The 57,671-nt window shown below is 51.2% G+C and carries 57 protein-coding genes, 1 pseudogene and 1 other annotated feature (2 of these 59 cut by a window edge); of the genes and pseudogenes, 51 read left to right on the plus strand and 7 right to left on the minus strand.

Annotation, left to right across the window (positions count from 1 at the left end; genetic code table 11):
* Window positions 1-512: the 5' portion of a phosphotransferase gene (locus KQX66_RS04515; RefSeq protein WP_216790264.1), read on the minus strand. Its footprint begins 433 nt before the window's first position; only the first 512 of its 945 coding nucleotides appear in the window; it begins with the start codon at window positions 510-512; its stop codon lies beyond the left edge, outside the window.
* Window positions 513-705: 193 nt separating this feature from the next.
* Between KQX66_RS04515 and KQX66_RS04520 the strand changes: the two genes are divergently transcribed.
* The 12 genes from KQX66_RS04520 to KQX66_RS04575 all read left to right on the plus strand — a co-directional run bounded on the left by KQX66_RS04520 (window position 706) and on the right by KQX66_RS04575 (window position 13,753).
* Window positions 706-1,797, plus strand: coding sequence for a LacI family DNA-binding transcriptional regulator (locus tag KQX66_RS04520; protein ID WP_216790266.1), 1,092 nt, complete (start codon window positions 706-708; stop codon window positions 1,795-1,797).
* Between the two features lie 151 nt (window positions 1,798-1,948).
* Complete coding sequence (locus tag KQX66_RS04525; RefSeq protein ID WP_216790268.1) at window positions 1,949-3,562, plus strand: extracellular solute-binding protein; 1,614 nt, start codon at window positions 1,949-1,951, stop codon at window positions 3,560-3,562.
* Window positions 3,563-3,575: 13 nt separating this feature from the next.
* Window positions 3,576-4,472 carry an ABC transporter permease gene (locus tag KQX66_RS04530; RefSeq protein ID WP_216790270.1) on the plus strand — a complete coding sequence of 299 codons (897 nt, stop codon included), beginning with the start codon at window positions 3,576-3,578 and terminating at the stop codon, window positions 4,470-4,472.
* Window positions 4,466-5,359, plus strand: a complete 894-nt coding sequence (locus tag KQX66_RS04535; protein ID WP_216790273.1) for a carbohydrate ABC transporter permease — start codon at window positions 4,466-4,468, stop codon at window positions 5,357-5,359. Before KQX66_RS04530 ends, KQX66_RS04535 begins: the two co-directional genes overlap by 7 nt.
* A gap of 12 nt (window positions 5,360-5,371) precedes the next feature.
* A complete protein-coding gene (locus tag KQX66_RS04540; protein ID WP_216790275.1) occupies window positions 5,372-8,530 on the plus strand; it encodes a beta-galactosidase in 3,159 nt (1,052 codons plus the stop codon).
* 165 nt (window positions 8,531-8,695) lie between these two features.
* Window positions 8,696-9,055, plus strand: a complete 360-nt coding sequence (locus KQX66_RS04545; RefSeq protein ID WP_216790278.1) for an immunity protein PIM1 family protein — start codon at window positions 8,696-8,698, stop codon at window positions 9,053-9,055.
* Between the two features lie 403 nt (window positions 9,056-9,458).
* Window positions 9,459-10,700, plus strand: a complete 1,242-nt coding sequence (locus KQX66_RS04550) for an MFS transporter (protein ID WP_216790281.1) — start codon at window positions 9,459-9,461, stop codon at window positions 10,698-10,700.
* A gap of 508 nt (window positions 10,701-11,208) precedes the next feature.
* Window positions 11,209-11,517, plus strand: coding sequence for a DUF2249 domain-containing protein (locus tag KQX66_RS04555; RefSeq protein ID WP_216790283.1), 309 nt, complete (start codon window positions 11,209-11,211; stop codon window positions 11,515-11,517).
* A complete protein-coding gene (locus tag KQX66_RS04560; RefSeq protein ID WP_216790286.1) occupies window positions 11,514-11,738 on the plus strand; it encodes a DUF2249 domain-containing protein in 225 nt (74 codons plus the stop codon). The genes KQX66_RS04555 and KQX66_RS04560 overlap by 4 nt, the downstream gene beginning before the upstream one ends.
* A gap of 36 nt (window positions 11,739-11,774) precedes the next feature.
* Entirely contained in the window at window positions 11,775-13,007 is a 1,233-nt protein-coding gene (locus KQX66_RS04565) for a hypothetical protein (RefSeq protein WP_216790288.1), read from the plus strand.
* Between the two features lie 36 nt (window positions 13,008-13,043).
* The gene (locus KQX66_RS04570; protein WP_216790290.1) at window positions 13,044-13,352 is read left to right on the plus strand and encodes a metal-sulfur cluster assembly factor; all 309 of its coding nucleotides are present in this window, start codon (window positions 13,044-13,046) and stop codon (window positions 13,350-13,352) included.
* A 59-nt stretch (window positions 13,353-13,411) separates the two neighbouring features.
* Window positions 13,412-13,753, plus strand: coding sequence for a cupin domain-containing protein (locus KQX66_RS04575; RefSeq protein WP_216790292.1), 342 nt, complete (start codon window positions 13,412-13,414; stop codon window positions 13,751-13,753).
* Between the two features lie 247 nt (window positions 13,754-14,000).
* Here KQX66_RS04575 and KQX66_RS37255 read toward each other — a convergent pair.
* Window positions 14,001-14,197: pseudogene (locus KQX66_RS37255) on the minus strand (hypothetical protein); the annotation flags it as partial.
* 159 nt (window positions 14,198-14,356) lie between these two features.
* Between KQX66_RS37255 and KQX66_RS04580 the strand changes: the two are divergent.
* The 23 genes from KQX66_RS04580 to KQX66_RS04680 all read left to right on the plus strand — a co-directional run bounded on the left by KQX66_RS04580 (window position 14,357) and on the right by KQX66_RS04680 (window position 39,091).
* Window positions 14,357-14,809 (plus strand): MarR family winged helix-turn-helix transcriptional regulator, encoded by a 453-nt coding sequence (locus tag KQX66_RS04580; RefSeq protein ID WP_216790295.1) that lies wholly within the window; start codon window positions 14,357-14,359, stop codon window positions 14,807-14,809.
* Window positions 14,810-14,835: 26 nt separating this feature from the next.
* A complete protein-coding gene (gene paiA / locus KQX66_RS04585; protein WP_216790297.1) occupies window positions 14,836-15,354 on the plus strand; it encodes a spermidine/spermine N(1)-acetyltransferase in 519 nt (172 codons plus the stop codon).
* 291 nt (window positions 15,355-15,645) lie between these two features.
* Window positions 15,646-17,025 carry an amino acid permease gene (locus KQX66_RS04590; RefSeq protein ID WP_216790299.1) on the plus strand — a complete coding sequence of 460 codons (1,380 nt, stop codon included), beginning with the start codon at window positions 15,646-15,648 and terminating at the stop codon, window positions 17,023-17,025.
* Between the two features lie 219 nt (window positions 17,026-17,244).
* On the plus strand, window positions 17,245-18,306 hold the full coding sequence (locus KQX66_RS04595) for a suppressor of fused domain protein (RefSeq protein WP_216790302.1): 1,062 nt from the start codon (window positions 17,245-17,247) through the stop codon (window positions 18,304-18,306).
* A gap of 178 nt (window positions 18,307-18,484) precedes the next feature.
* Window positions 18,485-20,767: an ATP-binding cassette domain-containing protein gene (locus tag KQX66_RS04600; RefSeq protein WP_216790304.1), complete on the plus strand. Its 2,283-nt coding sequence runs from the start codon at window positions 18,485-18,487 to the stop codon at window positions 20,765-20,767.
* The gene (locus tag KQX66_RS04605) at window positions 20,757-21,674 is read left to right on the plus strand and encodes a helix-turn-helix transcriptional regulator (RefSeq protein WP_216790307.1); all 918 of its coding nucleotides are present in this window, start codon (window positions 20,757-20,759) and stop codon (window positions 21,672-21,674) included. The genes KQX66_RS04600 and KQX66_RS04605 overlap by 11 nt, the downstream gene beginning before the upstream one ends.
* 156 nt (window positions 21,675-21,830) lie before the next feature.
* Window positions 21,831-22,253, plus strand: a complete 423-nt coding sequence (locus KQX66_RS04610; protein WP_216790309.1) for a MarR family winged helix-turn-helix transcriptional regulator — start codon at window positions 21,831-21,833, stop codon at window positions 22,251-22,253.
* 57 nt (window positions 22,254-22,310) lie between these two features.
* The gene (locus KQX66_RS04615; protein ID WP_216790311.1) at window positions 22,311-23,144 is read left to right on the plus strand and encodes an alpha/beta fold hydrolase; all 834 of its coding nucleotides are present in this window, start codon (window positions 22,311-22,313) and stop codon (window positions 23,142-23,144) included.
* Between the two features lie 107 nt (window positions 23,145-23,251).
* Window positions 23,252-24,727, plus strand: coding sequence for a protein adenylyltransferase SelO (locus KQX66_RS04620; RefSeq protein WP_216790313.1), 1,476 nt, complete (start codon window positions 23,252-23,254; stop codon window positions 24,725-24,727).
* A gap of 75 nt (window positions 24,728-24,802) precedes the next feature.
* Window positions 24,803-25,069 (plus strand) — a binding site (T-box leader).
* 56 nt (window positions 25,070-25,125) lie between these two features.
* Window positions 25,126-26,073, plus strand: coding sequence for an arginine--tRNA ligase domain-containing protein (gene argS / locus KQX66_RS37970; protein WP_306665858.1), 948 nt, complete (start codon window positions 25,126-25,128; stop codon window positions 26,071-26,073).
* Window positions 26,074-27,021: a DALR anticodon-binding domain-containing protein gene (locus tag KQX66_RS37975; RefSeq protein WP_308647114.1), complete on the plus strand. Its 948-nt coding sequence runs from the start codon at window positions 26,074-26,076 to the stop codon at window positions 27,019-27,021. It begins immediately after the preceding gene.
* Window positions 27,022-27,240: 219 nt separating this feature from the next.
* A complete protein-coding gene (locus KQX66_RS04630; RefSeq protein ID WP_216790315.1) occupies window positions 27,241-28,092 on the plus strand; it encodes a class I SAM-dependent methyltransferase in 852 nt (283 codons plus the stop codon).
* A 2-nt stretch (window positions 28,093-28,094) separates the two neighbouring features.
* The gene (locus tag KQX66_RS04635) at window positions 28,095-29,180 is read left to right on the plus strand and encodes an ABC transporter substrate-binding protein (RefSeq protein WP_216790318.1); all 1,086 of its coding nucleotides are present in this window, start codon (window positions 28,095-28,097) and stop codon (window positions 29,178-29,180) included.
* Complete coding sequence (locus tag KQX66_RS04640; RefSeq protein ID WP_216790320.1) at window positions 29,170-30,228, plus strand: FecCD family ABC transporter permease; 1,059 nt, start codon at window positions 29,170-29,172, stop codon at window positions 30,226-30,228. The genes KQX66_RS04635 and KQX66_RS04640 overlap by 11 nt, the downstream gene beginning before the upstream one ends.
* Complete coding sequence (locus tag KQX66_RS04645) at window positions 30,225-30,998, plus strand: ABC transporter ATP-binding protein (protein ID WP_216790322.1); 774 nt, start codon at window positions 30,225-30,227, stop codon at window positions 30,996-30,998. Before KQX66_RS04640 ends, KQX66_RS04645 begins: the two co-directional genes overlap by 4 nt.
* Window positions 30,999-31,102: 104 nt before the next feature.
* Complete coding sequence (locus tag KQX66_RS04650) at window positions 31,103-31,834, plus strand: YwiC-like family protein (RefSeq protein ID WP_216790324.1); 732 nt, start codon at window positions 31,103-31,105, stop codon at window positions 31,832-31,834.
* An 85-nt stretch (window positions 31,835-31,919) separates the two neighbouring features.
* A complete protein-coding gene (locus KQX66_RS04655; RefSeq protein WP_216790489.1) occupies window positions 31,920-33,251 on the plus strand; it encodes a radical SAM/SPASM domain-containing protein in 1,332 nt (443 codons plus the stop codon).
* A gap of 244 nt (window positions 33,252-33,495) precedes the next feature.
* The gene (ric, locus tag KQX66_RS04660; protein WP_216790326.1) at window positions 33,496-34,212 is read left to right on the plus strand and encodes an iron-sulfur cluster repair di-iron protein; all 717 of its coding nucleotides are present in this window, start codon (window positions 33,496-33,498) and stop codon (window positions 34,210-34,212) included.
* A gap of 160 nt (window positions 34,213-34,372) precedes the next feature.
* Window positions 34,373-35,011 (plus strand): 4Fe-4S cluster-binding domain-containing protein, encoded by a 639-nt coding sequence (locus KQX66_RS04665; RefSeq protein WP_253956939.1) that lies wholly within the window; start codon window positions 34,373-34,375, stop codon window positions 35,009-35,011.
* Window positions 35,012-35,034: 23 nt separating this feature from the next.
* The gene (nrdD, locus tag KQX66_RS04670; protein WP_216790331.1) at window positions 35,035-36,960 is read left to right on the plus strand and encodes an anaerobic ribonucleoside-triphosphate reductase; all 1,926 of its coding nucleotides are present in this window, start codon (window positions 35,035-35,037) and stop codon (window positions 36,958-36,960) included.
* Between the two features lie 26 nt (window positions 36,961-36,986).
* Window positions 36,987-37,145 (plus strand): YciI family protein, encoded by a 159-nt coding sequence (locus KQX66_RS37260; protein ID WP_253956908.1) that lies wholly within the window; start codon window positions 36,987-36,989, stop codon window positions 37,143-37,145.
* Window positions 37,145-37,285, plus strand: coding sequence for a YciI family protein (locus KQX66_RS38190; RefSeq protein ID WP_368858143.1), 141 nt, complete (start codon window positions 37,145-37,147; stop codon window positions 37,283-37,285). The genes KQX66_RS37260 and KQX66_RS38190 overlap by 1 nt, the downstream gene beginning before the upstream one ends.
* Window positions 37,286-37,588: 303 nt before the next feature.
* Window positions 37,589-39,091 (plus strand): nitrate/nitrite transporter, encoded by a 1,503-nt coding sequence (locus tag KQX66_RS04680; RefSeq protein WP_216790333.1) that lies wholly within the window; start codon window positions 37,589-37,591, stop codon window positions 39,089-39,091.
* A 67-nt stretch (window positions 39,092-39,158) separates the two neighbouring features.
* Here KQX66_RS04680 and KQX66_RS04685 read toward each other — a convergent pair whose 3' ends face one another.
* Window positions 39,159-39,524, minus strand: coding sequence for a group I truncated hemoglobin (locus tag KQX66_RS04685; RefSeq protein WP_216790336.1), 366 nt, complete (start codon window positions 39,522-39,524; stop codon window positions 39,159-39,161).
* A gap of 103 nt (window positions 39,525-39,627) precedes the next feature.
* Between KQX66_RS04685 and KQX66_RS04690 the strand changes: the two genes are divergently transcribed.
* The 12 genes from KQX66_RS04690 to trxA all read left to right on the plus strand — a co-directional run bounded on the left by KQX66_RS04690 (window position 39,628) and on the right by trxA (window position 49,625).
* Window positions 39,628-40,767 carry a TIGR04053 family radical SAM/SPASM domain-containing protein gene (locus tag KQX66_RS04690; protein WP_216790338.1) on the plus strand — a complete coding sequence of 380 codons (1,140 nt, stop codon included), beginning with the start codon at window positions 39,628-39,630 and terminating at the stop codon, window positions 40,765-40,767.
* Window positions 40,768-40,841: 74 nt separating this feature from the next.
* On the plus strand, window positions 40,842-41,882 hold the full coding sequence (locus KQX66_RS04695; RefSeq protein ID WP_216790340.1) for a hypothetical protein: 1,041 nt from the start codon (window positions 40,842-40,844) through the stop codon (window positions 41,880-41,882).
* The gene (locus KQX66_RS04700) at window positions 41,869-44,046 is read left to right on the plus strand and encodes a molybdopterin oxidoreductase family protein (protein ID WP_216790342.1); all 2,178 of its coding nucleotides are present in this window, start codon (window positions 41,869-41,871) and stop codon (window positions 44,044-44,046) included. The genes KQX66_RS04695 and KQX66_RS04700 overlap by 14 nt, the downstream gene beginning before the upstream one ends.
* Entirely contained in the window at window positions 44,043-44,606 is a 564-nt protein-coding gene (locus tag KQX66_RS04705) for a 4Fe-4S dicluster domain-containing protein (RefSeq protein ID WP_216790345.1), read from the plus strand. The genes KQX66_RS04700 and KQX66_RS04705 overlap by 4 nt, the downstream gene beginning before the upstream one ends.
* 24 nt (window positions 44,607-44,630) lie before the next feature.
* Window positions 44,631-45,182: a Rieske 2Fe-2S domain-containing protein gene (locus tag KQX66_RS04710; protein ID WP_216790347.1), complete on the plus strand. Its 552-nt coding sequence runs from the start codon at window positions 44,631-44,633 to the stop codon at window positions 45,180-45,182.
* Complete coding sequence (locus tag KQX66_RS04715; RefSeq protein ID WP_216790349.1) at window positions 45,172-45,360, plus strand: hypothetical protein; 189 nt, start codon at window positions 45,172-45,174, stop codon at window positions 45,358-45,360. Before KQX66_RS04710 ends, KQX66_RS04715 begins: the two co-directional genes overlap by 11 nt.
* Window positions 45,357-45,707, plus strand: a complete 351-nt coding sequence (locus tag KQX66_RS04720; protein WP_216790352.1) for a hypothetical protein — start codon at window positions 45,357-45,359, stop codon at window positions 45,705-45,707. Before KQX66_RS04715 ends, KQX66_RS04720 begins: the two co-directional genes overlap by 4 nt.
* The gene (locus KQX66_RS04725) at window positions 45,707-46,000 is read left to right on the plus strand and encodes a hypothetical protein (protein WP_216790354.1); all 294 of its coding nucleotides are present in this window, start codon (window positions 45,707-45,709) and stop codon (window positions 45,998-46,000) included. Before KQX66_RS04720 ends, KQX66_RS04725 begins: the two co-directional genes overlap by 1 nt.
* Window positions 46,001-46,204: 204 nt before the next feature.
* A complete protein-coding gene (locus tag KQX66_RS04730; protein ID WP_216790356.1) occupies window positions 46,205-47,512 on the plus strand; it encodes a hypothetical protein in 1,308 nt (435 codons plus the stop codon).
* Between the two features lie 259 nt (window positions 47,513-47,771).
* Window positions 47,772-48,170 carry an Rrf2 family transcriptional regulator gene (locus KQX66_RS04735; RefSeq protein WP_216790358.1) on the plus strand — a complete coding sequence of 133 codons (399 nt, stop codon included), beginning with the start codon at window positions 47,772-47,774 and terminating at the stop codon, window positions 48,168-48,170.
* Between the two features lie 112 nt (window positions 48,171-48,282).
* Window positions 48,283-49,191: an NAD(P)/FAD-dependent oxidoreductase gene (locus KQX66_RS04740; protein WP_216790360.1), complete on the plus strand. Its 909-nt coding sequence runs from the start codon at window positions 48,283-48,285 to the stop codon at window positions 49,189-49,191.
* A gap of 113 nt (window positions 49,192-49,304) precedes the next feature.
* Complete coding sequence (gene trxA / locus KQX66_RS04745; protein WP_216790362.1) at window positions 49,305-49,625, plus strand: thioredoxin; 321 nt, start codon at window positions 49,305-49,307, stop codon at window positions 49,623-49,625.
* Here the strand turns inward: trxA and KQX66_RS04750 are convergent.
* Complete coding sequence (locus tag KQX66_RS04750) at window positions 49,622-50,686, minus strand: hypothetical protein (protein ID WP_216790364.1); 1,065 nt, start codon at window positions 50,684-50,686, stop codon at window positions 49,622-49,624. The two genes, trxA and KQX66_RS04750, sit on opposite strands and share 4 nt — an antisense overlap.
* A gap of 53 nt (window positions 50,687-50,739) precedes the next feature.
* A complete protein-coding gene (locus KQX66_RS04755) occupies window positions 50,740-50,877 on the minus strand; it encodes a MerR family DNA-binding transcriptional regulator (protein ID WP_216790366.1) in 138 nt (45 codons plus the stop codon).
* A gap of 158 nt (window positions 50,878-51,035) precedes the next feature.
* On the opposite strand from KQX66_RS04755, the gene KQX66_RS04760 reads away from it, so the two are divergent.
* From KQX66_RS04760 to KQX66_RS04770, 3 genes are all read left to right on the plus strand, one after another.
* Complete coding sequence (locus tag KQX66_RS04760; protein ID WP_216790368.1) at window positions 51,036-52,484, plus strand: amidase; 1,449 nt, start codon at window positions 51,036-51,038, stop codon at window positions 52,482-52,484.
* Between the two features lie 197 nt (window positions 52,485-52,681).
* A complete protein-coding gene (locus tag KQX66_RS04765) occupies window positions 52,682-53,119 on the plus strand; it encodes a NucA/NucB deoxyribonuclease domain-containing protein (protein ID WP_216790370.1) in 438 nt (145 codons plus the stop codon).
* A gap of 343 nt (window positions 53,120-53,462) precedes the next feature.
* Complete coding sequence (locus tag KQX66_RS04770; protein WP_216790372.1) at window positions 53,463-54,251, plus strand: nucleotidyltransferase domain-containing protein; 789 nt, start codon at window positions 53,463-53,465, stop codon at window positions 54,249-54,251.
* A gap of 359 nt (window positions 54,252-54,610) precedes the next feature.
* Here the strand turns inward: KQX66_RS04770 and KQX66_RS04775 are convergent, their stop codons facing one another.
* Both KQX66_RS04775 and KQX66_RS04780 read right to left on the minus strand, forming a co-directional pair.
* The gene (locus KQX66_RS04775; protein WP_216790375.1) at window positions 54,611-56,452 is read right to left on the minus strand and encodes a fibronectin type III domain-containing protein; all 1,842 of its coding nucleotides are present in this window, start codon (window positions 56,450-56,452) and stop codon (window positions 54,611-54,613) included.
* Between the two features lie 286 nt (window positions 56,453-56,738).
* Window positions 56,739-57,413, minus strand: coding sequence for a TetR/AcrR family transcriptional regulator (locus KQX66_RS04780; RefSeq protein ID WP_216790379.1), 675 nt, complete (start codon window positions 57,411-57,413; stop codon window positions 56,739-56,741).
* Between KQX66_RS04780 and KQX66_RS04785 the strand changes: the two genes are divergently transcribed.
* Window positions 57,382-57,671 carry the 5' portion of an FAD-dependent monooxygenase gene (locus tag KQX66_RS04785; protein ID WP_253956909.1) on the plus strand. Its footprint extends 883 nt past the window's final position, so 290 of the gene's 1,173 nt are visible here — the first part of the coding sequence; its start codon is at window positions 57,382-57,384; its stop codon lies off the right edge, out of view. The genes KQX66_RS04780 and KQX66_RS04785 overlap by 32 nt on opposite strands.

Raw genomic sequence — 57,671 nt, forward strand, 5'->3', positions numbered from 1 at the left:
ATGTCAGAAGGAAGCTTATGAACCTCTTGATCCAACGTGTTCCTCAACTGCGGCAGGAACGGTACGGTAAAGTCTTCCTTAATCGCCTTCGTTTCCACCGGAATTTCTTCACCGTATAAATGAAGCTCCGCAATCATGTTCGAGAGCTCGGCAATCTGCCCCGCGGTTAAGGCTTTCTCACCGACCGTTTCTCCCTCGATATATTCGTACAGCAAATAAATCCCTTCGTCATCTTCACATTTGTAAGCGCCGAAGTTGGTCAGCACAGGTACGGGAAGCTTGCCTTTCAAGCCACTATGCTGCATAAGCCATACTGTGATGGGTACATATTGATCAATGAGTGCCGTCCATTTCGGAGTCGACGCCCGGCTTTTTTCGTAAACCTTCAAGAAGAAGGCCTGGTTGCCGCAGTATACTTTAAAGGCAAGTGCCGCCCAGCCGCCTCGTTGTGGTAAAATGTTAGCAGCATCCAGATCGTAGTGTTCTTTCAAAAGGCTTGGGATCTTGTCCATAAGCTCCTCCTGCAAAAATTTGTATCCTTATTATAAATCATGACACGGCATAGGGTCCAAATCTAATACAGGAACTTTACAAAATGATGCATTAAGTTGACAAAACAAGTTGACAAAAATGAAGGGAAACCATACAATTTTAAAATAATAAACTAAAAATTGGTTCGTACTACAGGGAAGAAAGAGAGATCCGATGAAAAAACAAAAAGTGACTACCCACGATATATCCAAGCTCCTCGGCATATCGCGCAATACCGTGTCCAAGGCGCTCAACAATCATGCAAGCGTTTCCGAGCATACAAAGCAGAAGGTGCACGAAGCGGCCGCCAGTCTCGGCTACAAATCCGCAGATGCGACAGCAGCGGAGGAGACGGAGGCGGCAAGCACGACGGCCAGAGGCGGCATCGCTTTCATCACGAACATATTTACCCCTGCCAATAACGGCTTCTGGATGGGCGTCATCAAAGGGATCGAGGAGATCACGGCCAAGAACGGCTACGAGCTGTTGTTCGATTTCATCAAACCGGACGAGCTTGTTAAGCTTTCGCTTCCTTCGTGCGTTGTGAACCGGTCGGTCAACGGCTTGATCGTGAGCGGCTATCTCAGCAAGGAATATACCGATCTGCTGGCCTCCGTCGATTTGCCTAAAGTATTTCTCGATGCCCGTCCGGACGTTTCGTTCTCCGCGCTGTATGCCGATATCCTGCTGGTGGAAAACGAAGACAGCGTATACGATATGACGACGCATCTGATCGGGCGGGGGCACCGCCATCTGGGATTCGTAGGCGATATCACCAGCTGCCGGTCGTTTATGGAACGGTGGCTCGGCTTTAAACGGGCGCTGCTTGACGCGGGTTTAACTCTGGAACCGGACTACTGCGCCACCGGGCCCAATCCGTCGCAGTATCATCATTACGACGATATCGAAAACGCATTCAAATGTCTCGAAGCATTTCCGACAGCTTTCGTCTGCGCGAACGATACGATCGCCATCCGCGTCATTCAATATTTGCGAAACAAGGGCTTTCAGGTGCCGGAGCAAATTGCCGTGACCGGGTTCGATCATTCCGAGCATGCCGATTTCGTCACACCTGCGCTGACCACCGTGCACTATGATGAGAAGGATTGGGGCCGCCGCGCGGCCGAAGAGCTGCTGTGGCGCATGAACAACCCTGCGCGGCCTTACGAATTGGTCCGTCTGGGCACGAAAGTGATTTACAACGATTCAACCTCAACGGTACCGGCATCCTTGCCGGTCACGGCAGCTCCGAGCGCTTCCCTCTAAATTCATGTGATTTTGCACACTGTAACATTACAAAACGCAATGATGTAAATGATAATGTGAAATTATTGTTTACAATGTTGCGTTTTTTGTTTATGATGAACCTAGTAGAATTGTAAGGGTTTACATTCTCTTCTTACAGGAGGTCATCCGTTTGAAAAAGTTAAAAGCTTTTGTTCCTGTAGCATTCCTTACCGCGAGCCTCGTTGCCTGCCAGAACGGCGGGAATAACGGGGCGGCTGGCTCCGCCGACGGCGCCGGACAGTCCAAGCCGTCAGACGCGTCGCTTAATCTTTCGATGGCTTTGATGGGCGGGGCGAAAACGCCGAATTCCTGGACGGAAAAAGCGCTGGAAGAAGATCTGACGAAGGCGCTCGGTAAACCGGTTGCGCTTGAGAGCGTTTTCCTGCCGGGATGGGAAGATGCGCAGACGAAAATCAATTTGAACATGAGCGACAAAAGCACCATGCCCGACATTCAGTGGTGGTACGGCATGGACAAGGAATACACGAACTGGGTAAAATCCGGCGCGCTCGTTGACCTCGTTCCTTACCTCCAGAAGAATGGCAAGACGATTTTGAATTACTATTCTCCGGAAACGATGTTCTACTCCTATGAAAAAGGGAAGATGTACCGCCTGCCGGGAGACGTAGCGGAAGCGACCTCCATGACGACGATCATCCGCAAGGACTGGCTCGATAAGCTCGGGCTGAAGGTGCCGACGACGGTGGACGAATACATCGAAGTTTTGAGAGCGTTTACCAAGAAAGACCCCGACGGCAACGGCAAGGACGACACGTACGGCTTGTCCGGCCCGGGAATCGCAGGCTCGGCGGAATACCGCACGTTCGCGCCGATTTTCTTCGCCTACAAGTCGATTCCGAACGAATTCATGGTGCAGCCTGACGGAACGGTCAAATACGGCGCGGTGCTTCCGCAGACGAAAGAGGCTTTGAAGGTTTTGCAGAGCATGTATAAGGAAGGGCTTATCGATCCGCGGACGATCAGCAATACGGACGCCAACAAATTCGAGGAAATCGCCGCAAGCGGCAAAGTCGGCTCCTTCTACCGCTGGATCGCTTATTTCAACCCGTCCAGCACGCTGTACAAATCGTTCAAGGCAAACAACCCTTCGGGCGAGCTGCTCGCGATTCCGCCGATCAAAGGCCCGGACGGCTTCAGCTCGGATTATCCCGAAGCGGTCGGTGGCTGGTGCTTCATCGGCGTGACCAGCAAGGCCAAAGATCCCGCTGGCGCGGTTCAAGCGCTGAACCGGATCGCATCTCCCGAAACGTTCAAGCTGGTCAGCTTCGGCAAGGAAGGCGAGCATTACAAGATGGAGAACGGCCAGTTCCAATCGCTCCTGACGCCGGACGAACAGAACAAGCTCGGTATCGGCAACTACACCTGGTACTTGAGCCGGAAGGACGAAGCGAACATTTCCAACATTCCGCAGGTGATCGACCTGTTCAAGAAGGGCGAGACGACATCCAAGCCGCTGCGGGAGCTGGTGGTCCGGTTCAAAACGAACGATCGCCCGGCCTTCAAGGAATACATCAAGGATATCGAGAAAGTGCGGGACGAAGTATTCTACGGCATCATTTCCGGCAAGAAAAGCATCGACGAATTCGACAAGTTTGTCGACAAATATTATGCGATGGGCGGCAAAAAGGTAGAGGAAGAGGCGAACGCCCTGTACAAAGCGCAAAAGCAGGAATATGCGGAATTTTTAACGTGGTACGACAAAGAAATCAAGCCTTACAAATAAGGGGGAAAACCTCTTGCTAAAAGATCTGGTCAGGGACAAGTACTTATATTTGCTGCTGCTGCCCGGTATGCTGTTCATCGTCGTGTTCAAATATATCCCGATGTATGGCCTGGTCATCGCTTTTCAGGAATACAACATATTGCAGGGCGTCGGAGGCAGTGACTGGGTCGGGTTGTACCAGTTCGAAAAGCTGTTCACGATGCTTGACTTCACGAACGTGTTCAAGAACACGCTGATCATCAGCACACTGAAGCTGGTCTGGGGCTTCCCGGCACCGATCGTGCTGGCCCTTTTGTTAAACGAGGTCAAGCAGCTCATGTTTCAGCGGTTCGTGCAAACCGTCGTTTATTTGCCTCACTTTATTTCGTGGGTTATTTTTTCCGGGATCATCATCATCTTTTTGAATCCGGTGGACGGCCTGGTCAATCAGGTGATGGGGTGGTTTGGTGGAGAGCCGATCGACTTCCTGATCGAAAAATCGTATTTCCGCTCCATTCTGGTCGCTACCGATATTTACAAGGAGGTCGGCTGGGGGACGATCATTTATTTGGCCGCCATTTCGGGCATCAACCCGCAGCTGTACGAAGCCGCCATTGTGGACGGGGCAGGCCGGTTCAGGCAAATGTGGAACATTACGCTTCCGTCGATCCGCCACGTGATCGTTATCCTGTTCATTCTCAGTCTCGGCAATATTTTGGACGCCGGATTCCTACAGACGCTGCTCTTGTACAATCCGCTGGTCATGGACGTGGCCGATATTATCGACACGTACGTATATCGCAAAGGGATCGTCGATGCAAGCTATAGCTTGGGGGCGGCGGCCGGCGTGTTTAAGTCGGTCATTGCGCTGATCCTGGTCGCAGCTTCGAATCAACTGGCGAAAAAGTTCGGCGAGGAGGGCTTATGGTGAGGAAGCTGAAAAGAAAGCCGTCCGCCGGAAGCCGGCTGTTTCAGGCGGCCAACACGCTGTTCATGCTGGCGCTCGTCGTTGTCATGCTTTACCCGTACTGGTACGTGATCATGTATTCGTTAAGCGATGCGAAGCTGGCGGGAAGCGGCGGCTTGTTCCTCCTGCCCAAAGGCTTCTCGCTCGCCGCATACGAAACGGTGCTCGGCAATGCGGCCGTGCTGTCCGGCTTCAAGGTTTCGCTCATCGTTACGCTGACGGGCACCTTGCTCGCCACGTTCATTACGGCGGCGACGGCGTACGCGATCTCGAAATCGCGCTTGCGGGGCCGAAAGCTGTTTACGCTGATGATTTTGTTTACGATGCTGTTCCACGGCGGCATGATCCCAGGGTATTTGCTGGTCAAGGAACTGGGCCTGCTGAACTCGTATTTGGCGCTTATTCTCCCGTCGGCGATCGGGGCGTGGAACATTTTCATCATGCGCAGCTTTTTTGCCGGAATTCCGGCGGAGGTGGAGGAGTCGGCTTACATCGACGGGGCGAACGATCTGGTCATTTTTTTCCGGATCGTGCTTCCGCTGTCGAAAGCGGTGCTGGCCACAATCGCGCTGTTTATGGCCGTCATGTATTGGAACGACTTTTTTTCCACGATCTTGTATATTTCTTCGAAGGACAAATGGGCGCTGCAAGCGGTATTGCGAGACCTGCTGACCAATACGTCGACGGCAATGCAAAGCCAGGGCATCAGCATCGCCTATCAGCAGGAGATTAGCGAATCGACGATCAAAATGGCGAATATCGTGGCCGCCACGCTGCCGATCTTGATCGTATACCCGTTCGTGCAAAAATATTTCGTCAAAGGCGCGATGATCGGTTCGGTTAAAGGTTAGAAAGGAGTCAGCATGGACAACGTTATCGTATTGTATGATCCGGAGTTTCCTTTTCTTGGGGAGGGAATGGACGAAGCAGGCCTCGAAGGGTTATCCGAGGTCTTCCGAGTAGTCCGGGCGGAGCAGCTGCCGCAGGCGCTCTCGGGCATGGACGCCGGGTGTCTGGTGAATCTCCATGCTCCTTATTTCCCGAAGGAAGCGTGGGGCGCGATCCTGGATTTTCTGCAAAAGGGAGGCGGGCTTGTCAGCATGGGCGGAGCCCCGTTCCGTATTCCGGTCTATCGCGAGAACGAAGTATGGCACGCCGAAGCCGAGCAAACGGCCTATCACCGGCAGCTTCGCATCCACGAAGCAATGACGGTCGATTCCGCTCCGGTCGCGAAGCTGGCGGCCAGCGCAGAGGTGCCTCTGCTGCGGGGGCGGGAGGCACTCTTTGAGATTCAGCCGACCTGCAGCCTGATTCTCCACGTGACGCGCCATGACGATCAGCCGCACGAAAGCGGCTCGGCCGGACCGATGGATGCGCACCTGTACCCGCTGTTGAAAGGCATATCCTCCGAGGGCAGAGAGGTCGCCGCTCCCGTGGTGCTGCTGGAAAATACGAAAGGCGAGTTCGCCGGAGGCCGTTGGCTGTTCGTTCACCAGCTTGCGACAGCGTCTTTCTGGGAAAAGGGCGGGGCTGCGGCTCTTGCGGATTGGGCGGCGTACTGCGCGCTCGGCGTGACCGAGCTGACGCTGAAAACGAACTACGCCACTTATGAGCCGGGCGAGCGTCCGAAGCTGAAGCTGCAAATGCAAGGCCTGCTGCGAACGGGCGAGACGGCTCCGGCTGGCCGCTCCTGGCGATTTACCATCGAAGTGTGTCAGGAGAGTCGGACAATGGAAGGGGCGAGTGGTCCGACGGAGCCGGTGTGGACGGGGGAAATCCAAGCCATCGTCTCCCGCGAGCAGAGCTTCGCAGAGCTGCTGCTGCCAATTTCCGTTGAACCGGGACTGTATGAGATTGTTTGCATAGCGGAGTCCGAACTCGGCGAGGTCCGCGTGCTGCGGCAAGGGTTCTGGGGAAGGGACGAAGAGCTTCTTCGCGAGGGCAGTCCTTTGCGCTGCGACCGGGATTACTTCTGGAAGGACGGCCGTCCGCTGCCGGTGGTCGGCATGACCTATATGAGCTCGGATGTGGCGAGAAAATTTCTGTTTTTGCCAAATGTGTCGGTGTGGAACCGGGATATGGCGCAGATGCGGCGGGCCGGAATCAACTTCATCCGGACGGGAATCTGGACGGCGCACCGGCAGGTGATGTTCGTAGACGGCCATCTGTCTGAGGAGGCGCTGCGCGCGATTGATGCGTTTATTCTTACGGCGAAAAGGCACGGGCTGGAAGTGAATTTTACGTTTTTCGCATTTGCGCCGGAGGCGTGGGAAGGGGCGAATCCGTATCTGGACCCGCGGAGCGTGGAAGCGCAGAAACGGTTTCTGGCTGGCATCGTATCACGGCACCGGCACACGACGAACGTGCATTGGGACTTGATCAACGAGCCTTCGCTGTTCGATCCGAAGCGGGTGTTCGCCGGTCCGCGTCCGGTGCGCGACCGGGAGGAGCGTGCCGCCTATTCCACCTGGCTGCAGCGTCGGCACGGTTCGATACGGCTGCTGCAGGAGCGCTGGGGCATGACGCCGGACGAGCTGCCGTCCTTCGAAGCGGCCAGTCCGCCCGCGCCGGAAGAGATCAACTTCGACGTGCATGATATGGCGAGAGGCAAAAGGGGGACGCCTTGGCTCGACTATACCTTGTTTACGATGGAGATGCATAACGAGTGGATACGCAGCCTGAGCGGCACGATCCGAGCGCTGCATCCCGGGGCGCTTATTACGGTCGGTCAGGACGAAGCGCTTGGCGGCCAGCGTCCGTCTCCGCTATTTTACGGCTCTGAGGTCGATTACACGTCGGTTCATTCCTGGTGGCTGAATGACGATTTGGTATGGGATGGCATTTTTACCAAAGTGGTGGAGAAGCCGAATCTGGTGCAGGAAACCGGCATTATGTATCTGGAGACGCCGGATGGGCGGGCGAAGCGGTCGGAGACCGAGCTGAAATATTTGCTGGAACGCAAATATGCGTATGCGTTTGCTACCGGCGCTGCAGGCGCGGTTCAATGGATCTGGAATACGAACTATTACATGAACAACATTAACGAGTCGAACATCGGCGCCCTGCGGGCCGACGGTACGGAGAAGCCGGAGGCGGATGTTTCGTACGATTTTGGCCGCTTCATGAACGAAATCCGCGACTTGTTTACCGGAAGGAAACCGGAGGAAATCGCCGTCGTGTTTCCGTATTCGAACGATTTTTCGAACCGTAGGCTCGCCTGCGAAGCGACGGCACGGCTGACTCGGGTGCTTGCTTATGAGCTGAAATGCCCGTTTTTCGCCGTCGGGGAATACGACCTCAAGCCATTGTCCGAGCGCTGCCCGAAGCTGATCGTCGTTCCGAGCGCGCACAATTTCAGCGACCGGGCGATGGAGACTCTCGTCGAGCATATCCGTACCCGAGGCGGGACGCTGCTCTTCACGGGGCCGCTCGGGCTGGATGAATATTGGAGGCCGACCGGGCGTCTCGGCGAGCAGTTCGGTCCGTACCGGGAAGGGAACGTGTGCCGGGAAGAGCGGCTGATGATCGACGGGAACGCCCATTCCGTCTCGTTCGGACGACGCAAAATCGCCGAGCTGTGCAAAGGGATTCCGGAGGAGGATGAGGTGTCCGGTGGCACCCGGCTAACCGACGTTTTCCTGGGGATGGGACGCCTATTCTGGTGTCCGCTGCCAGTCGAATTGAACGACCGCACCGAACCGATTCGCGAGCTGTACAAGCACGTCATCCGGGCCGCCGGTGTACAGCCTGACATGGTATGGCGGCAGGGCGGGGAGCTTGCAGGTATTTATGGACGCAAGCTCACGTTTGCGAAGGGGGCGCTCTTCATCTTCGTATCCGAGTACGCTCATCCTGCAGATGTGGAGATTGAGGACCCGGCCAACGGCGCCAAGTACCGTTTTACGATCGAAGCGGAGCGTTCGGTCTTGTTCGCTGCGGACGTGACGGGCAAGCTTATTGCCGTGTATCGCGACAATGAAGTGCGAATCGAGCATGGAAACGAACAGCCGGCGTGGCTGTAAAGTCCCTCTGAGGATGAGAAATGAGACTGTGAGCAAGTGACGGTCTCATTTTTTATTTGTAAGGGCATCCAGCGGTGATAAATGTGCGGATGGCCTTGTGCCTGCTACAGTCATTGAATTACAAGGCCATTTTCATTACTATGAAGAGGGAAGGAGGGGCTTACGTTGATCGCTGCGAGTGAGATACTATCGATCCTAGGTGATGGCACGTTCATCGAGCGTGTTTTCAACAAAGATGTGGATTGGGACACCGAATTGGACGCCCGGGATGAAGCTGAATTCGCTGAAGCATGGAGTTCCAGCTATGACAAGCTGGAAGCAATGCATCCGTCTGAAGATGCGGTGGTCCGCGAAGTCAGGGAGACGGTGTTCAAGCAAACGTTTCGGATCACCCGGAGCCCGGAGCTGGCAGGGTATGCATCGGACGACTTTGGTCTGATTGCCAAGGCATTCGAGAACAAGATCGAGATCGAATTTATCAATAAGCTGTGGGATTCCTACACAAAAGGCAGGTTTCCGAGATAAGAGAAAACGAGGGATTCTAGATGCTCCAATCCTGCTCAAGACACGACCTTTTAAGGCGCGTGTCTTTTTTTATTTTGAAGCGAAATAAAAATTACCCCTTCACAACGTAACAATGTTATGTTACATTGTTTTGCGAGGGAGTACTGACAGTGGGAGGAAGATAGGAGGGGAGGTTTAGAAAACGATACTAGCCGGGAAGGGTTTATTTGCAGAAGCTGGAGAACAATCGGTCTCTCGGTAAAACTGCTAATGTGTATTAACCTGCATATTCGGCAGAGGCGTCTCTGCACCATGCGTAACCCCGACTGCATAAAGCAAAAACGATATAACGTAACAATGTTTTAGTTAAGGCGCCCGGCCAATTCGAAAGGGGCCGCCGGAAATCACGAGGAGGTTGGACAATTTGGACAAACAACGGGAAAACGCTAAAAGCCCGAATCTTTTTCGCAATCGTTTCATGCAGACGATTCTGCTATCCAACATGCTGCTGCAGATCGGCATTTGGGTGCGTAATTTCGCGATTCTACTTTATGTTGCAGATAGGACGAACAACGATCCGAGTGCCATTTCGCTGATCAGCGTTGCGGAATTTGCGCCTATCTTCATATTTTCGTTCATCGGAGGGACATTCGCCGACCGCTGGCGGCCGAAACGAACGATGATCTGGTGTGATCTGCTGTCCGCGGTATCGGTGTTCATCGTGCTTGTAACGATTCACTACGGATCTTGGCAGTCCGTCTATATGGTCACCTTCATCTCGGCCATTCTTTCGCAGTTTACCCAGCCTTCGGCCGTTCGGCTGTTCAAGGTTCATGTGCCCGAAGAGCAGCTGCAGCAAGGGATGGCGCTGTTCCAGACGTTGATGGCGATCTTCATGGTGCTCGGCCCCATGCTTGGTACATTTGCCTACAGTACGTTTGGTTTGGAAACATCCGTAGCGGTTATGGGGGTGGCATTTCTGCTTTCCGCGCTCATCCTGACCCGCTTGCCTAAGGATCGGCAGGAACCGCAGACGGAAGCCGGAAAAGGGCAATTCCGCGAGCAATTCGTTGAAGGCTTCCGTTATGTCTGGCAAAGTCCAGTGCTGCGGATGCTTGGAGTTGCGTTCATTCTGACCGGTCTCTCCATGGGCATTACGCAAACGCTCGGCCTGTTCGTCGTCACGGAGCGGCTTGGAAGCGATGAGAAATTTCTGCAATATATGCTGATGGTGTACGGTGCCGCTATGCTGATCGGCGGCGGGCTCGTATCCGTTTTTGCCAAGCGGGTCGCACCGCAGCTCTTGCTCGCTATCGGCATGCTCATCGGCGGCATTTGTACGGTGATCATCGGGTATTCGACAAGCATACCGGTTACGCTCGCAGTGCAGTTTTTGAGTGGGCTTGTGTTTCCTTGCATTCATATTGGCATCAGCACGATGATTCTGAAATGGTCACCCACGTCGATTGTAGGAAGGGTTAACGGAGTTCTGAATCCCATGTTCATCGGGATGATGGTCATTTCGATGTCTTTCGCCGGTGCGTTAAAGGATGCTTTTTCGCTAGTATCGATTTATACCGGCGCGGGGCTGCTGCTCCTTATCGGTGCACTGGCCATGATGGGGATCATGAACAGCAAAGCGCCGGAGCATGCGCAGTCTGCATGATACTGGCATCGATATGAACATAAATGCGCATTGACCATCATACGAAACGTATAGTTTTGCACGAATCCTGCCTAGTGCAGGATTCAGGCTTTTGAGAAAGTGGGGTTATACGAAAAAAGAGATGTATACGGAGGTGGGGTATCTACTGGAGAAGCGATAGCGTTCGCCTTTGTCTGCGGGAAATCCCCGCTATTCAGCGGCTTCAATCAAAATTTCCCGCTGACCCGGGGTCCCCGCAAAGTACTCGGACTAAGCTTCCCTGCTTCAACTTCACTTTGCGGGGTGGAGTAGTGATCGGAAGTAGATATCCCACCCCCCTCGTACACCTCTATTACCTCAATTCACCACTTTCTCAACAAGCTCAATCCTGCCTGGTGGCAGGATTTTTTTCATCTTGTGATTGCAGTCACAAACTGGCGCTGTCGAATTCGCTACACTGTAGATACAGTGAAAATAATTCTCATTTGGACCGGATTATCCATCCGGCAAATGGATTGGGGGAAAAGATATGAAGCGAAACGGAAACATAGTAGAGTTGGATGTACGGCCATTTTTGCGGAAAAAGCTGGAGCCGTTCAAGCAGATTATGGATGCGGTGAATGCGCTGGAGTCGGATGATGTGTTCGTGCTGCATGCGATATTTAAACCTACGCCGCTGCTCGGCATCCTGAAGGCGAAAGGGTACGCCAACAAGGTCGAAAGCGTCAGCGACGATCATTGGATCACTGCTTTCGCCAGAGGAGCCGGGGCTCGGGCGAAGCTGGAAGCCATGTCCCTGCAAGCCTTCATCCCTAAAGATGAGGAGGCTGGGTCATGAGCGGTAATGTCACGGAATTGGATAACCGGGGGCTGGAGCCTCCGCAGCCGATGCTGCGTACGCTGGAGGCGCTGGAGGACATGGGGAGCAGGGACATTCTCGTTATTCACAATGACCGAGTCCCCATGTTTTTGATCGAGGAGCTGCGGCGGCTCCAATATTCGTACGAAGTCGATCCGCAGCCGGATGGCACCGCCAAAGTCGCGATTACGAAAAAATAGCTTTCAGAAAAAGCTTGCTGCATGGGGGTGTATAGCATGTTTCGTCTGCCGCTGTTATTTATTGCCACCGGAATTGCCAGCTTTGTCTTGTTTCATGCGGGATCGCTTTTCACCGCCGGAGGCTGGGCGCTGGACCATCCACGCAGTCCCGACGGCTGGTTTCACATCCATTTGCTGGTACTGGATTGGGCGACGATGGTCGCGATGGGGGCGGTCTACCAGCTGATCGATGTCGTGCTTCAACGCCGCATTTACAGCCGTATGCTTGGCTATGTGCATTATGTATTTTTCACAGGAGGGACGGTCATCCTGTTGGCCGGATTTTTACAGAGCCGGGTCGAATGGATCGCTGTCGGAGCCGTCGCGGCAGTCATCGGTATTCTGCTTTTTGTCTGGAACGTCGGGCGGACGCTGTGGGAGGCGAAGCGCTGGAATCCGATCACGCTGAGCACCGCCTGCGCGCTGTTGTATTTGGCATTGACCGGGCTGCTCGGCTTGGCGATGGGCTTAAACTTTGCGTTCCAACTCTGGGTTGACCTGCATGAACGTTTGCTCGCCGCCCATATCTGGCTTGGGACGCTCGGCTGGTTCGGGCTGTTGATTACCGGATTCAGCTACAAAATGCTGCCGATGTTTTATTTGTCTCACGGCGCCTCTGACCGGCCCCAATATTATATCCTCGGACTGTGGAATGCGGCTGTCCTGCTGGGCGTAGGGGCTTCTCTCGTTCCAGGCTGGTCCGGGCTGACGCTTGGGGTCATTTTGCTGCTTGCTGCGGCGCTGTTCGCCTATGATCGGCTTATTCGAGACATTCGCAAGCACAGCCATAAAGCCTCGCCGGGGCGCGGGATCGTCTGGACCATATGGAGCACCAGGGCATTGCTCGTTTTTTGCCTCCTATCGTTTGGCATTGGGTTTGCGGCACCTTCGCTGCTGAGGAGCTTGACATGGATCGTTATCGCCGGTTGGGTATACCTGTGGGGATGGGTGGCGGTAACGGTTCTTGGATACATGTCGAAAATCGTGCCGTTCCTATGGTGGACGCACAAATACGGCGATCAAGCAGGAAAGCCTGGAGTGCCCGTCATGTCCGATCTCATCAGCGAGCGCAGCGTCGATGTGGGGATGTGGGTGATGACCGTGGGGCTGTTGGTAGCTGTGGCGGGCATGGGATTCATGGAACCGCGAGTTCTCGCTACAGGCATAGCGGCGCTATCCGTCGGAGCGCTGTTCTATATCGGCGTGATTGCCATAGTATTTACAAGATAAATGGTACTTTTTTTCCATTAGAGAGGAGAGAATGTCATGACAACACAAGTCAACGAAGATACGGTCCGGCGGCAGCTGATGCTGGTGTTCGACCCGGAGCTTGGTGTAAATGTCGTAGACCTCGGCCTGATTTATGGTATTGACATCAAAGACGGACATATTGCGATCCGGATGACGTTAACGACGCCCGGCTGCCCGCTTCACGATACGATCATCGGCGGCGTGCGCCGTGCCCTGGAGGGAAAGCCCGGCGTCGCCGGTGTCAGCGTAGAGGTCGTATGGGAGCCGCAATGGACACCGGACCGGATGTCGGATGAAGCCAAGCGTCAATTGAGCGCTTGGTAAGAGCTGTGGAGAAGGCGGCCCGGCGGGAACGCAGAAGTGATGAAACGGAGGAACATCAGATGGAAATCAAAAGGCTTGAGGCGCACCAACTGTTTCAAGAGGAGCGGTTTACGAAAAAAGTATTGTTCCAAGCGGACGGAACCATCATTTTTACGTTGAATTTCATGCCGGGCCAGCAGCTTCCTGTACACCGGCATCCGGGAAGCCAGGTCTACGTGTTGGTCGTTCAAGGCGGCGGCACGATGATCGTAGACGGCGTGGAGACGGAAGTCCGGCAGGGGGACTGCGTGCGATGCGGAGGCGAGGAGTCTTTTGCTTTTGCCAATACCGGTCAAGAGCCTGCCACATTGTATGTGAACCTGAATAGCATTCCTGACGAACGTTTCACACGGGAAATATAAAGCGCTGGATGATTCGTGTACGAAGGAGCTGAAAAGCCTGAGAAATCAGGCTCGGAGTGTTGAAAAAGAGGATTTTGACTGAAATAGAGAAACATACGGAGGTGGGGTATCTACTGGAGAAGCGATAGCGTCCGCCTTTGTCATCGGGAAATGTCCGCTAATAAGCGGCTTTCCAATCAAATTTCCTGATGACAAGAGCGGTCGGAAGTAGACACCCCACCCCCTCGTACACCTCTATTACCTCAATTCACCACTTTCTCAACAAGCTCAGCCTGAGAAACGGCATAAAGTAATTAAGGATTAGCCCCCCTAAACAAACGGTTAATAAAATTGGATGATTAACGTTAATCGGTCAATTGGAATCGGTGCAAAATTTTTGTGTAAGTATGTTGCAGTCCCCAATCCTATAATACCTAAACCGATTCCAAAACAAACAACTTTGCTGCGCTATAGCAATGATGATTTCCCAACTTCCCACCGTAAGCCCCGCTGAAAGCCTCTTTATCATTTTTTTTGTTGCAAATGCAATAAAGTTGAGTTAAATTTAATGTAGTTCATTTTTATTGTATTTGCAACAAAATATGTACTGCCAAGGAGTTAATGATGAAGGAGATTCTTCGTGAAATTGGAATGATCGCAAGGGCTTTAGATTCTATAAGTAATATCGAATTTAAAGAACACGACCTTACCAAAGGGCAGTATTTGTACCTTGTGCGGATATGTGAAAACCCGGGAATCATTCAAGAAAAGTTAGCCGAGATGGTTAAAGTCGATCGTACGACAGCAGCTCGGGCGATACAAAAACTTGAAATGAATGGCTTTATTGAAAAGAAAGAGGATCAACATAACAAAAAAATAAAAAAACTGTTTCCAACGGAGAAAGGGAACAATGTTTATCCTTTTATAAAAAGAGAACATGATTATTCCAATACCGTTGCTTTAGAGGGATTTTCCGAAAAAGAAGTAGAAACCATGTTCAATCTTCTTCAAAGAGTAAGAAAAAATATAGAAAAAGACTGGGAATTGGTGAAAAAGGGAAACAAGAGAAAATATTGATTATTATAAAGGAGCGACGTATTTAAATGACTATAACTATAAAAAAGTGTACCCTTGATGATTTACTTAAACTACAAGAAATTAGTTGCGAAACTTTTAACGAGACGTTTAAGCATCAGAATTCACCCGAAAATATGAATGCCTATTTGGAAAGGGCATTTAACTTAAAACAATTGGAACAAGAATTATCCAATAGTTCTTCGCAATTCTTTTTTGTTTATTGCAACCATGAAGTTGCCGGATATTTAAAGGTCAATACCAATGATGCTCAGTCTGAAGAAATGGGTGACGAATCACTTGAAATCGAGAGGATTTATATAAAGAACAACTTTCAAAAACATGGGCTGGGTAAATACCTGCTAAATCAAGCGATAGAAATTGCGCTGGAATGTAATAAAAAGAAAATCTGGCTGGGCGTATGGGAAAGAAATGAAAATGCTATTGCTTTTTATAAGAAAATGGGGTTTGTTCAAACTGGAGCCCATTCTTTCTATATGGGTGATGAAGAACAAATTGATTTTATAATGACCAAAACCCTCAACTAACAACCAGTGAACACGGCTGCTGCCCGATCAGGGGACAGGGCTGTTTTTTTGTCCGCACAGGAGGAAAACGCTGTCTTTTCTTGAATATATAAAATATCCCTTTAAATGGACATTCGAGCTTCAACCACCATTTTCCAACGGCTGCCTGATTCACGGCAGTTGTATTTCTGCGCTTGATGTCATACAATTTGGTGGTATTGGAGGTGGTCGGAAAAATAAGGTTGAGCAGGAGAGGCGGTCTTTTTGCTGATCCGCTATTGAAGGAACATACATAGAATGGGGGCGCTTTTTTTGGAATCCAAGCAATTAGTCAGAGGACTGAAGACGCGGCATATTGAGTTGATTGCGCTCGGAGGCACGATTGGCGTCGGTCTGTTCATGGGGTCGGCAAGCACGATAAAATGGGCCGGGCCTTCCGTATTGCTGGCTTATTTGTTAGCCGGGATCATTGTGTTTTTTGTCATGCGCATCATGGGAGAGATGCTGTTTCTCGAACCGGTCACAGGATCTTTTGCTACGTTCGCTCATAAATATGTCAGCCCTCTGGCCGGTTATTTGACGGCTTGGAGCTACTGGTTCTTGTGGCTCACGGTGGGGATGGCGGAAGTGACCGCCATCGGAATTTACGTCGGCTACTGGTTTCCCGACATTCCGCAATGGCTGCCGGCCTTGGCTGGCGTAGCCATCATTGCAGCGGCCAATTTAGCGGCTGTCAAATTTTATGGGGAATTTGAATTTTGGTTCGCCATGATCAAAGTCTTCGCGATTGTCGCCATGATTGTGGTTGGAACGGCGATGATCTTCTTCGGTTTGGGCAATGGAGGACAACCTATCGGCCTTTCGAATCTTTATGCGCATGGCGGCTTTTTCGCCGGAGGATTGAAAGGGTTTTTATTTGCCCTCTGCATTGTTACGGCCGCTTATCAAGGCGTTGAATTGGTTGGAATTACCGCCGGTGAAGCGGAAAATCCGAAGTTCACCCTGCGCAAAGCGATCAAAAATGTTGTCTGGCGCATTCTGATTTTTTACGCGGGCGCCGTCTTTGTCATCGTCACGCTTTATCCATGGAACCAGGTCGGCGAGATCGGCAGCCCCTTCGTCATGACCTTTGCCAAGATAGGCATTGTCGCCGCCGCGGGCATCATCAACTTCGTTGTTCTCACGGCTGCGATGTCAGGCTGCAACAGCGGGATTTACAGTGCGGGAAGAATGCTGTACACGTTGGCCTCCAACGGTCAGGCGCCTAAATTTTTCGGAAAAGTATCCCGGAGCGGCGTCCCGAGGAACAGCATCGCTACCACGATTTCTTTGCTGTTAATCGGAGTTCTGTTTAATTACCTGCTTCCCGACTCCAAATTGTTCCTGTATATTTACAGTGCCAGCGTTCTTCCGGGGATGGTGCCGTGGCTTGCGCTTGCCTTCAGTCAATTTAAGTTCAGAAACCAATGGAAGGACAGCTTGAAGGATCATCCGTTCAAGTCTGTTTTGTTCCCGGTCAGCAACTACATCACGATCATTTTCTTGTTCCTGGTGCTAATCGGAATGTGCTTTAACCCCGATACACGCGTATCGCTAATTGTCGGAGCGGTATTCATTCTGATCGTCGTTGTGAGCTATTATGTCTTTGGCATGGGAAAGCGGCAAAAAGTCGAAGCAGAGAAGGAAGTCTAGAAGGCTGCTATAACAAAATGGCGCCGAGCGGGCTCAGGTCATGTCCTGGTCCGCTCGGCTTTTTTTATTTCAAATCGGGTACATCGAAGTATTGATATAATTTCCAACTGGGGTTACCATGTTAGAAGTGTTTCTTGACACTCAAGACTAGCTTGATGGGACATGTCTCCGAACGCCTGCTATGGCAGCATGGACTGAACTTTTGGGAGGGAACGGGAATTGAGCGAAGAAGCAAACGCAGTGGGCTGGGATGCCATTGATCGGGAAATGTCGAGGCTTTATGGGGACCAGGAGCCGAAGCATTACGGAACGATCCTTCCCTATTCATTGGGGGGCCAAGACCCGCTGGACGGAATCAGTGTGTATAAGGCGGACAAGCCTGCGCCGCATTGGCATTTCGTGACTTATGGATTTACGGAGCTGTACGATAAGGAATCGGACAATGCCGAAGAGAGCGGCTATGGATTTGAATTGACGTTTCGGCTGACGCACGGGGAAGAAGAGGAAGAACCTCCGGCTTGGGCGCTGAACCTGCTGCAAAATATGGGAAGATACGTTTTTAATAGCGGCAATATTTTTAGATCGGGCGATTACTTGGATGCCAACGGCCCGATCTGCCTGGGTGCCGATACGCTGCTGACCGCCTTGGCCTTCGTGGAGGACCCGGAGCTTCCGGCCATCGATACGCCGAACGGGCGGGTGGAATTTTTGCAGATGGTCGGCATCACGCGCGACGAGCTCGAAGCGATGCAAACGTGGAATACGCTTGGCGTGCTCTCCGTTTGTTTGGATCATATGCCTCATTACATCACGGATCTGTCACGGGCCTCATATCTGGATATTCCTTCCATATCGGAAGCTGTGCAGAAAGGAATGCAGGAGGAAGGCTCGAACACCGGGTTCTTATATGTCGATCAATTGGCTTGGGAGCCGGGTAAAAAAGGGTGGTTCAGCAAGACGTCTTCCACAATTAAGCTGGGGGCCAAGCAGGCCGGAATCATTGGGAAACTGCTTCAAGGGCGCATTCTGAAGGGGAAAGATCTGACACTGGTCAGCCGGGAAATCCGGGTCGTGTTTGAGGCGGGGGAGAAGCCGGGTTGCGAAGCCGGAGAGGACGAGGTCCGACTTACGCTGGATGAGGCGACGGCCGGGGAATTCAGCCGGAAATTGCTGCCCAAAGAAAGCGTCATTGAGCTCTCTGCTTTACCGGGAATCGCCATTCAGATTGTAAAAACACACATCAAGGATAACGAAGGAAACGTCGTAGAGGTTATCGGATAAAGCTGCCTGCTCTTGGCGGCTGCATGATCGAAACGGCGAAGCGCACACCGTCAGCGGGACAAACGTCCTGCCGGCGGTTTCTTTTTTTTGCCGATACGCAGACCATCCTGACATAAGGTTGTCAGGGAGGGGCGTTTAAGATAGAGATGCAGCCGAACGAATGGAGGGGGAAGTGCAAATGCAAGAGTATATCGTCATAAAGGGTGCAAGAGAAAATAATTTAAAAAATGTATCACTCCGGATTCCGAAGCGGAAAATAACGATTTTTACCGGCGTATCGGGCTCGGGCAAGTCGTCGATCGTCTTCGATACCGTCAGTGCCGAAGCCCAGCGCCAGCTGAGCGAGACGTTTACGGCATTCATCCGTAACCGTCTGCCCCGGTACGGCCAGCCGGACGCGGATGCGATCGAAAACTTGTCGACGGCCATCGTCATCGATCAGAGACGTCTCGGCGCCAATTCCTGCTCGACCGTAGGGACGATCACGGACATTTATTCGCTGCTCCGGCTGTTGTTCTCGCGGATCGGCAAGCCGTATATCGGGTATTCCCACGCGTTTTCTTTTAACGATCCTGCGGGGATGTGCCCGGAATGCGACGGCATGGGCCGGAGTGTCTCGCTTGATGTGCACGGGCTGTTTGACAAATCCCGGTCGCTGAACGAAGGAGCGATCCTGTTTCCGGTGTTCGCGGTAGGCACCTGGTATTGGAAAACGTACACCTTATCGGGGCTGTTCGATAACGATAAGAAGCTGGAAGCGTACACGGAGGAAGAATGGCATACGCTCCTTTACGGGAAAGGCACCAAAATTGCTCTCCCCTCCAAAGGCGGTCCCGTTCACTCCGACTTCGAAGGCGTGGTCAACAAGTTTACCCGCTTGTTCATCAAGAGGGACAGCAGCGAGCTGTCGGAAAAGACGCAAAGTCAAGTGCAGCGGTTCATCCGGCTGTCGACATGCCCGCGGTGTGATGGTACCCGGCTCAGCCAAGCGGCCTTGAGCTGCAGGATCAACGGCCTCAACATAGCTGAACATGCCGCGATGGAGATCGGAGAGCTCATTCCGGTTCTCCGCGAAATCCGCGATTCGGTCGCGGCGCCGATCGTATCCAGCCTGACGGAGCGGCTGCAGCATATGGTCGATATGGGGCTCGACTATCTCAGTCTGAATCGTGAAACGGCCACTTTATCGGGAGGTGAATCGCAGCGGATCAAGATGGTCCGGCATCTAAGCAGCAGCTTGATCGACATGATTTATATTTTCGACGAGCCGAGCATCGGCCTGCATCCGCGCGACGTGCATCGGTTGAACGGACTGCTGCGGAAGCTGCGGGATAAAGGCAATACCGTGCTTGTTGTGGAGCACGACCGGGATGTCATTCACATTGCAGACCACATCGTCGATGTCGGACCGCGCGCTGGTGCCGAAGGCGGAGAGATTACGTACGAAGGCGGATTGCAAGGATTGTTACAATCGGATACGCTTACGGGACAAGCGATGAGGCAGGGGGTCCCGATGAAGGCTGATTATCGGAAACCGACCGGATATATGAGGATTGCAGATGCCGCGCTGCACAATCTGAAAAACGTGACGGTCGACATTCCCGTCGGCGTTCTGACCGTAGTGACCGGCGTGGCAGGCTCAGGCAAGAGCACGCTCATCAACGGGGTATTTCTGCCCGCACATCCCGATGCGGTTGTCATCGATCAATCGTCCGTCAATACGTCTATTCGTTCCAATCCTGCGACGTATACGGGCCTGATGGACGAGATACGCAAATGCTTCGCACGGTCGAACAAGGTGAACGCGTCGCTGTTCAGCTTCAATTCCAAAGGGGCATGTCCGGAATGTCAAGGGCTTGGCGTCATCTATACCGACCTCGCCTTTATGGAAGGCGTCGTAACCGTGTGTGAAATATGCGAAGGGAAGCGTTTTAAAGACGAGGTGCTGCAATACGCATTTAAGGGAAAATCCATTTCGGATGTGCTTGCCATGAGTGTCCGGCAGGCGCTCCAGTTCTTTCAGGATCACGCCACCATACGGCCCACGCTGCAGGCTCTTTACGATGTAGGACTCGATTATTTAACGCTCGGCCAGCCGTTAAGCACGTTGTCGGGCGGGGAATGCCAGCGTCTCAAGCTCGCTTGCGAGCTGCACAAGAAGGGGCGCATCTATGTGATGGACGAACCGACGACGGGGCTGCATATGTCGGACATCGGGCATTTGCTGGCTATTTTAGAACGTTTGGTAGAGGGAGGAAGTACGGTCATCGTGATCGAACATAATCTGGATATGATCAAGCAGGCGGACTGGATTATCGACATGGGACCTGAAGGCGGACATAAAGGAGGGGAAGTGGTGTTTGCAGGGACCCCGCGGCAAATGCTTGACGCCAGCCATTCCGTTACCGGCTCTTATTTGCGCGAATCGTTAGGGAAGGGAGGGGGTTCGTTTGAGGCTTGACCGGCTGTTTTCGATTACGATGATGCTATTGAACCACAAAAGAATAAGCGCAACGGACTTGGCCGCCCGGTTTGAAGTATCGCTCCGAACGATCTACAGAGACATGGAAACGATCAACCGGGCGGGCATTCCCGTCGTCTCTTTTTCCGGTTCGGACGGCGGGTACGAAATTATGCAGAGCTACCGGCTGGACAGACAATACTTGTCGCTCGAGGATTTGTATTCGATCTACAGTGCCTTGCGGGGGATGCAGTCCGCAACCGGCGATACGGGGATGGCGGAGCTTCTGGACCGGGTCGGCGCCCTGATCTCGGATAAGCTGCATGATCTTGATACGAGCGGGATGCTTCTTGACTTTGCTTCGGCATCCGGTCCCAAGGAGCATCTTCGCACGCTCCATCTTGCGATTAAGGAACTCCGATTGGTCCAATTGGATTATATGGATATTCACGGCGTGGAAACGCAGCGCATGGTCGAGCCGATGGGACTGTATTTGAAAAGCAATGCCTGGTACCTGTGGGGGTATTGCCGGGTTCGTTGCGCTTTGCGGGTCTTTCGGCTTTCCCGTATGAACCGGGTGCGGATGATGTCCGAAACGTTTAGCCGTCGCGGGCTATCGATAGAGGATGTCGATGCCGACCGCGTCCAGAGCGGTGCGGCTCCGTGCGTCTGTGTACGCCTTCGTTTTCAAGCCGCGGTCAAAACGAGGGTAAGGGACGAATTTTTACCGGATCAGCTTAAGAGCGGTCCGGACGGAACGATCTTGGCCAATGCCTGCTATTATACGAAAGAAAGTGCGATTCGGCATCTGATGAGCTATGGCACGAACGTAACCTTGCTGGCCCCTTCCGAATTGGTTGACGACTTTCGCAGACATATCGCCGAGATCGCCAAGATGTATTCATAGAATCACTGCAGGTGCAAGGTGTATAAAGAAATCTCGCAAAAACCTTGCACCTGATCCAATTTTGAATCTCGATTTCTCACATTTTTGAAATGTTGTCGGAGTGGCACCCCCTATCTACATATTGACAATAGTTTGATGTAAAACTATAATGAGGCCATGAGAATAAAAGATGGTATATCATTAATTTCCAAAATACGAGAGAAGGTCAATCGACTCATTGTATCCGAGATGATGGAACACGGGGTAGAGGGTATTGTAACTTCACATGGTGATATCCTCCATGCTCTATTTAAGAAGCCAAGACTTACTATGGCAGAGATTGCCGAGAAGATTGGCAGGGATAAATCAACCGTAACGGCACTTGTGGATAAATTGGTCAGACTCGGTTATGTGGCAAAGGAAAGAGACACAGCGGATGCAAGAGTTGTTTATGTGACCTTAACTCACAAAGGGAATGAACTGAAACCTGTGTTCGAGGAAATATCCAATACAGTTATAGACGTTTTTTACTTAAACATCTCACAAAATGAACAGGAAGAGTTAGTAAGAATTTTAAATAAGATTTATAGTAACTTTTAATTTTTTTTATTATTTAGTTTGACATCAAACTATAATGGGTTATGGAGGGAAAATTGTATGAAAAAAATCAAAATCTACAGAAGCATTGCTAAGTTGAAGCGTATCGATATGTTTTACTTTGATACAAAAACCGAAGGGCCACCTATTCTTTGTCTTCATGGAAGAAGGGGAAGAGCAGAAACCTGGTTTGATTTTATCCAACACTATGGAGAACAATACAGAATTATCGCACCAGATCAGAGAGGACATGGATTGAGTAGTAAACCTATATCGAAATATACGGCTGAAGAAATGGCCGAGGACATCATTCAACTATTAGATTTTTTAAAGATAGATTCCATCATTTTAGTAGGTCATTCCATGGGTGGAGCAGTAGCAGGATATTTAGCAGCGGTATATCCTGAGTACGTAAAAGCAGTAGCTATCCTTGACAAATCTGCATCAGGACCTGTAGAGCCAAACAAGGTAATGATAGATAAAAGCCAACTCCGTGACCCATTGACAAAAAATTGGCCCTTACCCTTTGCCACACGGAACGAAGCAATGAATTTTATTAGAAAGGCTGCGGATTCTAATTTGGAATATCAGTATTTTATGAATAGTTTGGTGGAAACTGTAGAGGGGTATCAGATGATGTTCAGTTCACAGGCTATGGCTGCCAACATGGCGTATTATGAAAATTGGTTTCATCTATTACCGAGCATACAGTGTCTGGTATTGTTAATCAGAGCAAAAGGCAACCAAACAATATCGGACGAAGATTTTATTAGCATGCAATCCCTGATTCCGAATTGTATTGCCCATGAAATGTCACATCCCGACCACAATGTTCATTTAAGTAACAAAGAAGAATTTTATGAATGGTTTGATATGTTTTTGAAAGGAATTTAACAGGCAACAATATGCCCAAACGCGCTGGAAAGTGTATAATAAACTGGTAGAAGTAAACACTAAAACGGCGACTTGTATTTATTTTTGAACGATAAAAAGGAGATCCGATGACTGAGAACAAAGCAATCATAGATCCGGGATGGAATTTCGATAACAGCTATGCCCGTCTGCCGGAAACGTTTTTTTCCAGGCTTGAGCCGGCCCCTGTCCGTTCGCCGAAGCTGATCGTTCTGAATGACTGGTTAGCGGCATCCCTGGGGTTGAACGTCGAGGCGCTGCAAGGCAGCGAGGGTGTAGCGGTGTTTGCAGGAAATCGTATTCCCGAAGGGGCCGCGCCTCTTGCCCAGGCTTACGCAGGGCATCAATTTGGCCATTTCACCATGCTGGGAGACGGCCGGGCCTTGCTGCTTGGCGAACAGATTACCCCCGACAATACGCGGGTAGATATTCAGCTCAAGGGATCGGGCAGGACGCCATATTCCCGCGGCGGAGACGGTCGGGCGGCGCTTGGACCGATGCTGCGCGAATATATCATCAGCGAAGCGATGCATGCGCTCGGCGTTCCGACCACCCGCAGTTTGGCGGTGGTGACGACCGGCGAGGGAATCATCCGCGAAACCGAGCTGCCCGGTGCGGTTCTGACCCGCGTGGCTGCCAGTCATATACGCGTCGGCACCTTTCAATACGCTGCCAATTGGGGCGGCGTCGAGGAGCTGCGGACTTTGGCGGATTACACCATTCAGAGGCATTATCCGCACGCCGACGCGACGGAGAACCGCTATCTTTCCTTGCTTCAGGAAGTGATCAAGCGTCAGGCTGCGCTGATTGCCAAATGGCAGCTCGTCGGCTTTATTCACGGGGTGATGAATACCGATAATATGGCCCTGAGCGGAGAGACCATCGATTACGGTCCTTGCGCTTTCATGGATGCCTACGATCCGGCAACGGTATTCAGCTCCATCGACGTTCACGGCCGCTATGCCTATGGAAATCAGCCGTCGATTGCCGCATGGAATCTCGCGAGATTGGCCGAAGCGTTATTGCCGCTGCTGCATGATGACGAGGATGAGGCGATCCGGCTGGCGGAGGATGCCATTTCCGGTTTTGTCGAACAATTTGCCGGTCATTGGCTCGCGGGAATGAGGGCGAAGCTTGGCCTCTTTAATGAAGAGCCGGAGGACGAAGCTCTGATGAAGGACCTTCTCGTCATGATGCAGAAGCATCAGGCGGACTACACCAATACATTCCGGGCTTTGACGTTCGATAAGCACGAGGATTTGGCATTCAACGGAACGACGGAATTCGCGCAATGGCAGGAGCGGTGGCAGGCGAGACGGGGGAGACAGCAAGAGCCGCAGGCCTCCTCGCAGCAATTGATGCGCAGCAGCAATCCCGCGATCATCCCGCGCAACCACCGGGTAGAGGAAGCGCTGGACGCCGCGGTGAAGCAGGGAGATTACAGCGTAATGGAGCGGCTTGTGCAGGCTCTTTCGAATCCTTATGCGCACTCTCCCGAACAGGCGGAATACTGCACGCTGCCCGCAGCATCCGACCGTCCTTACCGCACCTTTTGCGGCACGTGATCGTGTGAGGTTCTTGACAATACGTTCCAATTCGGGTATAACTACTTTTAAATATCGTGCCACGAATTGAATAAGCCAACATAAATGAACGGGACAGTAGTTCAGGACGAACAGTCGCAGCGAGCCGGAGGTGGTGAAAGCCGGTACGTTGGTCTTGGATGAAGCGGACCCGGGATATGATTTGCCGAACCGGACTCGTCAAGCTAGGCTTCAGGCCTTCGGGACGACGCGCAGTAGGCAGATCCGGTCAAGGACCGTTACACGATTAAGCGGTGAATCGCCAATTTTGGCGATTTGCACATAGAGTGGTACCGCGGGAAGCAATAGGCTCTCGTCTCTTTTTTGGAGACGGGGGCCTTTTTGATTTTCATAAATTTATCCATACGGAGGTCGGGAAAATGATTCATAAGCAGCTTCATCAAGCGCTAGAAGACATTGCAGAGCAGCTTCTTCAGGAAGCGGGGCATACCGTACCGGAGGAACTGTCGATCGTGATTGAACATCCGGCAAATGACCGGCACGGGGAGTACAGCACGAATCTGGCCATGAAGCTGGTGCGGGTGCTCAAGAAGAATCCTTTAACAATCGCTAACGAGATCAAAGCGAGGCTGGCAGATCATCAGCGCGTTGCGGGATGGTTCGAACGTATTGAGGTCGCGGCGCCGGGTTTTGTGAATTTGTTTATTCATTGGGAGCACTGGATTGCTAACTCGCACCGCCAGGATGCCTTCCAGCCGGAAAATGAGCTCAAAAAAGTATTGATCGAGCATACGTCGATTAATCCGAATAAATCGGCGCATATCGGACATTTGCGTAATTCGTGCATTGGCGATACTTTGGCAAGGATGCTTAAGCGGGTGGGCCATCAGGTCGAGGTTCACAATTACATCGACGATTTGGGCAACCAGCTGGCCGATACGGTTGTCGGCGTATTGCGGACGTCGGTACAGCAGCAGCATACCCGGTTTGGCGATTTTTGCTGGGACGTCTATGCGGAAATCAACCGGAAGTACCGCGAACAGCCCGAGCTGGAGCAGGAACGGGCGAATGTATTGCATCATCTGGAGCTAGGTCACAACAATATTGCCTGGCTCGGTACGTTGGTAGCGGAGCAAATCGTCAGGGAGCATCTGGAGGACATGCGGCAGTTTGGAATTGACTACGATGTGCTGGTGTGGGAGAGCAGCATTGTTCGTGAGGGCTTCTGGCAGGAGACGTTTGAGAGGCTGCAAAAAACCGATCTGTTCCGGCAAGAAAGCGAAGGCAAGCTGGCCGGCTGTTGGGTGCTCAAGCAGACGTTGGAGGAGGCCGATCCAGCCGGACAGACGGAATTCCACAGCGACTAGGTGCTGGTACGATCCAACGGCATCCTGACGTACACGGCCAAAGATATTGCCTATCACCTGTGGAAGTTCGGTTTGCTCGATAAAACATTCCGCTATCAGCCCTTCGGCAGTGGGGTATGGTCTACGCATTCGCAAGGCGTGGAGCAGGACATTGGGCGGGCGGATAGGGTCGTCAACGTGATCGACCATCGTCAAGAATACCCGCAGCAGATGGTGAAGCAGGCATTGCAGGCATTGGGGGACGATAAGCAAGCTGCTCAGCTGCATCACGTCAGCTATGGGGTGGTATCACTGAGCCGGGCGACGGCCGAAAGTCTTGGCGTCGACACATCCGACGGCAGGTCATCGTATCCGATGTCCGGGAGACAGGGGATCGGCATCAAAGTGGCGGAGCTTGTCGCGCACATGGAAGCCGTTATCGAAGCCCAGCGCTCGCAGCACGAAGGCTTGGACAGCCGCTCGATCGCAGCGGCAGCGATCAGGTACTATTTGCTTAAATTCCATCTGCAGACGGAAGTGGTGTTCGATTTAGAGCAAGCAACGGAGGTGTCCGGCAATACCGGGGTGTATTTAATGTACTCTTATGCCAGGGCATGCAGCATTTTGGATAAAGGCCGTTTCCTGACGGACACGGCGGTCAACGATATCGCCGCGATCGCGGCATATCCGGTCGCAGAGGGGCTTGCGCCGCAGGAATATGCGGTTCTCAAGCAGCTCGCTTACTGGCCGGAGACCTTGGAGGAAGTCGTTGCCGGCTTGGCGCCAAATGTGCTTTGTACGTACCTGTATGAGCTGGCGTCGCTTTTCAACCATTTCTATACGGCATGCCAGATTCTTAAGACGGACGAAGGTACGCAAGGGTTCCGTCTGTGGCTGGTCGGACGGTATCGCGATACGATGCACGACGGGCTGTCCATCCTCGGCTTGCCTGCCCCGAACCGGATGTAGACATCGATACGTGATAGAGTCGTACAAATGTTCCCGGTCGTTCACCATATATTTTGACTTCCACAAATAAAATTAAATATAATCAATTATATCTAAACATAATTAATTATATTGAATTCCATGTAATGTTGCGGATAATCACATTGAATAAATCTATTTAGTATTAATAAGTATGATGTGATTCGTACCAACAATGGAGTTGAAAGGGATGTGGATGGAATGGCCGGGATCATCAATTGGGAAAAGATGCTTGAACTCGCTTATGGCAAGACAACGGATGACAGGGATGTGGATCCGGCTAAGTTTTGGGATCCGTTCGGCTATATGTATGACAAGATGTCCAGAATGGAAAAAAGCTATACGAAACATCAAGTGGACGCTATGATTCTGGACCCCCATGACCGTGTTCTGGATGTAGGCTGCGGGACAGGAAGATTGTGTGTGCCGATTTCTAAAAAAGTGGGCAGCATCACCGCTATCGATGCTTCTCCGAACATGTTGAGTTATGCAAGAAAATACGCCGAAGAAGAGCAGGCGGATAATGTTCATTTTCATCTGGTGGATTGGAATAACGAAAGTGAAATCAACCAATTAGAACAGCATGATGTCGTTTTTGCATCACGCACCGTTGCGCTGAAAGATATTAAGAGACTAAATAAGCTTGCCAAAAAATATGTCTTTCTTTTGAGTTTTGCCAATGGGCCGTCCTTAAGATCGATACAATTGGATTTATTTCGCGGAGTAAGAGGCAATGTACAGCTGGACTTTAAGGAAAACCGCCAGCTCGGGTATAACATTCGGTTTAATATGCTGTACGACTTGGGGATTGATCCAAGCGTCGTCATCGTGAAAGACGGGTTTGAAAAAAACTTTCGGAATAAAGAAGAAGCCTATGATGATTTAAGAACTTTAGGAACGGTGGACGAGGATCAAGAAGATGTATTCAGGCAAAATGTAGACAAGTATTTGATCGAAGGTAAGGACGGTTCCGTTCGGTTTGTAAGAGAAACCTCCACTTATGTCATGTGGTGGAAGCCTGAAGACGTGGATTTTACATACGAAGGAGTCTAACGATGAGACAACGAAAGATGAACATCATGCTTTGCTTTCTTGCCATGACGATCGTTGTAGCGGGATGCGCAAAATCAACGGCAACGAACCATGCGGACGCTGAAGTTAAGGTTACCGACTCCAAACCTGATGCGAATGCAACCACAAACAAAAAAGTCGTCAGCATGTCGGGGAAAGAAGTCGAACTGCCGGGCAAAATAACAAGAGTCGTCAATACCTGGCCGTCGTCTGCAACCATGATGATTTTCTTAGGGGCCGGCGATAAATTAGTCGGCGTACATAAATATGTGAAAACTTTGCCCTTTAATAAGCTTATTTATCCGAAGCTGGAGCAAATTCCAACGGCTGAAGAGAATCCTGAGGAATTGCTGAAGCTGGACCCGGAAGTGATCATAACTGCCAGCGACGATAATATAAAAAGCTACACCCAAGTCGGTTTAAAGGGTGTAAATCTAATGTTCAACAATTATAAAACCATGAAACAATCCGTTTCTGCTTTAGGCGATATTTTAGGCGGTGATTACAAAAGTAAAACAGATCGATTAGTCGCCTACATTGACGGAAATCTAAACAAGGTTCAAGACAAGTTCAAAAACTTACAGGAAGAAGATAAACCGGTCGTTTATTATGCGGTTGATAATATGTACTCCACAACTGGCGCCGGGACCATTATGGAAGAATGGGTGACCAACGGCGGAGGGAAATTTGCAACCTCCGATTTGGGGAAAGGCATGCGGGTGACCGTGACCCCGGAAGATATTTTAAAGAAAAATCCCGACATCATCGTCGTCAGTGGCGGAGAAGGGAGCAAGAAGGTTGTACAGAGCTTCAAAACAGCTCCGGAGTGGAGTGAAATTAAAGCGGTAAAAAACAATAAAATATTCGTAATCCCATCCGGCTGTTTTGCTTGGGACCGCTTTGGGGCGGAAAGCGCATTGCAAATTTTGTGGGCGGCGGCGACGTTCCATCCCGATTTGTTCGTGATGGATATGAAAGAGGAAACCAGAAAGTTTTATAAGGAATATTCGAATTTCGACATGACCGATCAGCAGCTGGAGCAGCTGTTAAAAGGAGAAGTTGTTAAATAAAAAAACGGGTGAGCAGAAGATGGAAGCGTTAAAGCAAAAGGCTGGTTCATACAGCAAGGTTAGAGATTACATGCTTTTGTTAACGTTATGGCTCCTGCTGTTCGTCCTTTCGGTCGCAGCGCTTTGCTTAGGGCGATATGGTATTCCGATTTCGGATGTTTTGGATGTTTTATCCTCAAAACTGCTTGGAAAGCCGTCAAATGTAAATCAAACCATTGAAAATATTATTTTGAATTTAAGATTGCCCAGAATCATCGCTTCCATTGTGATCGGGGGTTCACTGGCATTGGCCGGGGCCGCATACCAAGGGATTTTTAGAAATCCTTTGGTTTCCCCGGACATTTTAGGTGTTTCTTCCGGTGCGGGGCTGGGGGCTGCTTTAGCCATACTTTTTCAATTGGGGACATTCGGTTTACAAATCTCCTCCTTGGCCGTTATGATAACAAGCGCGATTCCGAAGTTCATGAAAAATCGTTCAACCATCATTCTCGTCTTAGGGGGAATTATCGTGAACGGAATGATGGTTTCTTTATTAGGATTGGCCAAATATATGATGGATACCGAGAATAAGCTTGCGGAGCTTACCTATTGGCTTCTGGGCAGCTTAGCCAAAATCTCCAAGGGCGATATATGGATAATCTCCATTCCCATGGTGATCTCAATGCTGCTGCTGCTCGCTATCCGATGGAGAGTCAATATTCTTGCTTTAGGAGAAAGCGAGGCTAAAAACCTGGGCGTCCATACGGAGTTTTATCGCGGTCTCGTCATCGTATTATCTACAGTTTTAACCGCTTGTGCCGTATGTGTTAGCGGAACCATCGGTTGGATCGGGCTAATCGTTCCTCATTTGGGACGAATGCTGATTGGGCCGGACAATAAAAGGTTATTTCCTCTTTCTATCATCCTAGGAGGAGGATTTTTGTTAATGATTGATACGCTATCAAGAATCGTTTCCCCGGCAGAATTGCCCATCAGTATTTTAACGGGGCTTGTGGGAGCGCCTTTTTATTTTTGGATTTTGCATAAACAAAGGATGAACATGACATGAAACTTGAAGTGCGCAATGTCAGTTTTTCATACAAACAAAAGCAAGTTTTTTCCAATGTATCCTTCAGCCTGAACGAGGGGGAGATTCTTTCGATTTTGGGACCCAACGGGTCGGGCAAGTCTACCCTGTTGAACTGTATAGCGAGGCTGCTTAAAGGGGAGCAGGGGGATATTTTCCTGGACGGAAAATCGATTTATGACTATACCATGAATGAGTTTGCAAAAAATATCGGCTATGTTCCTCAAAACCATGTGCCTGCCTATGCATTTACGGTCAAGGAATTCGTTGTCATGGGGCGCTCGCCGTATATCTCGGCATTTTCAATGCCGTCCGACAAGGATTACAACATTGCACTTGAGGCCATCGAGATGATCGGGATCGGTCATTTGTTAACCAAGCCGTATACGGAGCTTAGTGGCGGAGAGAGGCAGCTGGTCACCATTGCCAGAGCCATTGCCCAGCAATCCAAAATCATATTAATGGATGAACCGACCTCGCAGCTAGATTATGGCAATCAGATTCGAACGATTGAAATCATAAAAAAACTGTCCCACAAAGGCTACGGCATCATCATGACCACGCATACACCGGATCATGCCATATTGCTGAACGATAAAATCGGAATCATGGACAAGTCAGGCCAATTTGAATGCGGCCATGCCGCACATATTTTAAACGAAGAGAAGCTGAAAAAGATATATAACATTAATTTGAAGCTCGTGTATTTAAAGGAAATCGATAGAATGGCCTGTGTAGCCGAAGGGATCTAAAACATCCTCGCGATCTGCAAGGGATGTGCATAATATCATAGAGCGGACGGGGGAGACAATTATATGATGGTTATGCAATAAGGTGCGAGAGGAGCGACTGTCCCATGAAGAAGCGAACTATAGTGATTCCTCATGAACACGGCGGTTGGGCGATGGTCAGTGTTCCTTTTCTGCTCGGCCTGTTCGCCGGGAAGCCGCAGTTGATGCATCTGCCGTTATTTATGGGATGGCTGTTTCTCTATCTATCGTCTTATCCTTTTCTTCAGTCCATGAAAAATAAAGCCAACCGGCCGCATTGGATCAAATGGGGGACGATTTACGGTTTGCTTGCGGCTTGTTGTTTGGTGCCATCGCTTTTCAGCCATCCGGCATTGCTTTATTTCGGCCCGCTTCTTCTTGCGCTGCTTTCGGTGAACATATGGCATACGAGACACAAATCGGAAAGGGCGCTGCTTAACGATCTTTGCGCCATCCTCATGTTCAGCCTTAGTGGAGCCGCCGCTTATCTGGTGGGCGGTGGAGGCTGGGACCGGATGATGGCGTCGGTCGTTCTGTTCAGCTTTTTGTATTTTACAAGCAGCGTCTTTTTTGTGAAGGCCATCTTTCGCGAAAGAGAGAACAAGCGCTGGATCGCTTATACGCGAACGTACCATATTTTGCTCCCGCTCGTGCTGTGGGTGGCAGGCCATCCGTGGATGATCCTCGCTTATGCGTTTTCCGCTGCGCGGGCTTTTGCTTTCGCAGGCAAGCCGATGCGTCCTTCGAAGGCGGGAATGATTGAAATTGTGGGTGCGGTGCAGTTTGTAATACTTTCCGCTATGTTCATTCAACGATGAAGGGTGATAAGGATTGGCAAAAGTGATAAGCCGTTGGATACCTTCCCGCTATTCCACCATCGTGCGATGGAACGGAAAAGGAGGGATGATTTACAATTCTTTTTCCGGCGCCATGGCTGCCTTTGAACCGGACGAGGAGGCAGAAGTCCTTCGAGTACTGGGGAAGGGGGCACTCCATGAGGAGTTGTCCGGAATGGCTTCCGATCTGCGCGATGCCGGATTTTTGGTGCCGGACGGGACGGACGAGCTTGCGCAGGCGCAAAAGCTGCACGGTGCCCTGAACGAAGCGAAATCGATGCATCTCGTGATCATGCCTACGGAAGCCTGCAACTTTCGCTGCACGTATTGCTACCAGAGCTTTCCCCGTGGCGCCATGACGCGGGAGACGATCGACGGCCTAAAAGCGTACGTCCGGCAGGCAGCCGAAAGCATCGAGCATCTTACCGTCAGCTGGTTCGGCGGCGAACCGCTGCTTGTTCCCGATACGATCGTTGAATTGTCGGATTCTTTCCTGGAAAGCTGCTTGAAAAACGGCATCAGCTACTCCGCAGACATGTCGACAAACGGATACTTTTTGACGAAAGAGCGGTTTATGGAGCTGCTTGACCGGAACGTGCGCCGATTCATGGTGACGTTGGACGGAACGGAAACGGTTCACGACAGGAGAAGGGGACTTCGTGGAGGCGGCGGAACGTTTGAAACAATCATCGGCAATTTGAAGGCGTTACGTGATGTCGATGCGGCGTTTGCTGTCGATATTCGAGTCAATTTTGATCAGGATAACGCGGATGAAGTGCCGGATTTACTGACGAAGCTTTTCGCTTGGTTCGAGGGTGACAAGCGGTTTCAGCTGCTGATTCGGCCGGTCGGCCGGTGGGGCGGGCGAAACGACGACCGGATTCCCGTGTGCGACCGGACCGCATCGGATGCGCGTCTGTGGGAATTGACGGGCCTTGGGGTGGAGCAAGGGCTGCCGCTCAGCGAGACGATCATCGATTCGCTTATGCCGTCCGGAGCCGTCTGTTATGCCGCCAAGCCCAATGCGTTCGTGATTGGAGCGGACGGACGGCTGTACAAATGCTCGGTTGCGCTGGACGACCCGGTGAATCATGTCGGGCAGCTTTACGCAGACGGAAGCATGGTTCTGGATACGGACAAAATAGCGAGATGGACCGGCTCCGGCGAAGAACGGGACCCCGTTTGCCGCACGTGTTATTTCCGCCCCGCCTGTCAGGGCAACCATTGCCCGTTATATCGGATGAGAACAGGGAAGCGCCCTTGTCCGCATGAGAAAAGAAAACTCAAGCACGTGCTGGAATTGATCGGGAAGACCACAGATCCAATCAAAGGAGGTGGAGAAGAACATGAAGTGGATTCGTCCGGCCATAACAACCGCGCAAGCGGAGAATACCGGTAAAATATTGAAGTCGGTGCCTGGAAATCTTGCTTAATCAGGTTCAACGTCATTCTAAAAAAGTCCAAGTTTTGTTGCTTACCGGCAACGAACCTTGGACTTTTCATTTTGGGGCTATAATTTTTGGGCTAAAGAAGAGCAGAAAAAAACGTGATTGTAAACACAGTAGGCTTAGGCTCGTTGCATTACAATTTAGACAAGAACATGATCGCTGGATAAACGGTCATGTCAAAAGGAGGCCAACCCAATGAGCATTGCTTTTAACGGTTCCGAAACGATCGGACAAATCGTGACCGCTTTTCCCGGGTCCAGCAACTTATTTCAGGAGCACGGCATCGACTTTTGCTGCGGCGGGGGCCGTTCTCTGACATCAGCGCTAAGACAGAAAAACATCGAGGAAGCAGCGTTCATTGAAAAACTAAACCGGTTCTACGAGGAAGCGAACCAAAAAATCGATCCCAACACGGACTGGAACAAGCTCTCGTCGAGTCGGTTGATCGATCATATCGTCACCACCCATCACGCGTATTTGGAACGGGAGCTCCCCGTGTTAAGCCAATTCGTCACCAAAATTTTGCGGGTACACGGTCCGGAACGCCGTGAGCTCGCCAAGCTTCATATGCTTTTTCATCAGATGAAAATGGAGCTTGAGCAGCATTTGATCGCCGAGGAGGCGACTGTCTTTCCGTTAATCAAAGAATTGGAGCTCAATCCGGCCCCATCCCTTGCGGAGAAAACGGCGAATGCGATAAGCGAGCTTGAGGCGGATCACAGCGGCGTCGGCAATCTCCTGCACGAGATGAGAGCCGTCACGAGCGATTACGAGCTGCCGGCCGGCGCGTGCCGGACTTACACGCTGGCGTTCCACAAGCTGCAAGAGCTCGAATCGGATTTGTTCCAGCATATCCACCTGGAAAACAACATTCTTTTCCAGCGCCTGAGCCATCCTGCCGACGAGTCTTAACAAGCGGATTTCCCAGAAGAGGTCGTCTAAAAGGCGACCTCTTTAGTGACTCGAATCACCGAAATACACTATATATGGTGATATAATATTTTCGATAACACTATATTTAGTTTTTTGAGGAGAGGGGGTTAACGGGAAAGTGCTACGATTTTATCCAATCATGATTCGGACTTTTGACGATCTGCCGGGGAATACCTCTTTAGTGATTCATTCTCTTGCCGGCTGTAATTTGCACTGCTTAGGATGTCATAACTATGATGAATTGGTTGCATCCAAGCATGAGCATTATTTGTTGGCTGGTGATATTTTGCAACAAATCAAGATGAACGGATATTTATTCGATGCCCTCATCTTCAGCGGCGGGGAGTTTTTGATGGGAAATCTTGCAGAAATTTCCTCATTTCTTGCGGAACTGAAGAAAGGGTTCCCGGGCAAAATCATCATTAACACGAACGGCACGTTTCCTGAGAAAATACGCCATTTGCTGGAGAGAGAGCTGGCCGACGGGATTCATATCGATATGAAATTGCCGTACCATGCTTTCGATAAGAACGTCGATATGGCCGCCTATCAAGCCGTTCTCGGCGTCGTTCCTACCCCTGTGCTGGTTCAAAACATGATGTCGGCGATCCAATTGGTCATTCGGCACAATAGCCCTTTCAGTCAGGTGCGTACCGTGAAATATCCTGTTTTAAGCGAGGAGTACTTTGAACAAATTCGCAGCTATGTCGATGAGCTGAAGGAGCGTTACAACAGCGAGGTCACGTATAAATTAAACGAATTTTATTTTCCGGCTTGAACGGGAATGGGAGGAAAGGAAGAATGTTTCATCATTTTAACGAAATTATCGAAAAATTCACCTCGGAGGTCGAAGACAAAAAATCGGACTATTTAAAACGCGAGAATAGCAATTTTGTGTACTCTCTGCCCCTGCTGCGCCACAATCTTACAAACTTTGCCGAAGAGGAATTTTTGCTGTCGCACATATTGCCGTCCAAACTGACGGAGCTCTATAAAGAAGGCGTCGTATACATACACGATAAGCAATTAAGTCCGTACTGCATGAGCGTCGGATGCAAAGATATCGCGATGATGGGAATCCCCAATTTGGCCAAAAATATGTTGTCCTCCAAACCGACGAAAAAGCTGGATGTGTTATTAAGACACGTTAGCAACGTCATCGTGCTGATGTCGCAGCAGGTGTCCGGCGCGGTGATGTTGTCCCAATTGACCACCATAGCTGCATCGTACCTGTACTTTGAACAATTGGATAACGGCAAAGCGTATTCGGATCACGAGCTGAAGCAGTTGTTTCAAGGCTTGATATGGGAAATGAACATGCCGCTGCGCGGAGGGTCGCAATCCGCATTTTCGAACATCACGATGGAATTCGGCAAACCGTCCGAGGAAATCAAAAACGAATACGTCATGATCGGAGGCGTTACCCAAAATATCAAATATCAAGATATTCCGCCGATCTATTTTGACCGGATCAACAAGGCGATTATCGATGTGATGAAAGAGGGGACAGGAACAGGGATTCCGTTTACGTTTCCTTTAATTACCGTTCAAATTGACGATCATTTTAATTTTCAGGACGAGCTGTTTCTGTACTTGCTGGAGCAAATGTATTATTGGGGCGGCGTCTACTTTGAAAACTTCCGGACGGAGCCGTTTGAAAATGAATATTACAAAAAACGCAACCCTTTGTTGAAACCGCGCGACCCGGAAGCGAGCCGTAGCTTATGCTGCAGACTGCAGATCGATTTGTCCGTGCTTTCAAGAGCCGGAAGCGGCATTTTTGGCAGCTCTACCGGATCGACCGGCGCCGTGCAAGTGTTGAATCTTAACTTGAATCGCATGCTGATGGAATTTGGACATAACGAATCGCTACTCTTGGATAAAATCAGAGAGGTTCTCGAACTCATGCAGCAAGGCCATCAGGCCAAAAGGGCATGGATCGAAAGAAATAAAGAGCTGTACCCGACGTTTTTCGCCTTCAATAACGATCTGAAAAACTATTTTAACGTATTTGCCGTGACCGGGATGCACGAGGGATTGCATAATATGGGCTTTGAAGGCGGATTGTTGAATGAGGACGGCAAGAGGCTGGCTCATCGTCTCATGCAAGCTATGACTGACATCATCAATGAGTTCATTGTGCGGGATAAAGTAGCCTGCGGGATTGAATATGCTCCCGGGGAGAACGCAGCGATCAAGCTCGCCCGGCATGATTTGAAATGGGGGAAACAGCATGGACGGCATGTCTATGTTCAGGGCAGCGGCGATAACGTATACCTGACGTCCGGGTGCATGCTTCCGTTTAGTGAAGAAGACTTCCTCAAGCAAATCGAAAACAGTGCGGAATTTCAGGGGTATGCCACATCGGGAAGCATTCTCCATCATTTTGTGGAAAGCAAGCTTGCACCGGGCCAACTCGCGCAATATCTCAGTAAAATATTCGAAAAGCCGATTAACTACATCACGCTTACGCCTACCCTTACAAGCTGCTTAAGCTGCAATCGGCAATTGGTGGCGCAGGACGGAAAGCATATCGGGAATTGTCCGGTTTGCGGCAGTGACGATATCGCCACATTCAGCCGTGTGATCGGTTATGTAAAGATGATCTCCAGAAAAAGCATCAAGGTGGATAAGGAAGGTTGTTATCACGGGGAGTTCAACTTCTGGAGCAAAGCAAGAAGGTTTGACTGGAATACGAGAAAGCGAGTGAAGGTTGAAGAGCTGTAACAACGATGGTGAAAAGGGGAGTAGACATGACAAAGTTCACAAGGTATGTGATTTTGTTGTCGCTGAATCCTGGTAAGAAATTGACAGAAGAACTGATCCGAAAACACATTGCTTTCCAGCGCAAGCTGGAGAAAAATGGCCAACTGGAGCTTTGCGGACCGTTCTCCGATTACAGGGAGGGATGATGATTATCCGTGCTTCTTGCTACGAAGAAGCGCGGAGCATCGCCGAATCGGATCCGTTTGTATCGACTGGAACAGAAAGCTACGAACTGCGCACGTGGCAGCTTTCCTGCGAAGAAAACAATCATCTGGGCGCAGGATAGCGGGATGCCGGTTATTCAAGTAATTTATGTCTATTTTGTGAAAGTGAGTTATTTTACGCTGTATAACTACGGTTTATGATGATTTGCATCACAGTGATGAAATCGTGAGAAATGTTATTTTCAAAATGTTCCTGTTGAAAAGAAACATTCCGTAAAGGAGGCATCGTTACACTTGGGAAGGGGAGGCGGCGCGCCGGTTGCCGACTTGCGCCGCAGCCACGTCTTGTGCCCCAGGCATAAGCCCGAAATGAACTTTATGAAATTGGAACGATGACGATTGACTAAGAAGTGGAGGGGAAAAGGATGGATGTTCGAAAGCTCCAATTGCCGTTGCAAACGGTAAGTCTTATTCTCGGTTTTGCGGTTTGGGTGATTCTGTCTTCGCTCATGCCTTTCATCAAGTCGGACATCCCGATGACTCCGGGCCAGCTGTCCTGGGTAACGGCCGTGCCGGTGATTCTGGGTTCGGTCCTGCGTATTCCGATCGGTTTCTGGACGAATAAATACGGCGCGAGAAAGCTGTTCGCCATCAGCTTTGTTCTGCTGCTGTTTCCCGTCTATTATGTAAGCCAGGCAACGACGTTCGTCGATCTGCTGATCGGCGGTTTCTTCCTCGGCATTGGCGGCGCCGTATTTTCGGTCGGCGTTACCTCGCTGCCGAAATATTATCCGAAGGAAAAGCACGGTTCCGTGAACGGGCTTTACGGCATAGGCAACCTTGGGACGGCGGTGTCGGCGTTCGGCGCTCCCGTTGTCGCAGGCTCGATCGGATGGTCTGCTACCGTCCAGCTGTATTTGATTTTGCTTGCCGTGTTTGTCCTCCTTCATGTTTTTCTCGGCGACCGCAAGGAGCCGAAGGTCGTGACCCCGGTGCGGGAGCAGATGAAGGAAATATACCGCAATCCGCGGTTATGGGCGATCAGCCTGTTTTATTTTATCACCTTCGGCTGCTTCGTCGCGTTCACCATCTATTTGCCGAATTTTCTCGTCAGCCACTTTCAATTGGCCAAGGCAGACGCAGGCTTCCGAACAGCTATGTTTATCGCGATCGCGACGGCGGCACGGCCGATCGGCGGATGGCTGGGCGACAAGTTCAATTCTTTCATCATTCTGATGTTCGTATTCGGCGGACTGACCTTATCCGGCATCTTGCTTTCCTTCTCGCCGGACATTCAGCTTTATACTGTTGGTTGTCTGCTGATCGCGGTTTGCGCAGGGACGGGAAACGGCACGATCTTCAAGCTGGTGCCCCTCTATTTCCTGAAGCAGGCCGGGCTTGTGAACGGAATCGTTTCCGCCATGGGCGGCCTTGGGGGATTTTTCCCGCCTCTGATTCTCGCTTCGTTATTAAGCTTGACGGGCCACTATGCAATCGGATTCATGGCCTTGTCCGAGTTTGCTTTGGTCAGCCTTGTCCTTGTGTTCTGGATGTATTATCAAGACCGGCTTCGTTTGGCAACGGAAATTATTGAAAATACGGCGGAAGCCATTATTATCACAGATTTGAAGGGCACGATCCGGCAGGTGAATCCGGCGTTCACCCAAGTGACCGGCTATACGCAGGAGGAAATCGTCGGGGAAAATCCGCGCATTTTAAAATCGGGCAAACAGCCGTCGGATTTTTATGCCGCGATGTGGAAAACGATCAAAGAGAAGGGCTTCTGGCAGGGCGAAATATGGAACCGGAGGAAAAACGGCGACGAGTATCTTCAATGGCTGACGATCAGCGCGATCAAAAACGACGCCGGTGAAATAAAACATTACGCGGGGATGTTCAGCGACATTTCAGAGCTGAGAAATAAATAAAAAAAGAAACTGAGAAAGCTTCGAACCCGTGCAAGTCTGCGGTCTTTCTCAGCTTTCTTATCATTCCCTATTTATACAGGATATCGTCTTTTAACTCGGCTACATGTGACAAGGCTTGCTCGATTTCCGGCTCGCTGACGCCGAAATGCGCAAGTGAATCATGCAGATGCTTAACGATGGCATTAAAGTGAGCCGGCTGCAGGTTCATGCCTTCATGAGCTTTGGCCATGGATTTTCCCGAGTATTGGTTCGGTCCCCCTAACGCAAAGCTGATAAATTTGGTCTGGTGGCGCCGTTGTTTCTCCATATCGGTGTTCTTAAAAAACTCGTTCACCGTATCATCCGCCAATACAAGCTTATAAAAATAATCGACGACTTTGGAAATGGCCTGTTCTCCGCCGACTTTTTCGTAAAGGCTATTTGTCGCTTCCATGAGAAACCTCCTGAGGCACAATATGTCAACCAATAGCATGCTTCGGATCATTAAAAATATTCATGCTTTCTCTCCAGATGGCAAATAGGAAGGAGGGACTTTATTGAAGCCCCTTATAAAAGAAAGGGATTACAACGAAAATCCATTCATCGTCATATGGGAAGTTACCCGGGCTTGCGCTTTGAAATGTCTGCATTGCCGCGCGGAGGCACAGTATAGAGCGGATCCCAGGCAGTTGTCTTTCGAAGAGGGGAAGCAGCTCATTGACGATATCGCTCAGATGGATAATCCGTTATTCGTCTTTACCGGCGGAGATCCGTTAATGCGTCCCGACCTGTTCGAGCTTGCCCGCTATGCGATCGAAGAGCGGGGTCTTCCCGTCTCCATGACGCCGAGCGCCACGCCGAAGGTGACACGCGAAGCCGTCCGGAAGGCGAAGGAAGTCGGGCTGTCGCGGTGGGCGTTCAGTCTCGACGGCTCCTGTGCGGAGATTCATGACCATTTTCGAGGAACAAAGGGATCATACGATCTGACTATGAGAGGGATCGAATACTTAAAGGAACGGCAAATCCCGGTTCAGGTGAATACGACCGTATCCCAATATAATCTTCATGATCTGGAAGCGATCGCGGACAAGGTCAAGGAGATGGGAGCCGTGCTTTGGAGCGTATTCTTCCTTGTCCCCACCGGACGCGGGATGGTGAAAGATATCATCACCCCGGAGCAGCACGAAGAAGTGATGAAGTGGCTGTGTCACATTCAGCAAAAGATGCCGTATGGCGTAAAAGCAACGGAAGCGCCGCATTACCGGCGGGTTCTCCTGCAGGAGAAGCAGCGTTTAGGCAAGCAGGCTGCGGCCATGGGAACAAAACGCCCGGATCTTCTCGGACGCGCGCCTAAAGGGGTAAATGACGGAGACGGGTTTGTGTTTATCAGCCATACCGGGGATGTATATCCAAGCGGATTTTTGCCTGTCGTATGCGGCAATGTCCGGGAGCGGCCGCTAACGGAAATTTATCGCAGCTCTCCGGTTCTGATCGCATTACGTGATAAAGCGTTGTTAAAGGGCAAGTGCGGGGTTTGTGAATTTAAGGCATTGTGCGGAGGCTCGAGGGCGAGAGCCTATGCCGTTACCGGCGATTATCTGGAAAGCGATCCCTACTGCGCTTATGTACCGAAAGCCTTGGCAGCGGAGTCAAAGATGTTTTTTCAACAAAATTCGCTTCCTGGATCGAACTTGTGATTATCATCACAGTCAATCGGGAGAGGGCAATGCTTTAATGAAAGTGACCAAAAACGAATTATGGAGGTCAAAACATGGACCGGGCGTTTGCATCCAAATTTGCTAAGAATTACTTCTTTACGGTTGTTTGTCTCATCATTCTGATGTATATCGGTTCCCGTTTTTTTACTCATATTGACTTGGCTTTATACGGGTATATGGTCGGTACGGTCGTTTTTATCGGCGGCTTTTTCTACCGGTTTATCGCCTGGGCCGAGCGGCCGCCGACGAAGGTCATCATGAAGAAAGGCCTTCGGCTGCTGTTTCGCAGAAGCACTCCGCAAACAACCGTTGAGCATTTGGCCACCTACAAGTTTATATGGAACCGCGGGGTCTACCGCTGGACACAGCACATTTTGCTGGGGTGGGGCTGTATCCTCTCTTGCCTGGTTACGTTTCCGCTTGTATTCGGTTGGATGTACTTTACGATGGGGGATAACGGAACCTACACGGTTGTCGGCTTCGGCCTCGACATCATGCGGGTCCAAGCGGACGGCTGGATTGCCTTCTTGTTTTACAACGCACTGAATATTACAGCCTTCATGGTCATTGCCGGCGTTTGTATGGCACTGTACCGGCGCATCAAAAACATGCAGGCAAGAGCGGAGCAAACGTTCGTATACGATTTTCTCCCCTTGTATCTGCTCCTGTTTATCAGCATTACGGGATTGATGCTCACGGGGGTGAATATTTTCCTGCACGGCTGGGGCCATCCGGTCATTACGCTGATTCATCAATGGTCCGTCATACTTACGTTAATTTACCTTCCATTCGGTAAACTGGCGCATATTCCGTTCCGGCCGATGAGCGTGCTGGCCCGAAATTACCGGGAGCACTATGGGGAGAAGGAAATGAAAGCCTGCAAGGTGTGCGGCACCGGATTTGTTTCGGTCGAGCAATCGAACGATGTCATTCAAGTGTTGAAGCAAAGCGGCGTCGAATTCAAGATGGACGAAGGCTTCCATCTGGCGGAGTTATGCCTGCCTTGCCGGCGGAAGTATCGCATGTCGCGGTTTGCGGGTGTCCCAACCCACGAAATCAAGTTCAAGGAGGCGAACCAGAATGCAAAAGGATAAGTTTTATCGCGAGATTGAGAATAAGCATCATCCGAAGGAAAAGCTGGTTCCGACCCACTGTTCTTACTGCGGCATGCAGTGCGGCATGAATTTAAGGGTGGATACGGATAGCAACAAGATTATCGGCGTGGAGCCACGGTACGATTTTCCGGTGAACCTCGGTAAAATGTGCCCGAAAGGCGTGACGGCTTACCAGCAAACGAACCATGACGACCGGCTGCTCCGGCCGTTGATCCGGGAAGATTCCTCGAAGAAAGGAACGAAGGAAGGCTTCCGCGAAGCGTCGTGGGACGAAGCCTATGACTTGATTGCGCGTAAATTCAAGGAACTGCAGAACAATTACGGCAAAGATTCGTTGTCCGTGTTCAGCGGCGTATCCATGACGAATGAGAAATGTTACCTAACCGGCAAATTTGCCCGCGTCGGCCTGCAGACGCGCTACATCGATTACAACGGCAGATTCTGCATGTCCAGTGCGGCAGCCGGATTCATGCGCAGCCTTGGGGTAGATCGCGGATCTACGCTGCCGTGGACGGATATTCATCAGACGGATTGCTTGTTTATTGCCGGAAGCAATACGGCCGAATGCCATCCGACCTCGATGTTCCGGGTGTGGGAGGTGCAGAATCGCGGCGGGTATCTGATCGTTGCGGACCCGAGGGAAACCCCGATTGCGAGACGGGCCGACGTCCATCTCGATCTCAAGCCCGGCACCGATCTGGCGCTCGCGAACTGCATGGTCAATTTGCTTATCCAGCAAGGATTTGCGGATGAAGCATTTATTCGCGAGCATACGAACGGCTTCGAAGAAACGATGGAAGTCGTGAAGGCGTTTACCCCGGAATATACGAGTGAAATTACGGGAGTGGCGCCGGAGAAATTGATCCGGGCCGCAGAAATCTACGGCAAAGCGCCGAACGCCGTCGTCCTGTTCGCACGCGGGATCGAGCAGCAGCATAAAGGAACGGACAACGTATCAGCGTACACGAACATGTGCCTGATAACCGGTAAAATCGGCCGGCCCAAATCCGGAGTCGCCACGTTTACAGGCCAAGGAAACGGCCAGGGCGGCCGGGAGCACGGACAGAAAGCGGATGCGCTTCCGGGCTACCGCAAAATCACAAATCCGAAGCACGTGCAGGAAGTGTGCAGCGTCTGGGGAATCACACCGGAAGAGATGCCGCAGCCCGGCGTTTCGGCCTATGAGATGTTCGAACTGATGACCGAAAAAACGATCCGTGGATTATATCTGCTGTGCTCCAACCCTGCGGTTTCCGCGCCGAATCAAAACTTCGTCCGCGCGGCGCTGAAAAGTCTGGATTTCATGGTTTGCTGCGATATGTTCTTATCGGAATCTGCGGAATTTGCCGATGTCGTCCTTCCCTCTGTGACGTGGTCGGAGGATGAGGGTACCGTGACCAATCTGGAAGGCCGGATCATCAAGATCAATAAAGCCCAGGAGCCGCTTGGCGAGTCGAAGCCGGATTGGCAGATTCAAGTAGAGCTGGCCGAGCGTCTCGGCCGGGGCCAATATTTCCGTCATCTCACGACGGCAAGCAAAGTTGCAGATGAATTCAGGCTTGCTTCCAAAGGCGGGTATGCGGATTATTACGGAGCGACGTGGGATAAAATCGAGAAGCAAAACGGTGTATTCTGGCCCTGCCGAGACGAGCAGGATCAAGGAACTCCCTATATGTTTTTGGATAAAAAGTTTTATCATCCGGACGGCAAAGCGAAAATATGCGCGCTTCCTTACCGGCCGCCTGCGGAGGAGCCGTGTGAACAGTATCCGCTCAGGCTGACAACCGGCAGGGTCGTCTATCATTATTTATCCGGAAACCAGACGCGAAGAATTCCCTTTTTGCGGGATATGTGCCCGGAGCCGTTCGTCGAAGTTCACCCGGAAACCGCCAAGCTGTACGGCATCGAGCACGAAGAAACCGTCCGTTTGTATACCCGGCGCGGCGAAGCGTACTTTAAAGTGAAGATCATCGAAGCCATTCGTAAAGATACCGTGTTTGTCCCTTATCATTTCGGACATGAGCAGTCGATCAATCTGCTGACCATTGCCGCGCTGGACCCGATGTCGCGAATGCCGGAATTTAAAGCTTGCGCAGCCCAGATTGAGAAGCTGGCGGATGGGACGAAGGGGGCACTGCTGTGAAAAAACTATTGTATATCGAAATGGACAACTGCATCGGCTGCCGAAGCTGTCTGGCCGCTTGTACGCAATGCGGCGGTCACGACGAGCGGAACCGCAATTACGTTTATGATGTCAACCCGTTGGTGGACCGGCAGACGATTCCGCTGATGTGCCTGCACTGTGTCAACCCGGCATGCGCCAGAAGCTGTCCGGCACAAGCCATCCAGATCACGGAAGAAGGCGCGGTACTGTCTGCGCTCGTCGAGAAATGCATCGGCTGCCAGAACTGTACGATTGCCTGCCCTTACGGGATTCCGAAATTTGATGAAGAGCAGAACCTGATGTATAAATGCGATCTTTGTTACGACCGTACGAAGGACGGCATCCCGCCGATGTGCGCGTCCGTTTGCCCGACTAATACGCTGCAGTGGATTGACGAGAACGAGCTGGCCGAGAAGCGGGAGCAGCACCGATTGGGCAAATGGCTCGCCAGCCGGCAGCCGTTCGAGCCGCTGGAAGGGGAGACCCGTGTACAGATCAGCCTTCCCGGTATTATCCAAGGAAAACAGAAGCTGTTCTGAACCGTCTGACAAAGGAAAGCGACTATGATTAGAAAGCGGGTGGACCGCATGGATAAAGAGAAGAACAACAAGGTTCCGTATAACGAAGACAATTACACGCATAACATTCGTAAAAATCATGAGCGAACCCTGGACCGGCGCGGCTTTATGAAGACGATGGTGGGGGCGGCGGGAGTGTTTGCCATTTCCACTTTGCCCTGGGGCGGACTGGCGGCCAAAGAGCTTGCGGGGCTCGGCCAAAAAAACCATCCCAAAATGAAAATCACCGATGTGCAAGCGTTGAAAGTCGGGGAAGCGGTCGAATTTGCATATCCGGGGGAGCACGATTCGGCGCTGTTGATCCGCTTGGGTGAGAACGAATACAAAGCGTATCAAAACGCATGCACCCATTTGAAATGCCCCGTATTTTGGAATGGCGAGGAGAAAAAAATGGTTTGTCCTTGCCATCACGGCTTTTTTGACCCCAAATCGGGCGCTCCGACTGCAGGACCGCCAAGAAGGCCGCTGCCGGAAATTATCGTAGCCGTCGAAGGGCCGACTATTTATGCAACGGGAGTGAAGCGGTATGAAGCGTAGTTATCGGGGCGTCATCTTGCTGAGTATAGTGCTGCTGCTCAATATCATTTTTACGCAGTATACGATCAACCATTATTATTTTGAAAACTATAAGTTTGTTCTTCTGTTTGCTGCGCTAAACGTCATTCTGTTTCCAATTGCCTTGGTCATTTACAAGAAGGAAGTGAAAAATAGATGAAGAAATCGGAATTTTTCATGGATTTATGTTTCATTCGGGAACGTGCGGCGGATGCGTCCGGGGAACCTTTTGAGCAAACCATTGACGATCAGCTGAAAAGCTTGTTTCCGAAGCATGCGAAATGGAGCTTGGAGCAGAAACAGGCAGAAGGGCTGGAATACGTCGTCGCCGAGGTTACGGGGACAGGAGCTTGGGAGAAGGAGGAGGACATGCTCGCCTATCTCGAAGAGCGGGCCGCTCATTCTTTCTGGGACTGGCTGCAGGGCTACCGGTTAGAGGTCGAAGTCAAGGAACATGCGGAGTGCAGCCATTGCGGCAAAAATAACGTCAAAGCCGGGGGCTTATGATGGAATGGGACATGATGTTATCCAAGTATGAAGGAAGCCGGATCACCGTATGGATTGAAGATCTCTCGGGCGAAGAACAAACGCAGCCCAAGCCGTTCACCCTGTTCAAGACAGCGCTCACGGAAGACCGGGCCTATTTGAAGTTTTATTTCAATGCCGCTCAGTTTCTTTCCGTACCTTTACTTGACGATTCGTTGACCAAGCTGGAGCGAAGGCAAGAAAGAGATTGTTTTATTTCGCATGATCCGAAAGGCAACCTGCGGTATCATATCTACTTTGAAGAACGCGTATAGAAGAAGCGAAGCCGTGCGCTATTCGATGATGTCATCGGGTAGCGCACTTTTTTACTTTTGTAAATTCGCAGCATCATATTCCGCTTGGAGACATAACCTTGCAGGAATCGGCCCATAGAGCGCGAATATGAAGAAGCATTGGCCGGAATGTGCTAAAATATGGTTTATTTCTGAATTTTAGAATAGGGTAGGAGAGAATGGGCAATGAGGTTATTGGCATTATGTCTTTTATTCGCGATACTTGCCGGTTGCGATCCGTCCGGACAGCAAAGCAGGCTCGATGAGCCTGCGAAAGCTTCCGATGCGAATTCGCCTCCGGCCGGATCGGCGGGGCCTGTTTCTCCGGCGATCCCGTCGCAAGCCGCTCCTGCAAGCGGCGGCGCATCGGTCGAGGAAATTGCGGACCAATCGTTTCAGGTTGAGCTGGAGTCGTGGGGTAAGGTTCGTTTTGTGTCCGCGAAACGCACGAATGCAGACGGGCGCAAAGAGCTTGTGCTCAGCTTAAAGGATGCCGAAGATCATACCTTGTATACGTTCCCGCAGCCGAAGCTCGTCGAGTCCTGGAATTTCGAATCCGTCAAAGCGGTATCCTTTAAAGACGTCGATGGAGACGGCAAGAAGGATGTGATCGTGCTCGCGGATTACGTTACCGGAAAAGGCTCGGGCGGCAGCATAGCAATGACCGTTCCGTCCATATTTGTTCAAAAGGACAAAAGCTTTGTATCGGATTATGATACCGATAAACGCCTGAATGCCTCCGGAAAAATCACGACAGTGAGCGATGTTGTGGCGTTCTTTAAAGCGAAGGCGAAACCAGAAGGTGCCCAGACTGCACCGGATTCCGACAATAACGCCACCTTGGCGAAAGTAAACCGGAACCTGTGCTCAAGGGTGACTGTCTCCAACATATCCGAGGATGAAATCGTTCAAACGTATGAGAACGAATATGCCAAGCACGAGCTGGATCGCTCTGAACACGGCCAGGATGAAATGTACCGCTATATCGGCGAGTGCTTTCAACAGGAAACGGACAAATTGCTTGCAAACGACAGCAAGCTGAAAACTCAGACGGATGCTATTCATCAAACGGTAAATGAAGCGATTTCGGAGCTGTCCGGTATCGATTATATCCGTGACGGCGGCGGTACCATGTGGATTCATGGTGGCAACAGGACCATTGGAATGTACGGATATCGCCTGAATGTTTATGCCAACATGAAATTAAACCATCCCAAGCCTGCTTCTAAAAAATATGACGCGCTCGCCGAAAAGCTGGATTCGAACTTGGCTAAGTTAAAGGAGCAAAGGGTTAAAGGGTTAGAGGAACTAACCGATGCTCAAGGGGTGAAAGAGGCAGAGAAAGACTTCGATACCCGGTTTTCGAAGCTTAGCACTGCCCTGCAAAAGTTTAAAGAGCTAACGTCCGATAAGGACGAGGCGAGCCTCTATCTCTTGGAGCTTCTGACGAAACGAGTAGGAGCCTCGATTGACGAACCGAAGAGCATGAGATAACAGCAGGAGCCAGTCAGAGAGTTGCAGATACATACGAAGATGGGGCAAATACTCGGACTAAGCTTCCCTGATTCAACTTCACTTTGTGGGGCGGGGGGCGGCGTTCGGAAGTGGATGCCCCGCCCCTTCGTAATCGCTATAAATCCCCGTTTGACCACTCTGGTTGTATCAAGAAACTCAAAATGATATGATGCGACTTGACAGGCAAGTGATTCAAGGATATTATAGACACAATAAGTCTTTGATTGAGGTGTTGACCATGAGATTTTCCAAAGCGACAAATTATGCTCTGCACACGATGCTCGCGCTGATTGAGGCTTCTCCGGTTAAACCGGTAGGCGTGCAGCAGCTGGCGGAGCCCCAAGGCGTTTCACCGACCTATCTTTCCAAAATTTTAACGAGGCTCGTGAAAGCAGGAATGATCGAATCGGTGTCTGGAGCGAACGGCGGCTACCGACTATCCCGCAAAAAAGACGACATTTCGTTTTTGGATATTATCCATGCCATTGAAGGCAACGCCTCCTTATTCGAATGCGATTTTGTCCACGGCGACGAATGTCTGATTCAAGCGGTAATGAAGGAAGCGGAACAGAAGATGGAGTCGCATCTCAAAGAAGCGAAATTGGCGGATCTGGCCCGAAAGCAAACACAAGATTAAGTCGAGCCCTTCCGTTAAAAGGAAATGCACGGTGCAGTGCATGAACAAGTTTTTTTTAAATTAATCATAGACATAATGAGTCTTTAATATCTAACTTGAGGAGATGAGCATCATGATTTACGATTGCGCGATTATTGGCGGCGGCCCCGCCGGATTGAATGCAGCCCTCGTGCTCGGCAGGGCAAGACGAAACGTGGCTTTAATCGATAACAACAAGCCGCGAAATGCCGTTACGCATGCGTCTCACGGCTTTATTACGAGAGACGGCGTGACGCCGGCCGAGTTCCGCCGCATTGCTTATGAGGAGGTTCTGCGTTACCCGTCCGTCGAGCATCTGCAAACCGAAGCTGTCGAGGTTCACAAAATCGAATCCGGATTTTTCGAGGTGCTGGATGCATCAGGGCGCAGGGTTCAAGCGCGAAAGCTGATTTTGGCGACGGGGGTAAAAGAAATATTTCCCGAAATCGACGGCTTTTATCCGCTGTACGGGAAAAGCTTGTTTAATTGTCCCTATTGTGACGGCTGGGAGCTGCAGGATCAACCGCTTGTCGTCGTCTCCGAGTCCCCGACTGTTTATCATACAGCCAAGATTCTCCTCAATTGGAGCAAAGATGTGGTTGTCTGCACGCACGGCAACTCGTCCTTGTCGAACGAGCAGAAGACACATCTTCAATCCAAGGGAATCGTGGTGATGGAGCAGCCTGTCACGGCTTTCGTTGGCCGCAACGGGCGGCTTGAGCATGTTCGTTTCGCGGATGGAACTGAGCTGCCGAGAGCCGGCGGCTTCGTAACGCCCAGATTTGTGCCGGCCGTATCGTTTGGAGAACGTCTGGGCTGCGAAAGGACGGAGAATGGCGGGCTTAAGACGGACGAATGGGGAAGAACCTCGATACCCGGTTTATATGCCGCGGGAGACGCTTCGTACTTCATGCCTTCCCAAGTGGTTTATGCCGCAGCCGACGGCAGCCGAACGGCGATGGGCGTTAATTTGGACTTGACGGAGGAAGATTTCGGGGAATAAACGCCTAGTTAGCTACCGGAACCGCGGAGCAGGGTAGAGGAGGTGATGGAGTCTCCGTCGGTTCGATTCAACTGAATTCAATTTAGGATTGGAATAAAGGGAGGAAGAACAAAATGACTATTTGCCATACTACGGACACGACCTTTACCAACGATTTAAAGAGCGAAGGCTTGACATTAGTCAATTTTTGGGCGACTTGGTGCGCGCCTTGCCGCTTTTTCGGTACCGTGCTTGAAGCGTTTGATCGGGAACAAAACAACGAAGTGAGAATCCTTAAGGTTAATGTAGATGAAGAAGCCAATACGGCCGCTCAGTTTGGAGTCATGAGCATTCCAACGACAATCCTGTTTAAAAACGGTGAACCGGTCGACAAAATCGTTGGCGCCATTCCTCTGGAGCAACTTAAAAAGTTTATAGACGGTCATAAAAATTAGTCGGAAGTCCCGGCATCACGATGTTTTGCCAGATAGGCTAACAGATGAAGCTTTTCATCCGGAACGTGATAGCGCAAATAGCTGCCAGGATCACTCGTGTAACCAAGCAGCTCGCGCTCGGATAGCTCCATGCCGATACGGGAGAAGTTCTCGTCCAAATAATCCGGATAATAAGTTCGCTCATGTGCTTGCGGAAACAGATGGCGAATCCGAGAAAGCGAAGCTGCGGGCGGCTGGTAAAACAAATAGTTTCCGATTACACGGGCGTCCGGCTTGAGATAAGGCAGCATCGGGAGAAGCGGGAAGAGCCGGTTGTCCAACGAAAAGTCGTTGAACGAAAAACTGTCGACGATCAAGTCGACGGTAGCAGGAGCAAGCGGAAGGCGCCAATCGCCGCTCTCGAGGTACAGCGCCTGCAAATCGGCGTGGCTCTGCGTAAGCCGTTCCTTGAGCCTGGAGAGCAGCTCGCGCGATGTACCGCAAAAAACGTACATCGCCTCCGGCGGGAGAGACGAAATATATTTCGGCAGCATCGTGTACACGTCAGCGTTGGCTTCCACAATCAGCCGATGCTTTGCAGGAGGCTCGCTCATAAGCCGGTCGGCCATCCACAGGCTCCCTTTTTCCGTCAGGCGGATAAAAGCAGGGGAGAGCAATTGAAAGCGCTCGTGATCATAGCCATAGGTATAGGCGGAGCGAGCGTTTTCTTTATCGGCGGTGAGCAGGATGCCGTCTCGGATTTCCGCCCGATAAGAGCAGCGGCAGTACAATTGCCCGATAAGCATATATTTTCCTTGAAGGTGGGCGTTGCGGATTTGCAGCGGAATCTGGCAGAAAGGGCAGTAGAGCAGGGGCAAAAAGGAGTAAGGCACCCCGGTCTGCGTTCCCGGCCCCGGTTCGTCTTGCAAGGCGAGCAATTTGTTTTCGATCTGCCGCAGCGCGTTTTCCAGCTGCTCTTTCTCTCTCTTCAGCTGCCGCTTCTTTTCGTTCAACAACCGCAGAAAATGGCAGCGGACGTCTTCGACGACGGTAAAGTCGGTGATCCGCTTAAACAAAAGCATCTGACGGATCTCCTGGAGTGAAAAATAATACTGCTTCATCTTGTTGATGAGCATCATATCGTCAACACACGAAGGAGTAAAGTCATATGGGCGCTTGCTTTTTTATCCGGAAGCAGCAGCCCTAGCTCCATGTAGTAGCGGACCGTATCGACGGACACGTCAAACCGTTTGGCGAATGCTCCAATTTTCATGTAAGCAACCCCCAATTTTTTCCTTAATATATGAATATTATAATAAAAATGTGGGGGTACTCCAGATTTTTTTGGAAAAAGTGGTTTTTTGCGGGCTTGATCTCTAGGACGCTCCACCTCTTATGATAAGTGCATTACCAAGAAAGAGGTGAGTGACGATGAAATTATCCGAGTATGCGAGTTATGACGGTCTAGGACTGGCTGAGCTGGTCAAACGCGGCGAGGTTACGCCACGGGAACTGACGGCGTTGGCTTGCGAAGCTATCCGGCTGGTGAATCCGCAATTGAATGTGATGGCCGTCTCGATGCAGGAGCAAGCGGAAAGGGAGAGCGAGTCCGTGTTACCGGACGGTTCGTTTCCAGGTGTCCCCTTTTTGATCAAGGATTCGACGCTGCATACCGCCGGAGTGCCTCTCAACAGCGGCAGCCGACTGGGAGAAGGGATGATTTACCCGTACGACTCCGAGTTGATGAGGCGGTTCCGTCAGGCCGGTCTGGTGACGTTGGGGTCCACCACGGCGCCGGAATTTGGATTCAACGCGACGACGGAAGCGGTCTTGTACGGGCCGACGAGAAACCCTTGGAATCCGGAGAGGAGTCCCGGCGGTTCAAGCGGCGGCTCGGCCGCAGCCGTAGCGGCAGGCATCGTGCCGTTCGCCCATGCCAATGACGGCGGAGGCTCCATCCGCATTCCGGCGTCTTGCAACGGCCTGGTCGGCTTGAAGCCGACACGCGGGCGAACGCCCAACGGACCGGACAGCGGAGAAGTCTTAAGCGGCCTTGGAATTCAGTTTGCCGTAACCAAAACGGTTCGCGATGCGGCTGCGCTGCTGGATGCGGTAGCGGGTCCCGATCCGGGCGCGTATGCTTGGGCGGAGAGGCCGGGCCGACCGTTTTCCGTAGAAGCGGCTGCGGCGACGGGGCGGTTGCGCATTGCTTGGACAGCCAAGCCGTTATCGGGCACGCCCGTTGACAAGGAATGCTTGCGGGTATTGCACGAAACCGTCAGCTTATGCGAGGAGCTGGGGCACGAATTGGTGGAGGCTTCGCCTGAGGTGGATTACGAGGCGTTGTTCGTGGCGACGATGCACATCTGGGTGGCCAATACTTACCATGGGATCGAGCGGCTTGCGAAAGCCCTGAATCGTACACCGTCGGAACATAACCTTGAAGCGACGATCCTGAAAGCGTACCGGCACGGCGCATCCTTGTCCGCCCATGATCTGCTGACTGCTGTCGATATCAGCGCGAAAGCTTCCCGATCCGTCGGACGATTTTTTGAGCAGTACGATGTGCTGCTTTCCCCGACGATCGCATCACCGCCGCTTCCGCTGGGCGTGCTGAATGCCAACGATCCGGAAATCGATGTAAGACGCTGGACGGAGCAGGTATTTACCCACGCCCCGTTCACGAGCCTCTTTAATACAACGGGCCAGCCCGCCATTTCGCTGCCGCTCGGTTGGAGCGCGGACGGCCTGCCGATCGGGATGCAGTTTGCCGGACGATTCGCCGACGAAGCTACGCTGCTGCAGCTTGCCGGACAATTGGAAACCGCCAGGCCATGGAACCATAAACGCCCCGGCATTCACGCGGCAAGTGTGCAATAAGTGATTCATTTCCAAGTACAGACGGTGAGAGAGCCAGGTCAACTTCTGCGAAGAAGAAGACCTGGGTTTTTTTTCGGCCAAATCGTCTTTACAAAAGCTATAGAAATAACTTGGCACAAAACTATTGAGTGGAAATCTATTATCAACTACAATGAATAAGGAATAATATTCCAAATATGAAATATGGAGGTAATCGAATGGTCAAGAAGCAGGGTAAGGCGCTATTTTCGATTGTATTCCTCATCTCGGTTTTACTGGCGAGTTTTTTTCCGGTTGCAGGCTCGAATAACGTTTCCTTTGCGGCATCATCGTACGACTACATTCTCATTTTTCCGAGAGACCGCTACCCTGAAACCGGAGCGCATATTAAAGACGCCATTGCAGCGGGCCAGTCCGATGTATGTACCATCGAGCGTGACGGTACCCGTGAGCGGCGCGAAGAGTCCTTGAAAGGCTATCCGCCGAAGAAAGGTTACGATCGGGACGAATGGCCGATGGCGATGTGCTTGGAAGGGGGAAGAGGCGCGGATATTCGATACATTAATCCGTCCGACAACCGGGGGGCGGGAAGCTGGGTAGGAAATAAGCTTTCCAAATACGCCGACGGAACGAGAGTTAAATTTATCGTGAAATAAGCGGTTCACTACTTCTACGGCTCCATTCACGCGATCCCAAAATCCATCATTTCTTCGACTCCTTTTTGGGCAAGATATCCTTGACAAAAAACGGAATTTCAATTAATAGACTGAAAAATTAAGTTGTAGACTAAGAAAATAAAGTTTTAGACTGACGGTGGCATTAACGGGCAGTTTAACTCAACTATTAGTCTCAATAATGCGTCTTAAATGTTACTTTCTCATGGGAGGAGTTGCATTGAAGAGTAATTTTATTAAAAAATTTTGACACCGTATTTTAAAAGGTGATATATTGGCGTAATACCCATTAGCATGGGTCTATTTTCGAGAGGTGATAAGCCATATGTTACCTATTCACCAGCAATTCATTAATCAAGCTATGGAAAGGATCCGTCAGGATAGTCGCCTCACGGGGCTACTTGTCGGTGGTTCCGTCATTCGCGGGACCGTGGATGCATACAGCGATCTAGATTTGATCGTTGTATATGATATTGCATTCAAGGAAGAGATAATGGAGCAACGCATTCGAATCGCCAATTCGTTTGGCAGCCTGCTTTCGGCCTTCACCGGCGAGCATGTCGGTGAACCTCGGCTGGTAATCTGTCTGTATGGACCTCAGCCGCTCCATGTCGACTTGAAGTTCATCTCCTCATCGGAGCTGGCAGTACGAGTCGAGAATCCGCTCGTGCTTTGGGATCGCGACAATTCGCTACGTTCAATCATCAACGAGACATCACCTTCGTACCCTACTCCTACTCCTCAATGGATGGAGGATCGTTTCTGGGTATGGGTGCATTATGGAGCAACGAAGTTAGGCAGAGGCGAATTATTCGAGTTCATTGATTTGCTCTCTTATATACGAAGTGTCGTGCTTGGGCCCCTAATTCTTATGAATATCGGGCATATTCCGTCTGGAGTACGTAGGCTGGAGCAATATGCCGCTCACGAAATGGAAGAGCTTAAAGAGACGCTTCCGCTTCACAACGCCTCAAGCTGTTACCATGCGCTGAAGGTCTCTATAGAGATCTATAGAAGATTGCGTCAAGATACCGAAGGACTGATACGCAAGGAAGAAGCTGAGCAAGCTGCGATAGCATATCTCGATTCGGTATACGATAGCGTGCGCAAATGATATCTTGTTGCTAAGACGTATTGGAATGTTTCCTGATCGGTAACAGCCTTAGTCACATACAACATTACTCTAACGGGCACGATAGTTGAATGACAACAGCGGCGGTCTAAGACTTTATTTTTCAGTCTTGGTCCGCCGCTGTTTGATTTCTTGTGTCAGTCTAATACTTAATATTTGAAAGCTGACGATTTTTGACCTCATAAATCCCGTTAAATCAAGCTGCTCAGTCTAATACTTAATATTTGAAAGCTGACGATTTTTGACCTCATAAATCCCGTTAAATCAAGCTGCTCAGTCTAAAACTTTATTTTCGCTAAACACGAATGATCATCGGCTTCACCGGCAGCTGCGCGCTCGAACTACTTCAGCTGCCACAGCGCCGCAACATTGGGCGGCTCCCAGCCTTGCAGCGAAGTGTGGTTTTGGCGGCACACATAGGTTTTGCCTGCGTATGTAACCTCATCGCCGATTTTATAGGCGGTTCCGGGAGCCCACGGCTGGGCGCCTGACGGGGCATCCGTCGTCACCGTAATGACTGCGGCAGGCGAGACATTGCCGGCGGCATCTCTAGCCGTTACCGAGAACGTATAGCTGGTATTCGGCTTCAGGCCTTCTATCGCTGCACTCGTTCCGGTCACATTCACTTGCGAAGAGCCATAGGCGACCGTGTAACCGGTCACGCCGACATTATCTGTGGATGCCGCCCAGCTCAACGTTACGCTCGTAGCCGATTTGGAAGCAACGCTCAGTTGGGTCGGCGCGGTCGGAGCCTGGTTGTCGCCGGACGATTCGTCCGTCTTAACCGTCACCGGATTGCTGGCGGCCGAGACGTTGCCGGCGGCATCCTTGGCCGTTACCGAGAACGTATAGCTGGTGTTCGGCTTCAGGCCTTGGATGGTTGCGCTCGTGCCCGTCACGCTCGCCTGAGTAGAGCCGTAGGATACCGTGTAGCCCGCCACGCCGACATTGTCGGTCGAAGCGTTCCAGGACAGGGAGACGCTGGTCGCGGTTTTGCCCGTCGCAACCAGATTTGCCGGAGCGGTCGGAGGCTGCGTATCCGGCGCCGGCGGGTTCAAGGCGTTCAAATAGGCGCGGTGCTTCGTGGAAAACTCGAATTGATTGAACTTATCCCAGTTGATCGACCACGTCATCAGACCGCCAAAGTTCGGATAGCCGGTTGCGCTGCCCCGCGTTTTGTAGGAGCTAAGCTGCTGGCCCTTCACGAGCGCGTCGAGCGCCTTATGCACTTCGGCAACCGGTGTAAAACCGCCGCCCGCATTGGCGTTCGCCGGCAAGCCAAGCAGCACCTGCTCCTGACGCAGCGGCGGGAAGAACAGGTTGGCGTTCTTGTTAACGGGGAACCCGGTCAACAGCATATCGGCCATGGCGACGTGAAAATCGGCGCTGCCCATCGTATGGTACTGGTCATCGAGGCCGATGATCGGGCCGGAGTTATAATTTTGCACCTGGAGCCAGTCCAGAATGTCGCGCGTCGCGTAGATAACAGGCAGGTAAGCGCCGGCGCGCGAATCGCAGCTGATGCAGCTTCCGCCGTAGAACGAATACCCGAGCTGGACGAAGAACGTCTCCGGGGCCATGGTCAGAATGAATTTGTCCGTGCCGAAATGGCTGTTCAACGACTTGAGCGCATCGATCAGGTTAACGATGACGGGCGTTGTCGGATGGCGGAAGTCGGAATCGCCGGCGTTCAAATAGAGCGAGTGTCCTTCGAAATCGACATCGAGTCCGTCGAACCCATATTTCTCGATGATGCCCGTCACCGAGCTGACGAACGCGTCGCGGGCGGCCGTAGTCGCCAGCTGCACTTGCCCGTTCGCGCCGCCGATGGAGATGACGACCTTTTTTCCTTTGCTCTGCAGATACGCAACGTCGGCTTTGAAGTCGGCTTCGGTATAGTTATAGGGGGTGAAGCCGATCACACCGCCACCGCCGCTTGTCGGCTCCGCGAACGAAACGTTAATCACGTCGAAATCCGGAGAGACGTCGCGCAGCCGGATAAAGCCGGAGCCGTTATCGAAGTTGTGCCAATAGCCGACGATTTTATAGCCTCCGGCGGGAGCCGCGGCAGAGGGGAGAGGGGATGCCATCGCGGAGAAAAGCGAGATGATGAGCGAGACAATAAGTCCTATCAGCAGACGGGTGCGTAAGCGTGCGTATAAGGGAGAACCATGGAAGTTCATCGTTGAGCCTCCTTTAATGGATTGGCAGTTGAAATCGTATAAATATTAAGCGCTTACACAAAAAAGTCCTCTTCGCAAAAGACGATCTTCGGCATGCCCTCCTTCCACTCGTTCGGTCCCTTAAGTATCCTCCTTTCCGCTATAAGGATTACTTACTATTATATGGGATGTTCCGCCCTCGAAAGAAGGGAGAACTTTTTATCGAAAGGGGAGAAATTAGTCCAAAGCACTTGCCGGCAAGAGAAAAAGCTCTGTCATTTCAGTATGACAAGAGCTTTTTTCATAACTATAGCTTTGAATTTACATAATGCTCAATCCCATCCAATATTCGGGCGAGTCCAAAATCAAATTCGAAACCGTAGGCATGCCCATCCTTGTCATCGTTCTCCGGTGAATAAGCGCCCGCAAGCACGACCGGCGACAGATAAGGAAACCGTTCCGAAGTGACGAGATGATCCAACGCTGCCTTATAGCTCACGCCAGGGACAGGACCCGAGTGAACGCCTGTCTGAACGGCACGGTCCATATCCCGTTGAAAAAAGCGGTGTACACGCGCATGACTGGTCAGCATGACCACGATTGAGATCTTCTCGCGATGATCTAACGGAAGGTCGGACATTATCCGCAACGCCCAATCGACAATACGCAAATTATTTGGCGTAATCGGGATGCCGGAGGCAGGGATATCGCACAACCATGGATGATCCTGAAAGCACCGCATGATGGCCAGGGCAAAGGCGCACATATTTTCGCGCCATTGAGCGGAATCTTCCTCCGGAATCGAGATATCGAACACGGCGTCCTGCATAAGAAGCACGAGATCTTCTTTGCTTGGAACGTAACGGTAGAGGGCCATGGTCGTAAATCCCAGGGCTGCGGCGACCTTGTTCATAGATACAGCGGACAGTCCGTCTTTATCGGCTATGGCAATGGCGGAATCCACGATTTGCTTCAGACTCATCTCGCGTTTCGGCCCGCGCTGCGTCGGTTTGACCAGCCCCCAGCTGAGCGCCACACCGGGCGGCTACGCGGTCGATATTCGCGGAGCGGCGCTCCTGGTTCTGGAACGGATGGGGATTCTCGATCAAGTACGCGCGGCCGATACACAAATGACCGGCGTTTATTTTGTAAACGGCAGCGGCAAGATCAAAGGGCGGATCGGCGAAGCGAGCATCGGCAACGAGGCAGGTTTGGACATCGAGGTTATGCGCGATGATCT

Origin of the sequence: Paenibacillus oleatilyticus (assembly GCF_018998565.1) — a bacterium.
GTDB classification, from domain to species: Bacteria; Bacillota; Bacilli; order Paenibacillales; family NBRC-103111; genus Paenibacillus_G; species Paenibacillus_G oleatilyticus.

Excerpts from the sequence above, each read along its gene's own strand:
- ric (WP_216790326.1), top strand. The coding sequence starts at position 33,496 with ATGAGCATTGCTTTTAACGGTTCCGAAACGATCGGACAAATCGTGACC.
- KQX66_RS04770 (WP_216790372.1), top strand. The coding sequence starts at position 53,463 with ATGTTACCTATTCACCAGCAATTCATTAATCAAGCTATGGAAAGGATC.
- KQX66_RS04780 (WP_216790379.1), bottom strand. The coding sequence starts at position 57,413 with ATGAGTCTGAAGCAAATCGTGGATTCCGCCATTGCCATAGCCGATAAA.
- KQX66_RS04565 (WP_216790288.1), top strand. The coding sequence starts at position 11,775 with ATGTTTCGTCTGCCGCTGTTATTTATTGCCACCGGAATTGCCAGCTTT.
- trxA (WP_216790362.1), top strand. The coding sequence starts at position 49,305 with ATGACTATTTGCCATACTACGGACACGACCTTTACCAACGATTTAAAG.
- KQX66_RS04775 (WP_216790375.1), bottom strand. The coding sequence starts at position 56,452 with ATGAACTTCCATGGTTCTCCCTTATACGCACGCTTACGCACCCGTCTG.
- KQX66_RS04700 (WP_216790342.1), top strand. The coding sequence starts at position 41,869 with ATGCAAAAGGATAAGTTTTATCGCGAGATTGAGAATAAGCATCATCCG.
- KQX66_RS04610 (WP_216790309.1), top strand. The coding sequence starts at position 21,831 with ATGAGAATAAAAGATGGTATATCATTAATTTCCAAAATACGAGAGAAG.
- KQX66_RS04600 (WP_216790304.1), top strand. The coding sequence starts at position 18,485 with ATGCAAGAGTATATCGTCATAAAGGGTGCAAGAGAAAATAATTTAAAA.
- KQX66_RS38190 (WP_368858143.1), top strand. The coding sequence starts at position 37,145 with ATGATTATCCGTGCTTCTTGCTACGAAGAAGCGCGGAGCATCGCCGAA.
- KQX66_RS04635 (WP_216790318.1), top strand. The coding sequence starts at position 28,095 with ATGAGACAACGAAAGATGAACATCATGCTTTGCTTTCTTGCCATGACG.
- KQX66_RS04720 (WP_216790352.1), top strand. The coding sequence starts at position 45,357 with ATGAAGAAATCGGAATTTTTCATGGATTTATGTTTCATTCGGGAACGT.
- KQX66_RS04650 (WP_216790324.1), top strand. The coding sequence starts at position 31,103 with ATGAAGAAGCGAACTATAGTGATTCCTCATGAACACGGCGGTTGGGCG.
- KQX66_RS04755 (WP_216790366.1), bottom strand. The coding sequence starts at position 50,877 with ATGAAAATTGGAGCATTCGCCAAACGGTTTGACGTGTCCGTCGATACG.
- KQX66_RS04655 (WP_216790489.1), top strand. The coding sequence starts at position 31,920 with ATGATTTACAATTCTTTTTCCGGCGCCATGGCTGCCTTTGAACCGGAC.
- KQX66_RS04560 (WP_216790286.1), top strand. The coding sequence starts at position 11,514 with ATGAGCGGTAATGTCACGGAATTGGATAACCGGGGGCTGGAGCCTCCG.
- KQX66_RS04620 (WP_216790313.1), top strand. The coding sequence starts at position 23,252 with ATGACTGAGAACAAAGCAATCATAGATCCGGGATGGAATTTCGATAAC.
- KQX66_RS04575 (WP_216790292.1), top strand. The coding sequence starts at position 13,412 with ATGGAAATCAAAAGGCTTGAGGCGCACCAACTGTTTCAAGAGGAGCGG.
- KQX66_RS04735 (WP_216790358.1), top strand. The coding sequence starts at position 47,772 with ATGAGATTTTCCAAAGCGACAAATTATGCTCTGCACACGATGCTCGCG.
- KQX66_RS04715 (WP_216790349.1), top strand. The coding sequence starts at position 45,172 with ATGAAGCGTAGTTATCGGGGCGTCATCTTGCTGAGTATAGTGCTGCTG.
- KQX66_RS04570 (WP_216790290.1), top strand. The coding sequence starts at position 13,044 with ATGACAACACAAGTCAACGAAGATACGGTCCGGCGGCAGCTGATGCTG.
- KQX66_RS04520 (WP_216790266.1), top strand. The coding sequence starts at position 706 with ATGAAAAAACAAAAAGTGACTACCCACGATATATCCAAGCTCCTCGGC.
- KQX66_RS04695 (WP_216790340.1), top strand. The coding sequence starts at position 40,842 with ATGGACCGGGCGTTTGCATCCAAATTTGCTAAGAATTACTTCTTTACG.
- KQX66_RS04725 (WP_216790354.1), top strand. The coding sequence starts at position 45,707 with ATGGAATGGGACATGATGTTATCCAAGTATGAAGGAAGCCGGATCACC.
- nrdD (WP_216790331.1), top strand. The coding sequence starts at position 35,035 with ATGTTTCATCATTTTAACGAAATTATCGAAAAATTCACCTCGGAGGTC.
- KQX66_RS04760 (WP_216790368.1), top strand. The coding sequence starts at position 51,036 with ATGAAATTATCCGAGTATGCGAGTTATGACGGTCTAGGACTGGCTGAG.
- paiA (WP_216790297.1), top strand. The coding sequence starts at position 14,836 with ATGACTATAACTATAAAAAAGTGTACCCTTGATGATTTACTTAAACTA.
- KQX66_RS04680 (WP_216790333.1), top strand. The coding sequence starts at position 37,589 with ATGGATGTTCGAAAGCTCCAATTGCCGTTGCAAACGGTAAGTCTTATT.
- KQX66_RS37260 (WP_253956908.1), top strand. The coding sequence starts at position 36,987 with ATGACAAAGTTCACAAGGTATGTGATTTTGTTGTCGCTGAATCCTGGT.
- KQX66_RS04750 (WP_216790364.1), bottom strand. The coding sequence starts at position 50,686 with ATGCTTTTGTTTAAGCGGATCACCGACTTTACCGTCGTCGAAGACGTC.
- KQX66_RS04685 (WP_216790336.1), bottom strand. The coding sequence starts at position 39,524 with ATGGAAGCGACAAATAGCCTTTACGAAAAAGTCGGCGGAGAACAGGCC.
- argS (WP_306665858.1), top strand. The coding sequence starts at position 25,126 with ATGATTCATAAGCAGCTTCATCAAGCGCTAGAAGACATTGCAGAGCAG.
- KQX66_RS04730 (WP_216790356.1), top strand. The coding sequence starts at position 46,205 with ATGAGGTTATTGGCATTATGTCTTTTATTCGCGATACTTGCCGGTTGC.
- KQX66_RS04615 (WP_216790311.1), top strand. The coding sequence starts at position 22,311 with ATGAAAAAAATCAAAATCTACAGAAGCATTGCTAAGTTGAAGCGTATC.
- KQX66_RS04740 (WP_216790360.1), top strand. The coding sequence starts at position 48,283 with ATGATTTACGATTGCGCGATTATTGGCGGCGGCCCCGCCGGATTGAAT.
- KQX66_RS04765 (WP_216790370.1), top strand. The coding sequence starts at position 52,682 with ATGGTCAAGAAGCAGGGTAAGGCGCTATTTTCGATTGTATTCCTCATC.
- KQX66_RS04710 (WP_216790347.1), top strand. The coding sequence starts at position 44,631 with ATGATTAGAAAGCGGGTGGACCGCATGGATAAAGAGAAGAACAACAAG.
- KQX66_RS04555 (WP_216790283.1), top strand. The coding sequence starts at position 11,209 with ATGAAGCGAAACGGAAACATAGTAGAGTTGGATGTACGGCCATTTTTG.
- KQX66_RS04580 (WP_216790295.1), top strand. The coding sequence starts at position 14,357 with ATGAAGGAGATTCTTCGTGAAATTGGAATGATCGCAAGGGCTTTAGAT.
- KQX66_RS04630 (WP_216790315.1), top strand. The coding sequence starts at position 27,241 with ATGGCCGGGATCATCAATTGGGAAAAGATGCTTGAACTCGCTTATGGC.
- KQX66_RS04540 (WP_216790275.1), top strand. The coding sequence starts at position 5,372 with ATGGACAACGTTATCGTATTGTATGATCCGGAGTTTCCTTTTCTTGGG.
- KQX66_RS04645 (WP_216790322.1), top strand. The coding sequence starts at position 30,225 with ATGAAACTTGAAGTGCGCAATGTCAGTTTTTCATACAAACAAAAGCAA.
- KQX66_RS04665 (WP_253956939.1), top strand. The coding sequence starts at position 34,373 with ATGATTCGGACTTTTGACGATCTGCCGGGGAATACCTCTTTAGTGATT.
- KQX66_RS04535 (WP_216790273.1), top strand. The coding sequence starts at position 4,466 with ATGGTGAGGAAGCTGAAAAGAAAGCCGTCCGCCGGAAGCCGGCTGTTT.